The 54698-nt window shown below is 74.3% G+C and carries 51 protein-coding genes (1 of these 51 running past the window's edge); 28 read left to right on the plus strand and 23 right to left on the minus strand.

Annotated elements, in window-relative coordinates:
- Positions 1-160 precede the first annotated feature (160 nt).
- On the minus strand, positions 161-1060 hold the full coding sequence (locus ACZ6S8_RS34465) for an aminoglycoside phosphotransferase family protein (protein WP_469461698.1): 900 nt from the start codon (positions 1058-1060) through the stop codon (positions 161-163).
- Positions 1061-1524: 464 nt separating this feature from the next.
- Between ACZ6S8_RS34465 and ACZ6S8_RS34470 the strand changes: the two genes are divergently transcribed.
- A complete protein-coding gene (locus ACZ6S8_RS34470) occupies positions 1525-2166 on the plus strand; it encodes a hypothetical protein (protein WP_469461700.1) in 642 nt (213 codons plus the stop codon).
- Positions 2167-2198: 32 nt separating this feature from the next.
- Here ACZ6S8_RS34470 and ACZ6S8_RS34475 read toward each other — a convergent pair whose 3' ends face one another.
- Positions 2199-3335: a DegT/DnrJ/EryC1/StrS family aminotransferase gene (locus tag ACZ6S8_RS34475; RefSeq protein ID WP_469461702.1), complete on the minus strand. Its 1137-nt coding sequence runs from the start codon at positions 3333-3335 to the stop codon at positions 2199-2201.
- A gap of 302 nt (positions 3336-3637) precedes the next feature.
- Here ACZ6S8_RS34475 and ACZ6S8_RS34480 point away from each other — a divergent pair, with 302 nt between their 5' ends.
- The gene (locus tag ACZ6S8_RS34480; RefSeq protein WP_469461704.1) at positions 3638-4282 is read left to right on the plus strand and encodes a dihydrofolate reductase family protein; all 645 of its coding nucleotides are present in this window, start codon (positions 3638-3640) and stop codon (positions 4280-4282) included.
- 90 nt (positions 4283-4372) lie between these two features.
- On the opposite strand, the gene ACZ6S8_RS34485 is transcribed toward ACZ6S8_RS34480, so the two are convergent.
- The gene (locus ACZ6S8_RS34485) at positions 4373-5911 is read right to left on the minus strand and encodes a carbohydrate binding domain-containing protein (protein WP_469461706.1); all 1539 of its coding nucleotides are present in this window, start codon (positions 5909-5911) and stop codon (positions 4373-4375) included.
- A gap of 401 nt (positions 5912-6312) precedes the next feature.
- Between ACZ6S8_RS34485 and ACZ6S8_RS34490 the strand changes: the two genes are divergently transcribed.
- Positions 6313-6885 (plus strand): DUF4240 domain-containing protein, encoded by a 573-nt coding sequence (locus ACZ6S8_RS34490; RefSeq protein ID WP_469461708.1) that lies wholly within the window; start codon positions 6313-6315, stop codon positions 6883-6885.
- A gap of 103 nt (positions 6886-6988) precedes the next feature.
- Here ACZ6S8_RS34490 and ACZ6S8_RS34495 read toward each other — a convergent pair whose 3' ends face one another.
- The gene (locus ACZ6S8_RS34495) at positions 6989-7915 is read right to left on the minus strand and encodes an AraC family transcriptional regulator (RefSeq protein WP_469461710.1); all 927 of its coding nucleotides are present in this window, start codon (positions 7913-7915) and stop codon (positions 6989-6991) included.
- Between the two features lie 148 nt (positions 7916-8063).
- Here ACZ6S8_RS34495 and ACZ6S8_RS34500 point away from each other — a divergent pair, with 148 nt between their 5' ends.
- Positions 8064-9179 carry a serine hydrolase domain-containing protein gene (locus ACZ6S8_RS34500; protein ID WP_469461712.1) on the plus strand — a complete coding sequence of 372 codons (1116 nt, stop codon included), beginning with the start codon at positions 8064-8066 and terminating at the stop codon, positions 9177-9179.
- 276 nt (positions 9180-9455) lie between these two features.
- On the plus strand, positions 9456-10469 hold the full coding sequence (locus ACZ6S8_RS34505) for a GNAT family N-acetyltransferase (RefSeq protein ID WP_469461714.1): 1014 nt from the start codon (positions 9456-9458) through the stop codon (positions 10467-10469).
- Between the two features lie 58 nt (positions 10470-10527).
- Here the strand turns inward: ACZ6S8_RS34505 and zwf are convergent, their stop codons facing one another.
- Positions 10528-11988 carry a glucose-6-phosphate dehydrogenase gene (gene zwf / locus ACZ6S8_RS34510; RefSeq protein ID WP_469461716.1) on the minus strand — a complete coding sequence of 487 codons (1461 nt, stop codon included), beginning with the start codon at positions 11986-11988 and terminating at the stop codon, positions 10528-10530.
- A gap of 288 nt (positions 11989-12276) precedes the next feature.
- On the opposite strand from zwf, the gene ACZ6S8_RS34515 reads away from it, so the two are divergent.
- Positions 12277-12936, plus strand: a complete 660-nt coding sequence (locus tag ACZ6S8_RS34515; RefSeq protein WP_469461718.1) for a TetR/AcrR family transcriptional regulator — start codon at positions 12277-12279, stop codon at positions 12934-12936.
- 57 nt (positions 12937-12993) lie between these two features.
- Complete coding sequence (locus tag ACZ6S8_RS34520; protein WP_469461720.1) at positions 12994-14889, plus strand: S9 family peptidase; 1896 nt, start codon at positions 12994-12996, stop codon at positions 14887-14889.
- A gap of 12 nt (positions 14890-14901) precedes the next feature.
- Here ACZ6S8_RS34520 and ACZ6S8_RS34525 read toward each other — a convergent pair whose 3' ends face one another.
- Together ACZ6S8_RS34525 and ACZ6S8_RS34530 are read right to left on the minus strand one after the other, a co-directional pair.
- On the minus strand, positions 14902-15912 hold the full coding sequence (locus ACZ6S8_RS34525; protein ID WP_469461832.1) for a hypothetical protein: 1011 nt from the start codon (positions 15910-15912) through the stop codon (positions 14902-14904).
- The gene (locus ACZ6S8_RS34530) at positions 15909-16514 is read right to left on the minus strand and encodes a TetR/AcrR family transcriptional regulator (protein ID WP_469461722.1); all 606 of its coding nucleotides are present in this window, start codon (positions 16512-16514) and stop codon (positions 15909-15911) included. The genes ACZ6S8_RS34525 and ACZ6S8_RS34530 overlap by 4 nt, the downstream gene beginning before the upstream one ends.
- Before the next feature lie 186 nt (positions 16515-16700).
- Between ACZ6S8_RS34530 and ACZ6S8_RS34535 the strand changes: the two genes are divergently transcribed.
- Positions 16701-17660, plus strand: coding sequence for an alpha/beta hydrolase family protein (locus ACZ6S8_RS34535; RefSeq protein ID WP_469461724.1), 960 nt, complete (start codon positions 16701-16703; stop codon positions 17658-17660).
- A 92-nt stretch (positions 17661-17752) separates the two neighbouring features.
- Here the strand turns inward: ACZ6S8_RS34535 and ACZ6S8_RS34540 are convergent, their stop codons facing one another.
- Entirely contained in the window at positions 17753-18739 is a 987-nt protein-coding gene (locus ACZ6S8_RS34540; protein ID WP_469461726.1) for a hypothetical protein, read from the minus strand.
- A gap of 354 nt (positions 18740-19093) precedes the next feature.
- On the opposite strand from ACZ6S8_RS34540, the gene ACZ6S8_RS34545 reads away from it, so the two are divergent.
- Positions 19094-19531, plus strand: a complete 438-nt coding sequence (locus ACZ6S8_RS34545; RefSeq protein ID WP_469461728.1) for a hypothetical protein — start codon at positions 19094-19096, stop codon at positions 19529-19531.
- A 132-nt stretch (positions 19532-19663) separates the two neighbouring features.
- Here ACZ6S8_RS34545 and ACZ6S8_RS34550 read toward each other — a convergent pair whose 3' ends face one another.
- On the minus strand, positions 19664-20608 hold the full coding sequence (locus ACZ6S8_RS34550; RefSeq protein WP_469461730.1) for a Rossmann-fold NAD(P)-binding domain-containing protein: 945 nt from the start codon (positions 20606-20608) through the stop codon (positions 19664-19666).
- Positions 20609-20679: 71 nt separating this feature from the next.
- Here ACZ6S8_RS34550 and ACZ6S8_RS34555 point away from each other — a divergent pair, with 71 nt between their 5' ends.
- Positions 20680-21645: a LysR family transcriptional regulator gene (locus tag ACZ6S8_RS34555; RefSeq protein WP_469461732.1), complete on the plus strand. Its 966-nt coding sequence runs from the start codon at positions 20680-20682 to the stop codon at positions 21643-21645.
- A gap of 25 nt (positions 21646-21670) precedes the next feature.
- Here ACZ6S8_RS34555 and ACZ6S8_RS34560 read toward each other — a convergent pair whose 3' ends face one another.
- Positions 21671-22363 carry a response regulator gene (locus ACZ6S8_RS34560; RefSeq protein ID WP_469461734.1) on the minus strand — a complete coding sequence of 231 codons (693 nt, stop codon included), beginning with the start codon at positions 22361-22363 and terminating at the stop codon, positions 21671-21673.
- Positions 22360-23364 carry a sensor histidine kinase gene (locus ACZ6S8_RS34565; RefSeq protein WP_469461736.1) on the minus strand — a complete coding sequence of 335 codons (1005 nt, stop codon included), beginning with the start codon at positions 23362-23364 and terminating at the stop codon, positions 22360-22362. The genes ACZ6S8_RS34560 and ACZ6S8_RS34565 overlap by 4 nt, the downstream gene beginning before the upstream one ends.
- Positions 23365-23516: 152 nt before the next feature.
- Between ACZ6S8_RS34565 and ACZ6S8_RS34570 the strand changes: the two genes are divergently transcribed.
- The 3 genes from ACZ6S8_RS34570 to ACZ6S8_RS34580 all read left to right on the plus strand — a co-directional run bounded on the left by ACZ6S8_RS34570 (position 23517) and on the right by ACZ6S8_RS34580 (position 27059).
- Positions 23517-24227: an ABC transporter ATP-binding protein gene (locus ACZ6S8_RS34570; RefSeq protein ID WP_469461738.1), complete on the plus strand. Its 711-nt coding sequence runs from the start codon at positions 23517-23519 to the stop codon at positions 24225-24227.
- Positions 24224-26533: an ABC transporter permease gene (locus ACZ6S8_RS34575; protein WP_469461739.1), complete on the plus strand. Its 2310-nt coding sequence runs from the start codon at positions 24224-24226 to the stop codon at positions 26531-26533. Before ACZ6S8_RS34570 ends, ACZ6S8_RS34575 begins: the two co-directional genes overlap by 4 nt.
- 121 nt (positions 26534-26654) lie before the next feature.
- Positions 26655-27059 carry an STAS domain-containing protein gene (locus tag ACZ6S8_RS34580; RefSeq protein WP_469461741.1) on the plus strand — a complete coding sequence of 135 codons (405 nt, stop codon included), beginning with the start codon at positions 26655-26657 and terminating at the stop codon, positions 27057-27059.
- On the opposite strand, the gene ACZ6S8_RS34585 is transcribed toward ACZ6S8_RS34580, so the two are convergent.
- On the minus strand, positions 27049-27777 hold the full coding sequence (locus ACZ6S8_RS34585) for an ABC transporter ATP-binding protein (RefSeq protein WP_469461742.1): 729 nt from the start codon (positions 27775-27777) through the stop codon (positions 27049-27051). The genes ACZ6S8_RS34580 and ACZ6S8_RS34585 overlap by 11 nt on opposite strands.
- A 170-nt stretch (positions 27778-27947) precedes the next feature.
- Between ACZ6S8_RS34585 and ACZ6S8_RS34590 the strand changes: the two genes are divergently transcribed.
- From ACZ6S8_RS34590 to ACZ6S8_RS34605, 4 genes are all read left to right on the plus strand, one after another.
- On the plus strand, positions 27948-31319 hold the full coding sequence (locus ACZ6S8_RS34590) for an FtsX-like permease family protein (protein ID WP_469461744.1): 3372 nt from the start codon (positions 27948-27950) through the stop codon (positions 31317-31319).
- Positions 31316-34054, plus strand: a complete 2739-nt coding sequence (locus ACZ6S8_RS34595) for a hypothetical protein (RefSeq protein ID WP_469461745.1) — start codon at positions 31316-31318, stop codon at positions 34052-34054. Before ACZ6S8_RS34590 ends, ACZ6S8_RS34595 begins: the two co-directional genes overlap by 4 nt.
- Complete coding sequence (locus tag ACZ6S8_RS34600; RefSeq protein WP_469461746.1) at positions 34051-35034, plus strand: ABC transporter ATP-binding protein; 984 nt, start codon at positions 34051-34053, stop codon at positions 35032-35034. Before ACZ6S8_RS34595 ends, ACZ6S8_RS34600 begins: the two co-directional genes overlap by 4 nt.
- A gap of 125 nt (positions 35035-35159) precedes the next feature.
- Positions 35160-36638, plus strand: a complete 1479-nt coding sequence (locus tag ACZ6S8_RS34605) for a condensation domain-containing protein (RefSeq protein ID WP_469461748.1) — start codon at positions 35160-35162, stop codon at positions 36636-36638.
- Between the two features lie 78 nt (positions 36639-36716).
- Here ACZ6S8_RS34605 and ACZ6S8_RS34610 read toward each other — a convergent pair whose 3' ends face one another.
- Both ACZ6S8_RS34610 and ACZ6S8_RS34615 read right to left on the minus strand, forming a co-directional pair.
- Complete coding sequence (locus ACZ6S8_RS34610; RefSeq protein WP_469461834.1) at positions 36717-37937, minus strand: RNA polymerase sigma factor; 1221 nt, start codon at positions 37935-37937, stop codon at positions 36717-36719.
- A gap of 70 nt (positions 37938-38007) precedes the next feature.
- Entirely contained in the window at positions 38008-38364 is a 357-nt protein-coding gene (locus ACZ6S8_RS34615; protein ID WP_469461750.1) for a YciI family protein, read from the minus strand.
- Between the two features lie 203 nt (positions 38365-38567).
- On the opposite strand from ACZ6S8_RS34615, the gene ACZ6S8_RS34620 reads away from it, so the two are divergent.
- Positions 38568-38945, plus strand: a complete 378-nt coding sequence (locus tag ACZ6S8_RS34620) for a DoxX family protein (RefSeq protein ID WP_469461752.1) — start codon at positions 38568-38570, stop codon at positions 38943-38945.
- A gap of 215 nt (positions 38946-39160) precedes the next feature.
- Here the strand turns inward: ACZ6S8_RS34620 and ACZ6S8_RS34625 are convergent, their stop codons facing one another.
- Entirely contained in the window at positions 39161-39430 is a 270-nt protein-coding gene (locus tag ACZ6S8_RS34625; protein WP_469461754.1) for a hypothetical protein, read from the minus strand.
- A 118-nt stretch (positions 39431-39548) separates the two neighbouring features.
- Here ACZ6S8_RS34625 and ACZ6S8_RS34630 point away from each other — a divergent pair, with 118 nt between their 5' ends.
- The 5 genes from ACZ6S8_RS34630 to ACZ6S8_RS34650 all read left to right on the plus strand — a co-directional run bounded on the left by ACZ6S8_RS34630 (position 39549) and on the right by ACZ6S8_RS34650 (position 42541).
- Positions 39549-39893 carry a thioredoxin family protein gene (locus ACZ6S8_RS34630; RefSeq protein WP_469461757.1) on the plus strand — a complete coding sequence of 115 codons (345 nt, stop codon included), beginning with the start codon at positions 39549-39551 and terminating at the stop codon, positions 39891-39893.
- Positions 39894-40043: 150 nt separating this feature from the next.
- On the plus strand, positions 40044-41231 hold the full coding sequence (locus ACZ6S8_RS34635) for a cytochrome P450 (RefSeq protein WP_469461759.1): 1188 nt from the start codon (positions 40044-40046) through the stop codon (positions 41229-41231).
- Positions 41232-41251: 20 nt separating this feature from the next.
- A complete protein-coding gene (locus ACZ6S8_RS34640; RefSeq protein ID WP_469461760.1) occupies positions 41252-41446 on the plus strand; it encodes a ferredoxin in 195 nt (64 codons plus the stop codon).
- Between the two features lie 145 nt (positions 41447-41591).
- Positions 41592-41945 (plus strand): DUF1304 domain-containing protein, encoded by a 354-nt coding sequence (locus ACZ6S8_RS34645; protein ID WP_469461762.1) that lies wholly within the window; start codon positions 41592-41594, stop codon positions 41943-41945.
- Entirely contained in the window at positions 41942-42541 is a 600-nt protein-coding gene (locus ACZ6S8_RS34650) for a TetR/AcrR family transcriptional regulator (protein WP_469461764.1), read from the plus strand. Before ACZ6S8_RS34645 ends, ACZ6S8_RS34650 begins: the two co-directional genes overlap by 4 nt.
- A gap of 68 nt (positions 42542-42609) precedes the next feature.
- Here the strand turns inward: ACZ6S8_RS34650 and ACZ6S8_RS34655 are convergent, their stop codons facing one another.
- Together ACZ6S8_RS34655 and ACZ6S8_RS34660 are read right to left on the minus strand one after the other, a co-directional pair.
- Positions 42610-42816: a cold-shock protein gene (locus ACZ6S8_RS34655; RefSeq protein WP_386529169.1), complete on the minus strand. Its 207-nt coding sequence runs from the start codon at positions 42814-42816 to the stop codon at positions 42610-42612.
- Between the two features lie 123 nt (positions 42817-42939).
- Positions 42940-43356, minus strand: coding sequence for an HGxxPAAW family protein (locus ACZ6S8_RS34660; protein ID WP_469461766.1), 417 nt, complete (start codon positions 43354-43356; stop codon positions 42940-42942).
- A 105-nt stretch (positions 43357-43461) separates the two neighbouring features.
- On the opposite strand from ACZ6S8_RS34660, the gene ACZ6S8_RS34665 reads away from it, so the two are divergent.
- Together ACZ6S8_RS34665 and ACZ6S8_RS34670 are read left to right on the plus strand one after the other, a co-directional pair.
- Complete coding sequence (locus ACZ6S8_RS34665) at positions 43462-43965, plus strand: MarR family transcriptional regulator (protein WP_469461768.1); 504 nt, start codon at positions 43462-43464, stop codon at positions 43963-43965.
- A gap of 115 nt (positions 43966-44080) precedes the next feature.
- Positions 44081-45568 (plus strand): DEAD/DEAH box helicase, encoded by a 1488-nt coding sequence (locus tag ACZ6S8_RS34670; protein ID WP_469461769.1) that lies wholly within the window; start codon positions 44081-44083, stop codon positions 45566-45568.
- A gap of 233 nt (positions 45569-45801) precedes the next feature.
- Here the strand turns inward: ACZ6S8_RS34670 and ACZ6S8_RS34675 are convergent, their stop codons facing one another.
- From ACZ6S8_RS34675 to ACZ6S8_RS34700, 6 genes are all read right to left on the minus strand, one after another.
- Positions 45802-46272 (minus strand): hypothetical protein, encoded by a 471-nt coding sequence (locus tag ACZ6S8_RS34675; RefSeq protein ID WP_469461771.1) that lies wholly within the window; start codon positions 46270-46272, stop codon positions 45802-45804.
- Positions 46269-46541 carry a hypothetical protein gene (locus ACZ6S8_RS34680; protein ID WP_469461772.1) on the minus strand — a complete coding sequence of 91 codons (273 nt, stop codon included), beginning with the start codon at positions 46539-46541 and terminating at the stop codon, positions 46269-46271. Before ACZ6S8_RS34680 ends, ACZ6S8_RS34675 begins: the two co-directional genes overlap by 4 nt.
- A gap of 89 nt (positions 46542-46630) precedes the next feature.
- Positions 46631-47296 carry a GNAT family protein gene (locus tag ACZ6S8_RS34685; RefSeq protein WP_469461774.1) on the minus strand — a complete coding sequence of 222 codons (666 nt, stop codon included), beginning with the start codon at positions 47294-47296 and terminating at the stop codon, positions 46631-46633.
- 19 nt (positions 47297-47315) lie between these two features.
- Positions 47316-48050, minus strand: coding sequence for an SDR family oxidoreductase (locus tag ACZ6S8_RS34690; RefSeq protein WP_469461775.1), 735 nt, complete (start codon positions 48048-48050; stop codon positions 47316-47318).
- 285 nt (positions 48051-48335) lie between these two features.
- Positions 48336-48893, minus strand: coding sequence for an SRPBCC family protein (locus ACZ6S8_RS34695; protein WP_469461777.1), 558 nt, complete (start codon positions 48891-48893; stop codon positions 48336-48338).
- 87 nt (positions 48894-48980) lie between these two features.
- The gene (locus tag ACZ6S8_RS34700) at positions 48981-50096 is read right to left on the minus strand and encodes an NUDIX domain-containing protein (protein WP_469461779.1); all 1116 of its coding nucleotides are present in this window, start codon (positions 50094-50096) and stop codon (positions 48981-48983) included.
- Between the two features lie 291 nt (positions 50097-50387).
- Here ACZ6S8_RS34700 and ACZ6S8_RS34705 point away from each other — a divergent pair, with 291 nt between their 5' ends.
- From ACZ6S8_RS34705 to ACZ6S8_RS34715, 3 genes are all read left to right on the plus strand, one after another.
- Positions 50388-52076, plus strand: coding sequence for a VanW family protein (locus tag ACZ6S8_RS34705; RefSeq protein WP_469461781.1), 1689 nt, complete (start codon positions 50388-50390; stop codon positions 52074-52076).
- Positions 52067-53353: a DUF418 domain-containing protein gene (locus ACZ6S8_RS34710; RefSeq protein WP_469461783.1), complete on the plus strand. Its 1287-nt coding sequence runs from the start codon at positions 52067-52069 to the stop codon at positions 53351-53353. Before ACZ6S8_RS34705 ends, ACZ6S8_RS34710 begins: the two co-directional genes overlap by 10 nt.
- 118 nt (positions 53354-53471) lie before the next feature.
- On the plus strand, positions 53472-54698 hold the 5' portion of the coding sequence (locus ACZ6S8_RS34715; RefSeq protein ID WP_469461785.1) for an acyltransferase family protein. The gene runs 144 nt beyond the window's last position; 1227 of the gene's 1371 nt are visible here — the first part of the coding sequence; it begins with the start codon at positions 53472-53474; its stop codon lies off the right edge, out of view.

Below are 54698 nucleotides of genomic sequence, written 5' to 3' on the forward strand. Positions count from 1 at the left end.
CTCCACCCGGGGGGCGCGGGGGGGGGCGCGCCCCCCCCCCCCCCCCCGGGGCCCCCCCCCCACCGGCATGCCGTCATGTGCGCATCCTGGACGGGAGCTGCCGCCGGGCACGATCCGTGGGCGAAGATCCGTCGTGGGGCGGACCGGGACAGCAAGCGGCCTAGCCGATGAGGGCCTGGGTGATCTGGCGGCTGGTCTGCGCGGCGATCCGGGGGTCCACGGCGGCGTACGCGGTGTAGGCGTTCAGGCCCGTGGCCAGGGCCCAGCCACGTCCCCGCGCCCAGGTGGCATCGTCCACGTCGAGTGCGGCGCGGAAGACCGCCCGGCTGCGCGCAGACAGCAGGGTGAAGGCGATGATCAGGTCGCAGGCGGGGTCGCCGATGCCGAGTCCACCGAAGTCGATCACCGCGCTGAGCCGGCCGCCCACGGTCAGCAGGTTGCCGGTGTGGAAGTCGCCGTGGAACCAGACCGGGGCGCGGCCCCAGCCAGGGGCGTCGAGCGCCTCTTTCCACAGTGCGGTCGCGGCCGGGGCGTCGAACACCCCGGCGAACCGTGCGATGGCGGCCCGGGTGTCGTGGTCGCGATCTGCCAGCGGAGCCCCGGAGAGGCCCTCGGGCACAGCCCCGGCCGGAAAGTCGCCGGGGGCGAACCGCTGGAGGGCCGTCAGGAACCCCGCGAGCCCGGTTGCCGCCTCGGACGAATCGGCCAGGGCCTCGACGGTCGCCACCTCACCGTCGAGCCAGCGGGACACCGACCACGGCCACGGATAGCCGAGGCCGGGCCGGCCCGCCCGTACCGGCGCCGGGACGGCAAGGGGAAGGTGCGGGGCGAGCCGGGGAAGCCAGTCGTACTCCTTCCGGCACTGCTCGGCGACCGCCGCACGGCGCGGCAGCCGGACGGACAACTCCCGGCCCAGCCGGTGGATGACGTGGTCCGAGCCGCCCAGATCGACCGGGGTCAGGGGCAGCCCCGCCCATTGGGGGAACTGGACGTCGACCAGGCGCCTCACCAGCTCCGTGCCGATCACCGGCGCGACGGGCGGGGTGTCTTCGCTGTCCACGTACGGCTCCTGCGGCGGTCGGGCCCTGCGGACGGGACGGGCGGTCGGGCCCATCCCAGCGCACGGGCAGCCTCCCCGTCCATCGATATGCGGACCGTCAGCTGGAAGGGCGCGGGCGGGCCCACCGGGCCGAGCCGTGAGGGGGTGATCACGCGCGCAAAGTGCTGCTGCGCACGAAGGTCGCCGGCGTCGGCGGTGGCGGAGACTCCCAGCCGCTTCACGCCGCCTCCCGGTTCCAGGAGTGCACCGCCGTATAGGGGTTCGGACCGAGGTGAGCAGGCCGGCGTATCCGTAGCAGGCCTTTCGCACCGGCGGCTCCGCCGGGGGCGGGTGTACGTGCTCGGGGCGGCCTCGCCGTTCCGACCCGCCACACGACCATGTTCCTGGCGGCGAGCGGGAATTGCTATCGTCACGGGGATTGTCGGCCTGATGGGCCGATCGGGGAGTGTCGAGGGAGACGTGGCATGTCGTATCCGCCGCAGCAGCCGGCTTCGCCGCCGTACGTACCGCCGCCGGCCGCGAGCCCGTCCCGGGCAAAGCTCTGGGCGGCCGGGGCCGCGGTGGTGAGCGCCATCGCCGGCGTGGCGACCGCCATCGCCGCCTTCTCCAACGGATCGCCCCAGCCGGCGGCCGTCCCGCCGCCCTCCTCGTCCTCCGTCGGCAACCAACCGCCCCAGAGCGCTGCCGCCGCCCCCACGACCCCGGGCCCCGCGACGGGCGCCGGCGGGGCGGTGGCCGTCAAATGGTCGGGCAAGGTGGTACTCGGCATGGAGGGCATCGACCTCTCCCAGGTACCGCCGCGCAAGGGCGGCACCGACTTCGGCACCCGGCCCTCCGCCGGACGCAGTGGATCCAGCTCGATGGAGATCAAGGGCACCGTCGCCCTGTGGGAGAACGCCGGAGATCCCACCCCTCAGGGGTGCAAGGACCTCCTCGCCAGCCAGTCGCGCAACGCCATCGTCGTGGCGGAGGGCGACAGCGTGTGCCTCGTCAACGAGAAGTCCCCGATCGGCCTGCTGAAAGTCACCTCGACCCACTACAACGACGGCAGCTACGGACTGATCGAGGGCCAACTGACCACCTGGAACCTCCGCGCCACCCAGTAGGGGACAAACGCGTCCCTGTGGTGCCCCGTCCGTCAAGTGCGATCGGTGTGGAACGCGTGGACCGCGTGGATGACGCGGTCGGCTTCGGTCCCGGTGAGTTCGGGGGCCAGCGGCAGGCACACGGTCCGGGGCAGGAGATCGAGGGTGGCGGGGATGTCGAGGGTGCGGTGAGCGATGTCCCGCAGCGCCGGCTGGTGCGGGACGGCGAGGGGGTAGACCTGCTCGGTGGTGATCCCGGCCCGGCCGAGGTACGTCATCAGGGCGGCGGCGGCCTGCGGGTCGGGCAGCGTGAGCGGGTACTTGTAGTAGGTGTGCGGGCGTCCGGGCGCGTCCGCCGGCGCGGTCAGGGGCAGGGAGGCGAAGGCTCCGGTGTAGCGGTCGGCGAGGGCGCGGCGGGACTCGGTCCAGGCCGGCAGCAGGTCGAGCTGGTGGCGGATGACGGCCGCGTCGATCTCGCCCATCCGCCCCCGCCCTCCCCTCAGGTGGTGCGTGTTGCGCTCGCCGTCACGGCCCAGATCGGTGAGCTTGCGCAGCAGCGGCACGAGGCCCGGGTCGCGGGCCAGGAGGAGGCCTCCGTCGGCGAGACCTCCGAGGTTCTTGCCGACCCACATCGAGAAGCAGCCGATGTCCCCCACCGAGCCCGCGCGGCGGCCGTGATCGGTGGCGCCCGCGGCCTGGGCGCAGTCCTCGATCACGGCGAGCCCGTGGCGGTCGGCCAGGGCACTGATCGCGGTCATGTCGGCCATCAGGCCGTACATGTGGACGGGGATCAGGGCGCGGGTGCGCGGGGTGAGCGCTGCCGCCGCCGCGGCGGGGTCGATGGTGCGGGTGTGCGGGTCGATGTCGACGAAGACCGGGGTCGCGCCCGCGGCCGCGACGGCGAACGCCGTCGACACGAACGTCAGGGCGGGCACGATCACCTCGTCGCCCACTCCGATGCCGAGGGCGCGCACCGCGCTCTCCAAGGCCATCGTTCCCGAGCTCGCCGCCAGAGCGTGTCCGCCCCAGCGCTCCCCCGCCACTGCCTCCAGGTCACGCACCCGGCGGCCGCCGTGGAAGACGCCGTCGTCGATGACCTCAGCCACCAGGCGCAGCACGTCCTCTTTGAGGCCGTGCACACGGCGCGCGTGGAACTCGCTCCCGATGGTCCCGGCCGTCAGAACGGTCATGGTTTGTCTCCCTCGTCATCGCAGGTCACAAAGGGACAAACGATTCTTTCCAAGATCGAGCCCTCGTGTCGGAAACGAGCGACCGATCCCCCCGGCATCGCGTCGTGACCTCGATGATCCATTCGACGGCGCATGCGCTGGCGCGACAGCCTCCGCTGACTTCCGAAGGCTGCCCGAACCTCGCATACTGCACATATCGGTAAGCTGGGCAGCCGATCCACCGTCCGGTCACGGAGGCAGCGATGAGTCTGCCTCGCCCCGGGAGTCCCACCACTGCTGTCACCCCATCACAGGAGGAACGCGTGGCCCAGCTTTTGCGAGTCCAGAACTTCAACGTCTCGAGCGACGGCATCGGCGCCGGTGACGACCAGACCCTGGAGAGGCCGTTCGGTCATGTCGAGCCCGCGAGGCTGTTCGCGTGGGCAGGGGCCACGGCGAGCTGGCCCATGCGCACCGCCCCCGGCGGGAGCCGGGGCCTGGACGACTACCTGACGCGGGACTACCCGCGCAACATCGGCGCCGAGATCATGGGCCGCAACAAGTTCGGTCCCCAGCGCGGGCCCTGGCAGGACCACGAGTGGCAGGGTTGGTGGGGTGACGAACCGCCCTTCCGTACCCCGGTGTTCGTCATGACCCACCACAAGCGTCCTTCGTTCACGCTCTCCGACACCACGTTCCACTTCGTCGACGGCGACCCGGCCACCGTCCTGGATCAGGCCCGGGAGGCGGCACGGGGCAAGGACGTACGACTCGGCGGCGGGGCCACCACCATCCGGCAGTTCCTCGACGCGGACCTCGTCGACACCCTGCACGTGGCCGTCTCGCCGGTGACGTTCGGGTCCGGAGTGCGGCTGTGGGAGTCCCCCGACGAGCTGCTCGACCGGTTCCACCTCGACGTCGTGCCCAGCCCGAGCGGAGTGGTCCACCACTTGTTCTGGCGGAAGTAGGCGGAAGCAACCGGCCTTCGGAGCCGGTTCCGGGCGGTGCGCCGCTCCGAGTCGGAGCGGCGCACCTGGAGCGGGCCGGTCAGCGGGTGATCAACGTCCCTGCAGGGACTTGACGTTGTCGCCGAAGGTCCAGCCCTTCGAGCCGTCCCAGTTGATCGACCAGGTCATGAGTCCCTTCAGCGAACCGCCGAACGCGTTCCACGCCTGGCCGACGAGCGCCGGCGTCATGTGACCGCCACCGGCTCCGGGCTGGGCCGGCAGGCCGGGCACCTGCTTGTCGTAGGGCACCTTGATGGTGGTGCCCTGAATGGTCAGGCCGTTGTTCAGGCACGTGGTCTGCGCCGTGAAGCCCTGCACGGTACCGGCCTGGTAGGAGTCGCCGGAGCAGCCGTACATGCTGCCGTTGTAGTACTGCATGTTCAGCCACCACAGCCGGCCGTTGTCGGCGTACTTCTTGATGATCGGCAGGTAGGAACCCCAGATCGACCCGTACGTGACGCTCCCGCCGGTGACGTACGCGGTCTCGGGGGCCATCGTCAGGCCGAAGCCCGCGGGCATCTGGGCCAGCACGCCGTCGATGATGCGCACCAGGTTGGCCTGGGAGGCGGACAGCGTGTTGATGTTGCCGCTGCCGGACAGGCCGGTCTCGATGTCGATGTCGATGCCGTCGAAGTTGTACTTCTTGAGGATCGGGACGACGGTCGCCACGAACCGGTCGGCGACCGTGCTGGAACTCAGGTCGATGCCCGCGGTGGCACCGCCGATGGACATCAGGATCGTCGCTCCGGCCGCCTTCGCCTGGCACATCTCGGCGGGGGTGGAGACCTTGACGGTCGCGTCCATCCCGTCCTGCCACAGGACGGTGCCGTCCGAGAGGATCACCGGGAACGCGGCGTTGATGACGTTGTAGCCGTGCGCCGCGATCCGGCTGTCCGTGATGGGGACCCAACCCATCCCCGGATGCACGCCGTTCGAGGCGCCGTCCCAGTTCTCCCAGTAGCCCTGGAGCACCTTGCCGGACGGCTTCGGCTTCGTGGGGCAGGTCTCACCCGGCGGAACGGTCGGAGTCGCGGTCGGAGTCGGCGTGGCGGTCGGGGTGGGCGTGGCGGTCGGGGTGGGCGTCGGCGTCGGGGTGGCCGTTGGTGTCGGCGTCGGCGTCGGCGTCGGGGTGCTGCCTCCGGGACCGGCGAGGGAGACGTCGTCCGCGTGGAACGCGGGCTGCCCGTACCAGCCGTGCAGGTAGACGGTCACCGATGTGGTGCTCGGCCCCGTGCTGAAGCCCACGCTGAGCTGGCTGTACGCCGGGCTGCTCGGCGTCCAGGTGGACGCGGTACCCGTCAGGCCGCTGCCGGTGGCGCCCAGGTAGACGTAGCTCCCCTGGACGTAGGCGCTCAACGTGTACTGGGAGTTGGGCTGCACGCTGATGGTCTGCGTGCACTGGGCCTTGTCCTGGGCGGTCGGCGTGGCCTTGAGCGCGGAGGTGCCGGTACGGACCGGACTGCCGACGGCCGCGCCGGAGCCGCCGGAGCAGGTCCAGTCGGAGAGCCCGTTCTCGAAACCGGAGTTGGCCACCAGATTGGCCGCGGCGGCTCCGGCCGTGGCGGCCCCGGCCGTGACGGAACCGGCCACGGCGAGGCCGGCGGCGATGACGGCCGCGGCGCTCGCGCCGGCGAGGGAGCGTCTCAGGACGGTCGGTCCGCGCCCGGCACGGACGGGGTCCGGACGGCGGCCGACATGACGCGGCGAAGAACGTGAAGTACGGGGCTTCCGACGGAACATGGTGTGCTCGCTTCCCGCCGAGCGCCATGGACGTGACCGGCGCGTGGGGGCGTGACGCCCGGCTCTGGGTGAGGTGCGGACAGGTGGGGCTGTGCCGGACCGGATCGTAGGAGCCACCGGAAGCGCGGTCAATAGGTCTGGACCAATAAGGCGATGTCGACCGCGCACGGCCCCTACGCCGGGAGTGGAGGCCTTCGGGTCCGACCGGGTACGGGGGCGTCTGTCAGAGGGTCGTGGCAGAGTGCCCGGGCATGGACATCGACACGTTCTGGAACATCGTCGAAGGCGCGCGAGCGGAGGCTGCCGAGACCGGAGAGCCGTTGGACGAGGTTCTCGTCAGGCAGCTCGCGGACAGGCCGAGGCAGGACCTCCTGGAGTACGCGCAGCGCTTCGGCGAACTGCACGACGCCCTGTACCGCTGGGACGTGTGGGCAGCGGCCTACCTCATCGGGGGCGGGTGCTCCGACGACGGTTTCACGGACTTCCGCGCGGGCGTGATCGCTTCGGGCCGCACCTGGTTCCAGCGCGTGACCGCCGCCCCGGACAGCCTCGCCGCGCACCCGGACGTGGCCGGGACCCCCGACGCCGGGCAGTCGTGCGGGACGTTATTCTACGAGGAGATGAACTACGCGGCCGGCACGGCGTTCAAACGGATCACGAGCCCCGCGGAGTCCTTCCACGAGGCCCTGCGTGACGCCTGCCCGACCGGCCCCGAGACGGCCGACGAGGTGGACATGGGCGAGGGTTTCGACTTCGAGGACGACGAGGAGATGAGCCGTCGCCTTCCCCGTCTGGCCGCGATGTTCCTTGGCCCGGACGCCTGAGCGCGCCTCTCGGCCCGGTAGTCCGCAGCGGCCGGTTCCCGGCGTGCCGGGCCGGCCGGCCGCGGAGCGACCGCCCCGGAGCGACCGCCGCCCCGGGTGGGCGTCACCCGCCGTGCGGAGGGTGTCCGGGTGCCGCTGTCCCCACCCCGGCGCTCCCGCCGCCCCGCTCGACCGGGATCCACAGCTGGGACCCGGTCTCCGCGCCGGTCTGCACCGGTTGCGTCCGCAGGAGCTCCGGGCCCGGCCGGGGCGCGTACGGGTTCGAGGGGAACCACTGCGTGAACACGTCGCGCCACAGGTCCTGGAGCGCGCTCGGATACGGCCCGTGGTTGTCGAAGACCGCCCAGGTCCCGGCCGGTACGTCGAGTGCGTCGAGTGCGTCGGGCTCCTCGTCGGCCGCCTCGGGGCCGGCCACCACGCCGACCCAGTAGTCCACCTCGGCACCCTCCTCCCGGCTGTCGGTCAGGTGGACCACCGCCGACAGGACTCCCCCGGGCTCCCCGTCGCCCAGCTCCTTCATCCGGGCGACCGCCTGCTCGTCCAGGCCCTCTACGTGCGCGGTGGCAGCGGCGTTGACCCCTTCGTGCACCAGGGGCACCCGGGCCTTCCTGCCGAGGACCCGGAACCGCTCCTTCTCCACGATCCGGTAGCGCATGGCCGTCCTGCCCTCGACGACGACACGGAAGGACATGCGCGGCTGCGCCGTGAGCACCGCACCCGTGCGCCTGGCTTCCCCCGGGCCGATGCCGTGCACCGACCGGAACGCCCGGGCGAACGCCTCGCCCGAGCCGTACCCGTACCGCACCGCGACGTCGAGCAGGGTGAGCTCCCCGGCCAGCACCTCGGCCCCGGCGAGCGTCATCCGCCGGCGCCGCACGTAGACGGGGAGCGGCATTCCGGCGAGCGCGGAGAACAACCGCCGGAAGTGGTACTCGGAGACCGCGGCGATCCGGGCCGCCTCGGCGATGTCGACCTCTCCGGCGAGGCGGTCCTCAAGGTGGTCCAGCGCCTGATTCATCCGCTCCAGCACGCGTGTCCGCCCTTCTTTCCCTCCGGCCGGCCGTGGGGGCGGCCGGTCGGGCCGCCGGGCCGCGCGGGAATCCCGTCGCGCACCGCCCGACACATGCCGTACGGGAATTGTCGGGCCGCGGGCCCCGGACCCGCACGAGGCTTACCCCATGAACGATGTTAAGGGACTGTGCGAACCGAGGTTCGTCGCGGTGCGTGAGGTGCTCGCGGCTCTGCTCGGCAAGGACGACGTGGGCGCCTCGGCCGCCGTGTACCTCGACGGCGAACCGGTGGTCGACCTCTACGGCGGGTACGCCGATGCGGGCCGTACCGTGCCCTGGGAGCACGACACCCTCACCGCCGTGAACTCGACGACCAAGAACATGACCGCCCTGTGCGCCCTCGTCCTGGCCGATCGCGGCCGCCTCGACCTGTCCGCGCCGGTCGCCGCCTACTGGCCCGAGTTCGCCGCGGCCGGCAAGGAGAAGGTGCTGGTACGGCACGTGCTCTCGCACACCGCGGGGCTGCCGGACCTGTCCGGCCCCACGGCGGTCGAGGAGCTCTACGACTGGCAGCGCGTGACGGCGGGGCTGGCCGCGCAGGCCCCCGAATGGGAACCGGGCACGGCCGCCGGCTACCACGCGCTCACCTTCGGGTTCCTGGTCGGTGAGATCGTCCGCCGCATCACCGGCCGCAGCCTCGGCGAGTTCTTCGCCGAGGAGGTGGCCGGGCCGCTCGGTGCGGACTTCCACATCGGGCTCTCCGCCGAGCACGACCACCGCGTGGCGCCGCTCGTCCCGCCGCCGTCGCAGACCGACGCGTACACCTCCAGCGCACCGCCGGGACCGGACGGCGTACGCCGGGTGCACACCGGCGCCGCGGTGCGGGTCGCGGACGTCAACTCCGCGGCCTGGCGCCGTGCGCAGATCCCTGCGGTGAACGGCTTCGGCAACGCCAGGTCCGTCGCCCTCGTCCAGTCGGTCCTGGCGAACGGGGGTGTGGCCGGCGGTGTGCGGCTGCTGTCCGCCCGGGGCTGCGAGCCCGCGTGGCAGGAGGTGTTCCGCGGCGACGACCGCGTCCTGCGGACGCCGATGTCCTGGACCGCGGGCTTCGGCAAGTTCGGCAACACCTTCGGCTGGGGCGGCTGGGGCGGCTCGCTGGTCGTGAGCGACCCCGGCTCTCGCATGACGGTGGCGTACGTCATGAACCGGATGATCGACCGGGACCGGCAGGAGGACGACCGCGGCATGGAGCTCGTCATGGCCGCCTACGGCGGGCTGGGATAGCTCCCCGTCGGCAGCCGCGGCGGTCCGGTCGGCGCGCCGGCGCCGGCCGTGACCGCCGTCTGCGGGCGGCGGCCCGGGACGGTCGGGACAAGAAGACGGAAGGCGGAAAGCGGAAGGGCAGAAGGCCGGAAAGCGTCGCCGCGATTGACGTGAAGCCGTCTCGAATGAAATACGGACTTCGGTGGCCGGCCGCACGGGCCGCCCTCGTCGCGGACGGGGCCGGTGCCGGGCCGCCGGAGACGCCCTTCGACCGCTGAACGACCGCAGGAGGACACCGTGCTCACAGCACGCCACTGGATCGACGCGCTCGGCCTGGAAGCGCACGTCGAGGGCGGGTACTTCCGTCGGACCTTCCAGGCCGACCACCGCCCCCCGATCCGGACGCCCGAAGGTGACCGGTACACCCTGACCTCCATCCACTACCTGCTCACCCACTGGTCCCCGGTCGGCCACTGGCACCTGAACCGGTCCGACATCCTGCACTTCCACCACCACGGCGAACCGGTCACCTACCACCTCCTCCATCCGGACGGCAGCCACTCCACCACCGTCCTGGGCCAGGACCCGCGCCAGGGGCAGCACCTGACCGTCGCCGTGCCGGGAGGCGTCTGGAAGGCCTCGCACCTCGCCTCCGGGGACCACGCCCTCATCAGCGAGGCCGTCGCGCCCGGCTTCGACTACGCCGACATGACCCTCGGCCGGGCCGACGAGCTCATCGCCCGCCACCCCGCGCACGCCGAGCTCATCCGGCGCTACTGCCGCCCGACCCACCCGGACCAGCCTGGTCCGGTGATCGAAATCCGCCGCGCGGGGCCACCGGACGGTGATGCGCTGGGCGAGATCCACGCCGAGGCCTGGAAGGCCGCGTACGCCCCCTTCTTCGCACCCGGGTTCGCGGCCCGGGCGGTCCTCGACCGCCGCGGCCGCTGGCACGCACGCGTCACCGCGGGGCCCGAGACGGCCCTGCTCGCCTCGCTCGACGGCCGGCCCCTGGCCCTCTCGTTCTTCGGCCCCTCTGCGGACCGGCCCGGACTCGTGGAGCTGCACAGCTTCTACAGCCACCCGGACGGCTGGGGCAGCGGCATCGCCGCCGCCCTGATGGAGACGACGCTGCGCCACATCGGCGAGCAGGGTGCTGCCGGAGTCCACCTGTGGACCCTGCGCGACACCCCGCGGTCCCGCCGCTTCTACACCAAGTCCGGTTTCGCCGAGACCGGAGGAACACGGCTCCACGACTTCGGTGACGGCAACCCGCTCCGGCAGGTCGAGTACGAGAAGGCCCTCGCCTGACCGTCCGGCAGCCCCCGCGGCAAAACCCGCCGCCCGGGTCCCGGCCAGTGATCCGGTCCTACGAGGGTGGGAGCCGCCCGTCGGGCAGGTACCAGCGGTAGGGGGCGACGAGGGCGCCGATGCCGTCCGGCCCCCAGCTCCCGGGGGCGTACGGTTCCACCGCCGGCGGCGCGTCGAGCAGCGGAGCGGCCACCTCCCAGAGCCGTTCCACGCCGTCGGACCGCGTGAACAGGGACTGGTTGCCGTGCATGGCCTCCAGGAGGAGGTGCTCGTACCCCTCCAGGAAGTTCTGCGCGGCGAACGAGGTGCGGTAGTTGAAGACCATGGCGGCGTCGGCGAGCTGCATGGACGGGCCCGGCTCCTTGACCAGGAACCGGGCGGTGATGGAGCCCGGATCGTCGAAGTCGATGACGAGCTCGTTGCTCCGCCCGTCCGCGGCCGCCCGGGCGTCCAGCGGGAACATCCGCAGGACCGGTTCGCGCAAGGCCAGCGTGACCACGTGGCGGCCCTCGGCCAGGGCCTTTCCCGTACGCAGGTGGAAGGGCACGCCCGCCCACCGCCAGTTGTCGATCTCGACGCGCAGCGCCACGAACGTCTCGGTGTCCGACGCCGGGTCCACGCCCTGCTCGTCGCGGTAGCCGGTGTACTGGCCGCGGACGACGTGCGCGGGGTCCAGGACGCGCATGCTGTGGAACACCTTGACCTGTTCGTCGCGGAGCGCGTCCGCCTCCAGGGCGACCGGTGGTTCCATGGCGACGAATCCGAGCAGCTGGAACAGGTGGGTGACCACCATGTCGCGGAACGTTCCGGTGCCCTCGAAGAAGCCGGCCCTGCCCTGGATGTCGAGGTGCTCGGGCACGTCGATCTGTACGTGGCTGATGTGCTCGCGGTTCCACAGCGGCTCGAGGAGGCCGTTGGCGAAGCGGAGCGCCAGGACGTTGTCGACGGCCTCCTTGCCGAGGAAGTGGTCGATGCGGAACACGCGGGACTCGTCGAAGACGGCGTGGATGGCTGCGTTGAGCGCGCGGGCGGACGCGAGGTCGGTGCCGAACGGCTTCTCCACGATGACCCGGCCGCCGTCGGCGAGCCCGGTCGCGCCGAGCAGGTCGATCATCGAGGTGAACGCGACGGGAGGCACGGCGAGGTGGAAGAGCCTGCGCGGTTCGCCCCCGAGGGCGGATTCGGCCTCGTGCACCGCCGCCACCAGGGGATCCGCGGCCCCCGTGTCGGCCGCGCCGAAGGACAGGGCGGCGGCGAACGCCTCCCAGGCCGGCCCCTCGGGCCGCGAGCGCCCGAACTCCGCCACGGCCTGCTGTGCGTGGGCCCGGAACTCCTGGTCGGTGAGGGCCTCCGCCGCCGGCGCCGTGCCCACGATGCGGTAGCGCCGCGGCATCAGCCCGGCTCGCGCCAGATGGAACAGCCCGGGCAGCAGCTTGCGCCGGGCGAGGTCGCCGGTGGCGCCGAACAGGACGATGACGTGGTCCGCAGGGGGTTCGGGAGACTGGGCCGGCTGGGCCATCGGCAGCATCCTCACTCGTCCGCGCCTGAGCGCTGCACCGGCACGGCCCGGCCCGGTGCCGTGTCCGCCGTCGCGGCGGTGACCGTGCGTCCTCACGCCCCACTCTGCGCGCCCCCGGCCGATCCGGCACCCGGGGCGTCCGGACCGCCGGGGACGCCTCGGTCGTACCGTCCGGCACGGCATACCCGTCGGCCCGGCACACCGTCCGGCCCGGCTACCGAAGACAGCGAGTGTCACTTAATGACATACTGTCGCTTGAAGACGCGCCACGAGGAAGGACCGATCACCATGACCACGGACCGGCGCAGCGGCGGAGGGATGAGCCCGCAGCGGCGCGAGCGGCTGCGGCTGGAGATCTCGCGCGAAGCGGCGCGGTTGTTCTGGGAGCAGGGCGTAGCGGCGACCAGCGGCGATCAGATCGCGCAGGCCGTGGGCCTGTCGACGCGCACGATCTGGCGGCACTTCCGCAGCAAGGAGAGCTGCGCCGAGCCGATCGTGCTGCAGGGCGTGGTCACGCTCCTGACCGTACTGCGCGCCTGGCCCCGCCAGAGCTCCCTGGAGGACCACCTGGTCACGGAGCTGACCCGGCTCGGCCGGGAGGAGCCGCCCGTGAAGCTCGCCGACGAAATGCTCGCGATGAAGATGATCCGGCTCGCCGACACCGAGCCGGCCCTGCGCACGGCCTGGTTGATGGCCTGCGACCAGACGGAACGCGAGCTGTGCGCGATCGTCGGCGATCGTCTCGACCGCCCGGCCGATGACCTACAGGTGCGGCTGTACGCGGCGTCGGCGTCCTCGGTGGTCCGGGTGCTCGACGAGCACATCGGCGCCGCCATCCTGGCCGGCTCCGGCCCCGCGGGGTTCGACGACGTCATGACCCTCGCCCGGAGGTACGCCCACGCCATCCGCACGGCCACCGCCGGAGCCCTCGGCGACCCCGTCGCCTGAGACTCCGTACCCCGATCGCCCGCCCGCTGGAGCGGGCGAGACCAGAAGGGACTCCCCATGCCCGCCGTTCCGCACCTCACCGTCGAGGACCTCTTCGACTCCCCCGTCCGCGCCGCCGCAGCGATCTCGCCCGACGGCACCACGGTCGCCTATCTGGCGCCGTGGCGGGAGCGTCTCAACGTCTGGGTGGAGAGCCTCGACGAGGAGGGCGAGCCGCGCTGCGTCACCGCCGACGACGAGCGCAGCGTGCTGCGCTTCCACTGGACCGACGATCCGCGCTGGCTGCTGTACGAGCAGGACCGCGGCGGCGACGAGAACTACCACGTGTACCGGGTCGACCTGGACGACCCCGAGGCCGAGGCCGTCGACCTCACCCCCTACGCGGGGGCCCGCGCCGTGGGTTTCGAGATGACCGCGGCCCGGCCCGGCAAGGCGACGCTGCATCTGAACCACCGCAGCCCCGCCGAGTTCGACCTGTACGAACTCGACATCGGCACGGGCGAGTTGACGGTGCTGGCCCGCAACCCCGGCCAGGTGGGCGGCCTGCTGCCCGCGCCGGACGGAAAGCTGTACGCCCACTCGCTGACGGCCGAGGGCGACATCCGGTTGTCGCAGTGGGATTCCACGACGGGGGCGATGCGGCCGGTCGTCACGTTCGACGGCTCCGACTACCCGCTGGACATCCAGCCGTTCCGGCTCACCCCGGACGGGACCGGCGTGTGGATCGGCTCCAACCGCGGCAGCGACCGGACCCGGGTGGTGCGGCTCGACCTGGTCACCGGTGAGGAGACCGAGGTCGACAGCCATCCGCGCTTCGACCTCGACCCGCGCTCCGCGGTCTTCCCCGTCCTGCCCTCGCCGCTGATCTGCGACCGGCGGACCGGAGAGCTGATCGGCGTCCGGTACCTCGGCGAACGGCAGGTCATCCGCCCGCTGACCCCGGAGTTCGCCGCGGTCCTGGAGAAGCTGGAGGCGCTGTCCGACGGCGACCTGACGGCGCTGTCCTCGGACGTCGACGGGCGGCGCTGGGTCGTCGGGTTCAACCACGACCGCGACCCCGGGGTCACCTACCTCTACGACCACACCACCGGGCGGAGCCGCCTGCTCTTCCGGCCCTTCCCGCATCTGGACCCCGGCACCCTCGCCCGCATGACGCCCGTCACGATCCCCGCGCGCGACGGACTGGAACTCCCCTCCTACCTGACGCTGCCCGTGGGGGTGGAGCCGGCGCGGCTGCCCCTGGTGCTGCTCGTCCACGGCGGGCCGTGGCACCGGGACAGCTGGGGCTTCGATCCCAGCGCGCAGCTCCTCGCCAACCGCGGGTACGCGGTGCTGCAGGTCAACTTCCGCGGGTCGACCGGCTACGGGAAGGCGTTCCTGAAGGCGGGCATCAAGGAGCTGAGCGGCGCGATGCACGACGACCTGATCGACGCCGTCCAGTGGGCCGTCGGGGAGGGGCTCGCCGACCCGGACCGCGTCGCGATCTTCGGCGGCTCGTACGGCGGTTACGCCACCCTGGTCGGCGTCTCCTTCACCCCCGACGTCTTCGCCGCCGCGATCGACTTCTGCGGGCCCTCCAACCTGGTGACGTACCTGCGGGCCGTACCGGACTTCGTCAAGCCCTACCTCGTCAACAACTGGTACCTGTACGCCGGGAACCCCGACGATCCGGAGCAGGAGGCGGACCTGTGGGCCCGCTCGCCGCTGAGCCGCGTCGATGCCATCCGCACCCCGCTGATGGTGGTCCAGGGCGCCAACGACCCCCGCGTGACCAAGGCCGAGTCCGACCAGATCGTCCATGCGCTGCGCGCCCGCGGGGTCGAAGTCGAGTACATGGTGAAGGACGACGAGGGCCACGGTTTCGTGAACCCGCAGAACAACATCGACATGTACCGCGCGGCCGACCGCTTCCTCGCCCGCCACCTGGCCGGGCCTTCCCGTACGGCCGGGTGATCGGTTCGCGGATCAGAAGAGCCCCGCGCGCGCGTACCGCGTGAGGTCGTCGAGGATGTCGCGGAGGACGCCGTCGGGCAGCCGGCCCGACGCGGGTACGGGCGCACCCGGCTCGGGGTAGGCCAGGCACAGCCACACCCCGAACGGCAACGGCACCGGATGCGCCGCCGGTTCGGCCGGGGACCAGACCTCCCCGGTCTGCGGATGGACCGGCACGAGGAGGACGGCGTCGCCCCCGTCGGGGGCCGGTCGCCCGGGCCCGGCCAGGACGGCGTGCCGCGCCCGGGGGCCCGCGGGCAGCATGGCGTCGAGCGCGCGCCGGAACACCTCGGCGGCCAAGCCGTCCGGGACGGTCACGGGCCGGCCTCCCGAGGCGGCCAGCAGGTGGGCGAGCGCCCGGCCCGCCGCCGCCTCCCACTGCGGGTTCCACGACCACACGTGGTGTGACCAGTGGCCGGCCGCCTGCCGGGACCCCCATCCGGCGATCGGCGCGAACGGGGGCGTGCGCCTTCCTTCCGCCGACAGCTCCGCCCAGGAGAGCGGTACGGCTCCGGCGCCGCCGACGCGGACACGGCGCACGGCGTCCGGGGCGAACCACACCGCCTGCCAGAGCGAGCAGTCGTCGATCCGGCTCGCCACGGGCAGGCCGCACGCCGCGCAGGCCACCTGCGGCCCGTCGGCACCGTCGAGGCCACAGCAGTGGCCGCCTCCACGCCTCTCCGGCATCAGCACGGTGCCGCGGGCGTCGCCGGGCGCGATGACGATCGCACCGGACGGGCCGTCGGACAGGGCGCGGACCGGCGCGTGGACACCGCGGGCGGCCGCCTCCTCCGGGGTGACCTCCCCCCACGTCCGCCACGGCGGCCCCCAGGGCTCCGGGTCCACGGCGAACGTGCCCGACTCCATGAGCACCGGCAGCTGAGTTCCGTTCCCGTACTTCTGACGGGCGTGGGCCGGCAGCGCGACCCGGGACAGCGGGACGGTCAGCTCGGCGCCGCACCCCGCACACACGAAGACGTTCAGACGGAGCTCCGGGGCTGCGGCTGCCGGAGCCCCTGGAGGAGGAGGGCGATCAACCGCCGGGGGTCGTAGCGGGGGTCGTCGTCGCGGCCGATGCAGAGGTTGCCGATGCCGCGCATCAGCTCGTACGGCTGCGTGCCGGGCCTGATGTCGCCGGCCTCGACGGCGGCGTCGAGCAACTGGGTGCAGACCGGCAACAGGCGGTCGAGGAAGTAGGCGTGCAGCGCGGCGAAGCGGTCGCTGTCCGACTGGAGGGCGTCGGCGAGGCCGTGTTTGGTGACGAGGAAGTCGGCGAAGAGGTCGACCCACTGGCGCAGTGCGTCGAACGGGGAGCCGGCTCCGGCCAGCAGGCCCGGGCCGGCCTCGGCGCACGCCTCGATCTGGTGCTGGTAGACGGCCGTGACGAGGTCGGCGCGGGTCGGGAAATGGCGGTAGATCGTGGCCATCCCGACGCCGGCCTGCGCCGCGATCCGGCGGATCGGCGCGTCGACTCCGGAGGTGACGAACACCTCGGCTGCGGCAGCGAGCACCGTCTCCCGGTTGCGCTGGGCGTCGGCCCGCTTGCTCCGGGACGGCGAACCCCCTGCAGGACCCTCGGCGGCCATCGCGTTCTCCTTCGACACCGGTCGACGCCGGTTGACACCGATTGACAAAACGGAGCGTCGCTCCGAATACTAAATGGAGCGTCGTTCCGTTTCAGCTTAGCCGAAACGGGACGCCCCTGACCGCCTGCCCGCCCACCTGCCGACCGCGGGCGAGGGGCAAGCGCCACCGCGAAAGGGAACCCCACCGTGAGCACTTCCGCCACCGCCGACGCCCCGGCCGTGCCCGTCCCGGTCCTGTCCTTCGGTCCCGTGGTCCTGTCCGTGCCCGGACGTCCCGTGGACCTGCAGGTACGCGTCAGCGCACCCGCCACCGGAACCGGCCTCCCCGTCATCCTCCTCTCGCACGGCCACGGCCCGTCGAACCACCTCTCCTCGCTCCACGGCTACGCACCGCTCGCCGACCACTGGGCGGCACACGGATTCGTCGTGATCCAACCCACCCACCTCACCTCCCGCACCCTGGCCCACCTGGTCGCCGACGCCCCCGGCGCGCCCGACTTCTGGCGCTCCCGCGCCGAGGACATGACCCACGTCCTCGACCGGCTCGACGTGATCGAGAACGCCGTACCGCACCTCGGCGGACGGATCGAGCACACCCGGATCGCCCTCGCGGGCCACTCGCTCGGCGGCTTCACCGCCGCCCTCCTGCTGGGTGCCGGGATCACCGACCCCGACACCGGGAAGGTGGTGCACCTCGCCGAGCCCCGCATCACGGCGGGCGTACTGCTCGCCGCGCCCGGCAGGGGCGGCGACGTCTTCAACGGGCCCGCGGCGAAGCAGTGGCCGATCATCGGGGCCGTCGACTTCTCCACCATGACCACACCCGCGCTGGTCGTCGCCGGAGACAAGGACGACTCCCGGCACTTCACCGACCTGGGGCCGGACTGGCACGCCGACCCCTACGCCCTCGCCCCCGGCCCCAAGTCCCTGCTCACCCTGTTCGACGCGGAGCACGGACTCGGCGGGATCTCCGGGTACGACGCCGCCGAGACCACCGACGAGAACCCCGAGCGGGTCGCCGCCGTCGCCCGGCTCGCCGCGGCCTACCTCCACACCCGGCTCCACCCCGGCGCGCCCGCCTGGCGGATCGCCTGCGAGGAGCTGACCACCGGACCCGACCGGGTGGGGCACGTCACGTCCAAGTAGCCCCCGGGGTACGGTCCCCCGCGCGGGTGTCCGGCGTACGCGCTTCCCGTTCCGCCCGGGCAGGTCACCCGGGGCGGAACGGGCGGGCCGTGTCAGCCCTGGGCGCGGCGTCGGACCACCACGGCCGCCGCGAGCGCGGCGAGGGCCACGGCGAGCCCGGCGGCGGCCAGGGCGGAGGCCGAGTCGTCGGACTCCGGGGCCGTCTCGACGCCTGCGGCGACGCCGCCCTTGGGCACGACGGAGGTCTGTGCGGCGGTCCGCGGCGCGACGGCGGCGGCCGTGGGGGATGCGGATGGCACGGTGTCCGGCTTCGTCTGCGGCCTGACCTCGGGCTGGGGCTTGTCGGTCGGCTGCTGGAGCGCGTACTCGCGGGTGCAGTGCTTCAGGCCGGGCAGCTTCGGGAAGGCGGCGTGGCCGTACGCCTTGTCCCCGCTCGGGATCGCCCACTCCAGGACCGGCTCGGCGGAGCTCGGGTTGAGGATCCGCACCGTCAGGGCGCCCTTCGGCAGCGAGGGGCGGGTACGGGTCAGGGTCACCTCCGGGGCCATCGGGCCCTCCTCGTCGAACTTCAGCACGGCCAGCGGGCCGGTCGGCGTCATCATGAGCGTCGCGCTCGCCCCGGCTCCGATGACCTTTTCAAGCGGCGCCGACACGCACTCGGAGCCCTTGCCCGAGGGGAGCCGGTGGGAGGTGGTCCTGCCGTCCTTGGTCGTCACGGTGAGGGTCTCCACGTGAGCCTCCTCGCCCTCGACGAGCGCCAGCCGCAGACCGTTGGCGGTCGCCGTCCGGTGGTTCCCGTCCAGCACGGTCACGGCGGTGGCCCCGTACGGGTCGCCGGGCTTCCAGTCCGCGGCGGCGGTGTGGATCGACGCCTCGGGGCCACCGCTGTCGAAGCTCAGGACCGCGACCAGGCCCTCGCCGATGAACACAGGCTGGGCCGCCTGGCGGTCGTTGCCGCTGCCGGAGGCGGCCGGCGCAGCCTGAAGCGCGGGCGCGGCAAGGGCGGAACCTGCAGTGGGTACGAGCACCGTGCCCGCGACGGCGGCGGTCACGATGAACGTGCGGAGGGCGGAACGCATAACGACTCCTGAAGCACGGGCGGAAAGACGGAGGAGAGTCGCATGCCGCGTTGCATCTGTTTCGGCGGTGTGTCACCGGGTCAGGTATGGCGGGGCTGCTGAGGAAGAAGTTACGGACCCCGCATGCCCGGATGATCTTGTTCCTGTCATGGCCGCGTAACAGCGAACGGTATGCCCGATTCCGGCGGCACCCGCACCGGAGCGAACCGCGCAACGCACCACCCCCGCGCGGATCGACGGCCGTCCCCGTTCGACTGAAGAACCGCACGACGCGTTGCCGAGCGCGCTCCGACGCGCCAGAGTCCTGGTGGCGCAATATCCAATCAAAGGGGCAGAGTTGTGCATGTAAGGCGAATGGGAACCATCCTGAGCGCGGCGGCCCTCGCCGTGCTGACCCTTCCGGCCGAAGCCCAAGCCGCAGCCATCGCCTGCGGCGGCGGCGTGTCGACCGGCCGGGTGGCCGTCAACGGCTGCATCAGCGCCGAACGCGGCAAGGAGGGCAAGATCATCACTCGGGAGATCACCGCACACGTCAAACTGCGCAACACGGGGTCGAAGGCCGTGGACGTCTCGTACGAGGCCTTCTTCCGTGTCGTCTCGGGGGGACACTGGGTGAAACTCGGCAGCGGCCGCACCCACGTCCCGGCGGGTGGCGCTCTCGGGCCCACGGAGGTGGGGAGCTCCACCCGGGTCTGCGGCCCGGTGAAGGTCGAGATCCGGGTCCACGCCCGCGCCACCGGGGGCGCCTGGAGCGGCTGGTCCACCGCCGGCACCGCCCAGTGCCAGACCTGAGGCCGACCCACGCGCCCGCGGACCGGCCGCTGTTCCCCCGGGCCGGTACGCGGCGGGCCCGGCAGCGGACCGTACGAGCCGGGTGACCTGCGGTGCACGTACCGCGAGGTGGTCGGAGCCGCGGCGGGGACCTCAGGTCGGGCAGGTCGCTTCGGACAGCGCGGCCGGCAGCCAGTCGGCGGTCCGGCCGAAGCGGAACCCGAGGGCCGCGGCCCGGCCGTTGTCCATGGCGTAGGCCCGGTCGAAGGAGAACGGCGAGGCGTCGCCGCCGGGCCCGACCACCCGGTACCGCGGCCGACGGCCCAGCCGCTCCGCGACCGCCTCGCAGAGCGCGGTGACGTCCAGCGCGCCGTGCGAGGCCGCGTTGACCGGCCCGGTGAACTCCCCCTGCGCCGCCCAGTGCAGGAACTCCGCAATCTCCAGGTGGTGGATGAACGAGGTCGCGTACGGGGTCTCGTGGACCGCCACCGCAATGCCGGAGCCGATCCGCTCCACGTAGTGCGCCAGCCGCCCGGTGAAGTCCGCCGGGCCGCCGCCGAGCACGTGCGCGACCCGGACCGCGGCGAACGGGAAGGCGGGCTCGCGCAGGAACACCGCCTCGGCCTGCCGTTTGCCCTCGGCGTACGCCCGCGCGGCCCCGAGCCTGCGCTCGACCTCCCCCGGGTCCCACCACGGGTGCGCGGCCGGGGCAGGCGCCCACCCCGGGTCGGCGGGCTCCTCGGCCACCGGCACCCGCCGCCCCGGGTCCGCCGGGCCGGGGAGGGTGGCGGGGTCGTACACCTCCATCGTCGAGGTCATGACGTAGCGTCCGGTCCGGTCCGCGAAGACCCGGCGGGCGACGGCCGCCTGGAGCGGCGTGTAGCAGACCTGGTCGACGACCACGTCGAACGTCCGGGTCCCCAGCGCCGCCCGCAGCGCCCGCTCGTCATCGCGGTCCGCGACGATCCCGCCCACACCGGGGGGCGGTTCGGCCGAACCGCGGTTGAGCACGGCGACCGCGTCCCCGGCGTCCCGCAACCGCGTGACCAGGGACTTCCCGAAGTACCGGCTTCCACCGACGACAAGAATGTTTCGCATGTCCACGACACTGCCGCGGTATCGTCCCCAGCGGAACCGGTGATCGGCTGAACGCGGCGTAAGGAAAACTGATGATCGACGTGCAGCGGCTGCGCATCCTGCGGGCCGTGGCCGAGCACGGCAGTTTCAACCGGGCCGCCGCCGCGCTCCTCCTCACCCCGTCGGCCGTCTCCCAGCACATCGCCTCACTGGAGCGCTCACTCGGCCAGGCAGTGGCGGTGCGCAGCAGCCGCGGTGTCACGCTCACCGAACCCGGCCGCCTGCTGGTCGGGGCGGCGGAGACCATCTCCGCCGAACTGGACCAGGTCCGGCGTGCCATCGACCGGCTCTCCGCGCCGCGGCCCCGGCTGACGGTCGCCACGTTCACCAGTGGCGGCCGGCACCTGCTGCCCGGCGCACTGGCCCGGTTCGTGGCCGCGCACCCGGAGGTGGAGCTGACCCTCCTGGAGAGCGAACCGGAGGCCGCCGTACCGATGGTGCGCTCCGGCGCCGCCGACCTCGCCCTGGCCTACCACCTCGACGGGCCGCCGCCCGTCCGGCCGGACCGGCGCCCCGCGCTCGACTGGGTTCCGCTGATGGACGATCCGCTGTGGCTGGTGCTGCCGCGCGGCCACCGGTTCGCGGACCGGTCCACGCTCGGACCGGCCGAACTGGCCGCGGACCGCTGGGTGCTGGGCTGCCTGAAGACGGAGGCCTTCCTGCGGCGCTTCGCGGGGATCGCCGGCTTCGAACTCCAGGTGGCGGCCTCCACCACCGACTACTTCTTCGCGCAGACGCTGGTCGCGGCGGGGGTCGGCGTCTCCCTGGTGCCGCACGTCTCGCTGGCGCCGTCCCCCGGGTTGGTGGCCGTCGCCGTCGAACCGCCGCGGCCCGCCCGGCGGATCGGGGTCGTCCTCCCGGCCGGGCACCACTCCCGGCCGTACGCACGGGCCCTGGCCGAAGCCCTGGCAGGCGCCGCAGCCACCCCTGACCTCACCACCGATACCGCCGCCACCGGGTCGGCGGATCCCACCGCGGGGCACGGAGCCCGGCCGTGAACCCCCTCCTGACCGGCCTCGCCCGCTACGCCGAGCCGGGCGTGACCAGACCCGTTTCGTAGGCCAGCACGACGGCCTGGGCGCGGTCGCGGAGCGACAACTTCGCGAAGATGCGGGCCACATGGGTCTTCACCGTGGCTTCGCTGAGCGTCAGCTCCCGCGCCAGCTCCGCGTTGGAGCGGCCGTGGCCCATCAGGGTCAGCACCTCCCGCTCGCGCGGGGTCAGCGCGGCCAGCTCCCGGTGGGTGGCGGCCGCGGCGGCCCGGTCCGGCGCGGCGGCTCCCGGTCCGCAGCGCTCCACCAGGCGGCGCGTGATCGACGGGGCGAGCAGCGCGTCCCCGGTACCGACGAGGCGGACGGCGGCGGCGAGGTGTGCGGGGGTGACGTCCTTCAGCAGGAAGCCGCTGGCCCCGGCGGCGAGCGCCGCGTAGACGTAGTCGTCGAGGTCGAAGGTGGTCAGCATGACGACCCGGCAGTCGGGGACCTCGGCGAGGATCCGGCGAGCGGCCTGGAGGCCGTCCATGCGCGGCATCCGGATGTCCAGCAGGGCCACGTCGGGGCGCAGTCGGCGGGCGGCCTCGACGGCCTCGACCCCGTCGGCGGCGACGCCGACCACGTCGATGCCCCGGGCGGTGAGGATCAGCCGGAAGCCGGTGCGGACGAGGTCCTGGTCGTCCGCGATCAGCACACGGGGCGCGGGGCCTTCGGGCGTGCTCACGGGCGGTCCAGGGGGAGCCGGGCGCGGACCCGGTAGCCGCCGCCGAGACGGCGGCGGGCGTCGAGGTCCCCGCCGTAGATGGCGACGCGCTCGCGCAGCCCGACCAGCCCGCGGCCGGTTCCGGCGGCCGTGGGCGGTGGCCCCCCGGCCGGCCGGTTCCCCCCGGCGCGCCCCGGCGGGCCTCCTGCGACGCCGGCCGGCGGGACCGGCGCCGGAGCCTTCGCCGTACCCGCCCGAGCCGGCCCGGGACCCGAGGGAGGGGTTCCCGTACCCGTCGAACCCGGTCCGGAGCCCGGTGCGACCGCCGCGAGCACGCTCGGGCCGCCGTTGAGCACCTCCACGCGCAGCGCGTGGTCCGCGTAGCGCACCGTCACCCGTGCCCCGCTCCCGTCTCCGTGCTTGAGCGCGTTGGTCAGGGCCTCCTGGACGATCCGGTACGCCGTGACGTCGATGCCGGGCGGCAGCGGGCGCGGATCTCCGGACATCCGTACGTCCACCGGCAGCCCGGCGAAGGCGAACCGGTCGATGAGCGCGCTCAGCCGGCTCAGGCTCGGCTGCGGCGCCGTCGCCGCCCCGCCGGCCGGCGTGTCCGCGAAGGGGCCGGACGGGTCGTACGGATCGTCCGAGCCATCTTGCGCCGGAGCCAACAGCCCGAGCAGATGGCGGAGTTCGGTCATCGTGGTCCGCCCGGCGCGTTCCACGGCGGCCATGGCCGCGGCAGCTTCCCCGGGCAGCGTGGTCAGCACCTCCCGAGCGGCGCCGGCCTGGACCACCATCAGGCTCACGTTGTGGCTGACGATGTCGTGCAACTCCGCCGCGATCCGGGACCGTTCGGCGTCGACCGCCGTTCGCGCGGCGCTCTCGCGCTCCCGCTCCAGCAGCCAGCCGCGTTCCTCCAGCGCCGCGCGGTGCCCGGCCCGCGCGCGCCGCAGGGCCAGCCCCAGCCCGCAGGCGACGGCAGCGCACGCGCAGGCCGCGGCCAGCGCCATGATCGACTGCACCCTCGACTCCCCACCCCGCCGGCGGTGTTCGTGTACCGCCGGACTCCGGTCATTGTGCCGGACGGGCCGCGTACATCTCCGGGATGACGTGCGCCGGCCTTTACATCCGGGGGCTGACGTCCGGTCCGGCTCCTTCGCCTTAGCGTCGGGCCATGACTACAGAGCACGGTGGTTCGAGAAGCCTGGTGGTGCGCCTGGAGGGCGTGCACAAGGAGTTCGGCGACGCGAAGGCCCTGAACGGACTCTCCCTGGAGATCCGGGCGGGGGACGCGGTCGCCGTGATGGGCCCCTCCGGGTGCGGCAAGTCCACCCTCCTCAACATGATCGCGGGCCTGGACCGGCCCACGTCGGGGCTGGTCGACGTGCAGGGCCAGGACCTGGGCGGGCTGAACGAGACCGGGCTCGCCCTGTTCCGTCGCCGCAACATCGGCATGATCTTCCAGTTCTTCAACCTCATCGACGACCTCCCCGCCCTCGACAACGTCGCGTTGGCGGCCCAGCTGACCGGCTCGCCGGCCCGGCAGGCGCGCCGTCGCGCCCTCGAACTCCTCGGCGAGCTGGGCGTGGCCGACCGCCGCGACAGCTACCCGGCGACGCTCAGCGGCGGCGAGCGCCAACGGGTGGCCGTGGCACGCGCGTTGATGAACCGCCCCGCCCTCCTCCTCGCGGACGAGCCGACGGGCGCCCTCGACAGCCGCTCGGGCGAGCAGGTGATGGACCTGCTGATCGACCTGAACCAGATCGGGCAGACCCTGCTGATCGTCACCCACGATCCGCAGCTCGCCACGCGGTGTGCCAGTCGTCTGGTCGAGGTGGCCGACGGCCGGGTGGCCCGTGAGAGCGCGCTGGAGGCCTCGGTATGAGCGCCGTCTGGCGGGCATCGCGCGCGGCCGTCAAGCGCCGCAGGGTCCAGACCTTCGTGATCGGCCTGGTCGTCCTGTGCTCGACCACGACCGTGCTGCTCGCGCTGGGGCTGCTCGCCGCCGCCTCCGCGCCCTTCGACCGGGCCCACGCCGCACAGCGCGGAGCCCATTCCGTGGCCGTGTTCGACACGACGCGGGTGTCCCGGGAGCAGTTGGTTCCCACCGCCCGGATGCCGGGCGTGGAGGCCGCGGCCGGCCCCTTCGACCAGGTCGTCGTGAACGTCCCCGGCGGGCTGCTGTGGACGGCGGGCGGACGGCTCACCGTGGTGGGCCGGGCCGATCCGGCGGGACCCGTGGACCGGATCGAGCTCCTGGCGGGCCGGTGGGCCACGGCGCCCGGCGAGGTCGTCGTCAACTGGCCCATCCAGGGCACTCCTTCGCCGGACATGCTGGGTACGGAGCTGGAGACGCCCGGTGGTCCCACCCTGACCGTCGTGGGGTTCGGCGGCAGCATGAGCAAGTCGGCGACCGCCTGGGTCTCGCCCGAGCAGGCGGCCGCGCTGCACCCGACCTCCGCCCAGATGCTGTACCGGTTCACCGACGCGTCGACGCGGGACCGGGTGGACGCCTCCCTGGCGAGGGCCACGGCCGGACTGCCCGGAGGTTCCCTGACCGAACAGCGCTCCTGGCTCGCGCTGAAACGGGCCTTCTCGGCCCAGGCCGACGCCTTCCTCCCGTTCATGACCCTCTTCGGGATCCTCGGCCTGCTGGTGTCGGCACTGATCACCGGCAACGTCGTCAGCGGCGCGGTCGTCTCCGGATACCGGCACATCGGGGTGCTCAAGGCGCTCGGCTTCACCCCGAACCAGGTCGTCGCCGTCTACCTCACGATGATGGCCGTACCCGCCGTGGCCGGTGGCGTCCTCGGCACCCTGCTCGGCGGCGCTCTGGCCGATCCCGTCCTGCGGACGGCCTTCTCCGGCATCGAAACCGGGCGGGCCTCCGTCGACGGCGTCAGCACCTGGGTGTACGCCGTCTGCCTGTCGGGCATGCCGGCCCTCGTGCTGCTCTGCGCGCTGGTCCCCGCCCTGCGGGCACACCGGATGTCCGCGGCCGGCGCGATCAGCGCGGGCAGCGCACCGCGCACCGGACGGGGGCTGCGCGTCCAGCGCTTCCTCGGTTCGACCAGGCTGCCGCGCCCGGTCAGCCTGGGCCTCGGCCAGCCCTTCGCCCGCCCCGCCCGGTCCCTGCTCACCCTGGCGGCCGTCGTCCTCGGGGTCACCACGGTGACCCTTTCCACCGGACTGACCGGCACCGTACTCGCCATGGGCAACGCCGGCCGCGGCGACGGCGGCCCGGCGGTCACCGTGGAGATCGGCACCACGGGCAACCACGGCACCCCGCCGCTGCTGGGCGACGCGCAGATCGAGGAGCGCTTGCGGTCCCTCCCGGGCGCGGCGACGGTACGGGCCCGCGCTCTGGCCCAGGTGACGCTGGCCGGGCAGGCCCAGCCCGCCTTCGCCAACTTCCACCGCGGGGACACCTCCGCGTACGCCCACGAGCTCGCCCGCGGCCGGCTGCCGGACGCGGCCGGGGAGATCGTGGCCGGACCGTCGTTCCTGACGGAGCGCGGGCTGGAGATCGGGGACCGGATAGTCCTGGAGCTGAACGGCGGACACCTGCCCGCGACCGTCGTCGGGGAACTCGTCACGGGCAACGCGCGCGCCCTGGAGGCCGGCTGGCCCACGCTCGAACGGCTCGCGCCGGACACCCGCGCGATCTCCTACGGCGTGCGCCTCGCCCCCGGCACCGACGCCCGGGCCTACGCGGAAGCGGTCGAGGCCGCCGACCCGGGGCTGATCGCGTCCGTGCAGGAGTCCGGCAGTGCGGTGACCACCACGGTCGTCGGTTTCTCGACGGTGTTCACGGTGCTGCTGACCCTCGTCGCGTCGCTCGGCGTGTTCAACACGGTCCTGCTGAACACCCGCGAGCGGCGCCGGGACCTGGGCATGCTCAAGTCGATCGGGATGACCCCCCGGCAGGTGGTGGCCATGACCGTGACCTCGGTCGCCGGGCTCGGGGCGGTGGGCGGTCTGCTCGGGATCCCGCTGGGCGTCGCGGCGCACCGGTTCCTCGTGGACAACCTGGGGGTGGTCGCGTTCCCCCCGTCGATGAAGGACGTGTGGCACGCGCCGCAGCTCGCCGCGATGCTCCTGGCGGGGGTGGCGATCGCCGTGCTCGGGAGTCTGCTTCCCGCCCGGGCGGCCGCCCGGATGACCATCGCTTCGGCGCTGCACACCGAGTAGCGGCGCGTCCCGGCGCGGGGGCGTCGCGAAGATCGCCGGAACGGGTCAGCGGCGCGGCCCGCGCGGGTGAAACAGCCGGCCGCGCCCGTTCCGTGCCGGGACGCGGTCCGTTGGGGGAGGCATGCGCACTCCGATAGACGCTCCGATAGACGCCCCGGTCCTGCCCGCCGACGCCCACGAGTCCTTCGCGGAGCTCGCCGTCGAGGCCGGCCCCGACCCCCTCCCCCGCATACGGGCCGCGCTCCGCGGTGACGTCCTCGGCGTCGGCCTGGCCGGGGAGTTCGACCACTACACCTGCGTGCCCCTGCACCGCCTCCTCGCGGACGGAGCGGCCCGCGGCGCCCGCCGCCTCGTCCTGGACGCGGGCGGGGTGACCTTCTGCGACTCGGCCCTCCTGCTCGTGCTGGACCGGTGGGTCCGGGCCGGCGGTCACGTGGAGGTGGCCGTCGGCTCCCGGGCGGTCCGGGTGCTGATGGGGCTGGCGGCCCGCCTGCCGCTGCCGCCCGGCGGCGGCTTCAGACCGTAGCCGCCCGCTCCGCGCCCTGCCGCTCCACGATGCGGCCGTCGCGCAGCTCCACGACCCGGTCGGCGAGTTCGATCAGGACCGGGTCGTGGGTGGCGACGAGGACGGTGACCCCCTCACTGCGCACCACGGCCCGCAGCAGCCCCATGATCTGCCGGCCGGTCTCGGAGTCGAGCTGGCCGGTCGGTTCGTCCGCGATGATCAGGTCGGGCTCGTTGGCCAGGGCTCGGGCCACCGCGACGCGCTGCTGCTGGCCGCCGGAGAGTTCGCCCGGCCGCTGCTGCGCATGGTCGCTCAGCCCGACCAGCGCGAGCAGCGTGCGGGCCCGTTCCTCGCGCTGCGCGGCGGGCACCTTGCGCAGCCGCATCGGTACGCCGACGTTCTCGGCGGCGGTCAGCACCGGGATCAGGCCGAAGGACTGGAACACGAAGCCGATCCGGTCGCGGCGCAGTGCCAGCAGCCCGGCCTCGTCCAGGCCCGCCAGGTCCGTGCCGTCGAGGGAGACGGTGCCGGCGGACGGGGTGTCGAGGCCCCCGACCACGTTCAGCAGGGTGGTCTTGCCCGAGCCGGACCGGCCCTTGAGCGCGGTGAGTTCGCCCCTGCGCACGTCGAACGACACACCCCGCAGCGCGTGCACGGCCCGCTCTCCGGTGCCGAAACTGCGGTGCACGTCGACCACCGTCAGAATGGGTTCCGGCGTGCTCTCCCGGTGCTGCGTCATGGCGTGCGCTCCCCCTCGAATCGGCCGTCCGGCGGCCTCCGAGGCGCCGCCCGTTCGCATTTGTTCACCCGCCACACAGATCGCGCAAGTCCCTTCCGCCATGCGTTCGAATCTGGCAGCATCGTCCGCTATCCGGTACCAACGGTCCGGATGGGGGAGGAAACAGGCACATGCTCGGCTTCGTCACGCGCCGGCTGCGCGGGCGAACGCCGCTCGCCGCCGCCGTACTGCTCACCGTCCTGATCACGACGACCGTGCTCACGGCGCTGTTCGCCTTCACCCGCGGGGTCGGCGAGGCGGGGTTGCGACAGGCCCTCCAGGGACCGGCCCATTCCCGTGCCACGGTCCTGGTCACCTCCGAGCACGCCGCGGCCTCCCGCGCGGCCGACGACCAGGCGGTACGGGCCTTCTCCGACGAGCTGTTCGGCCGGCTGCCGGTCGCCGTGGAGAGCCTGGCCCGCAGCCGTCCGTACGGACTGCCCGGGGCGGTCTCCCCCGGCCGGCAGGCCGATCTGACCCTGCTCGCCTCCCTCGACCGGGCCCGCGTACGCCTCCTGGAGGGCCAGTGGCCCGGAGCCGCCGCGGGGACCGGACCGCTGTCGGTCGCCGTCCCGCGGGCCGCGCTGGCGCGGCTCGGACTGACCGGGGCTCCGCTGCCCGCCGAGGTCCGTCTGGACGACCGGTACGGCGGCGCCCCGCTCACCGTCCGGGTCACCGGCGTGTACCTGGCCGCCGACCCCGACGCACCGTACTGGCGGCTCGATCCGGTCGGCGGCCGCGGGCTGCGGGTCGGCGGGTTCACCACGTACGGGCCGCTGCTCGTGGACGACTCCGCCTTCACCTCCGGCGCCCTCGCGCAGAACGGCCGGGCGTCGCTGCTGGACCCCGACTTCTCCGCCGTCGACGCCGCCGGGGCCGAGGCGCTCCGCGGCCGGGCGGCGGGGCTCGCGGACGGGGCCCCGGAGGCGTCCGGGGTGACGGCCCCCGCCGGACACCAGGCCGCGTCGGAACTCCCCGCCTTCCTGGCCGAGCTGCGGTCCGGGCAGGCGGTCGCCCGCTCCTCGCTGCTGGTCGGCGCGCTCCAGCTGGCCGTGCTGGCCGGGGCCGCGCTGCTGCTCGTCTCCCACCTCCTGACGGACCGGCAGGAGCCGGAACGCGTCCTGCTGACCGCGCGCGGCGCCTCCCGGCTGCGGCTGGGCGCCCTGGGCGCGGCCGAGTCGCTGCTGCTCGCCCTGCCCGCGGCCGTCCTCGCCCCGCTGCTCACCCCGCCCCTGCTGGACCTGCTCACCGGCTTCGGGCCGCTGTCCGGGATCTCGCCGGACACGTCCGGGACCTGGCTGTCGTGGCCGGTCGCGGCCGCCTGCGCCCTGGGCTGCGTCCTGCTGACCGCACTGCCCGGAGCCCTTCGGGGCGCGGGGGCCGCCGCGCTGCGCCGCAGCGGCCGCCGTCAGGCCCTCGTCGCCGGGGCGGCCAGGTCCGGCGCCGACCTGGCACTGGTGGCCCTCGCCGTCCTCGCATACCGCCGGCTCGCTCGGTACGGCAGCGGGGAGGGCCCCGGGTCCGGCGGTGCCCACGGCTCCGCGGGCGCCGACTTCGGCGTCGACCCGGTGCTGGTCGCCGCGCCGACGCTGGCCATGTGCGCCGGCACCCTGCTCGTGCTGCGGCTGCTGCCGTTCGCCGCCCGGCTGGGCGGGCGGATCGCCGCGCGCGGCAGAGGTCTCGGACCCGCCCTGGTCGGCTGGCAGCTGGCCCGCCGGCCCAAGCGGTCCACCGGGCCGGTGCTGCTCCTCGTGCTCGCCGTCTCCAGCGGCGTCCTGGCGCTCGGCCAGCACACCGCCTGGTCCGCGTCCCAGCGCGACCAGGCCGATTTCGCCACCGCCGGGGGCCTGCGGATCTCCGGCAGCGAGCTGAACCCCGCGGGCCGCGGCGGCCGGTACGGCGCGCTGCCCGGCGGCGAACGCGTCGTCCCGGTGGTGCGCACGGTCCAGGACCTGCCGGGCGGGAAGCCCGCCCAGGTGCTCGCGCTGGACGCCGCCGCCGTGGCCGAGCGGGTGCCGCTGCGCGCCGACCTGCGCGACGGACGCCCGATGCGGGAGCTGTTCGCGCCACTGGCGGCGGCCCGCCCGGCCGGCGCGCACGGCGTCGAGCTGCCGGGGCGGCCGCGCCGCATCGACGTGGACGTGACGGCGGCCCGCCCGGCCGGCGCGCACGGCGTCGAGCTGCCGGGGCGGCCGCGCCGCATCGACGTGGACGTGACGGTGCGGGTGCCGGAGGGCGCTTCCCGTGCGGGCCTCGGACTGCTGCTGCGGGACCGGTTCGGGCTGACGTTCCGGTCGCCGATGCTCCCCCTGCCGGAGTCCGGGGACGGCACCGTCTCCGTGGACGTCGACGCGCTGACCGGGGCGCCCCTCGGCGCTCCCGCGGCACCCCTGTCGGTGGCGGGGCTGGTCGTCTCGTACGGCGCGGAGTACTACGGCACCTACCGGCTCCCGCCCGAGGACGCGGAGGCCCCAGGGGAGCTGGCCGTACGCCGCCTCGCCGTCGCCGACGGCGCCGGCGGGCCGTCCGTGACCGTACCGGTGCCGGCCGGGGCCGGCTGGACCCTGAAGACCCCGGCGCTGAACGGCGGCGCCCCCGCCGCCGAGCTGCTGCCCGCGCCGGACGGAGCACCGGCACTGCCGCGGCTGCGCTACCGCGGTGGCGGCGACACCGCGGGCGGCATCCAGCTCGGGCTGGTCCCGGGAGCGGCGCCCGCGCCCGAGGTGCCCGGCGTCGCCACCCACCGCTACCTCGCCGCGGTCGGCGCCGGGGTCGGGGACCTGGTCCCCGTCCCGCTGGGCGGGGCCACCGTCCCGGTCCGGGTGACCGCGGCCGTCGGCTCGCTGCCGGTGGCCGGCGACACCGCGCTCGCCGTCGACCTGGCCACCGCCGGACGGCTGCTGGCGGCCGGCGGCGGGCTGGAACTGCCCCCGGCCGGCGAGTGGTGGCTGCCCGCCGCGTCGGCGTCCGACCCCGCGCCGGGGCGCGCGGCGGCCGAACTGCGCGCGGGCGCCGGGTCGCAGCAGGTGGAACTGCGCGAGGAGGCCGCCGCCGTACTGCTGGACGACCCGCTGAGCGCGGGCCCGCAGAGCGCGCTGGCCGCCCTCGCCGTGGCCTGCGCGGTACTGGCCGCGATCGGCTTCGGAGCGGCCGCCGCGGCCGCCCGGCGCGAGCGAACCGCGGAGTTCGCCGTGCTGCTGGCCCTCGGGACGCCCCGCCGGAGACTGGCCCGTACGGCTGCCGCCGAAGGCGGTCTCCTGGTCGGCCTCGCCACCGCCGTCGGGCTGGGGCTGGGCGCCGCCGTGGTCCACCTGGTGGTGCCGCTGGTGGTGCTGACCCCGGCCGCGCGCCGGCCCGTGCCGGAGGTGCTGGTGGACCTGCCGGGCACCCAGACCCTGCTGATGGCCGCCGCGATCGCCGCGGTGCCCCTGCTGTCGGCCGTCCTCGGCGGCCGGTACGACCGAGACGTGGCCGCCCGGCTGCGGCACGTGGAGGAGATGTGACCGGCCCGGCCCCCACCGCCGGCGAGCGACGGCGGTCCCGGCCCGCGCCCTGGGTGCGGACCCGGCTGCGCGCGGCCCCGCTGGCGGCGCTGCTCGCCGCCGCCCTGGCGTTCGTCGCCGTACTGATGGCGGCCGCGCTCCCCCGTGCCGTGGACCGGGGCGCCGACCACGCCCTGCGCTCCTTCCTGCACGAGCGGGGGCCGAGCGAGACCAGCCTGACCGCCGTCGCCTCCGCGCGGTACGGACAGCTGACGCCGGCGGACATGGACTCCGTCCTGGCCGAGCTGCGGGCCCGCACCGGCGGCACCTTCCGGGTCGCCCCGAGCGGTCCGGTGCACGGCGTGCGCGCGTTGAAGGGTCGTTCCCTCGCCAATCCGGGCCTGGCCCGGCCCGAGGGCGTCGCCCCGCGCCTGACCCTGCTGCACCTGCCCGGGATCGCCGCCCACACCCGGCTGGTGGCCGGCCGCTGGCCGGCGGGCGGGGCGCCCGGCGCACCCGTCCCGGTCGCCCTGTCCCGCCAGGCCTCCGAAACCCTCAACGCCCCCCTGGGCACGGTGCTGGAGTCCGTGGCCGACCTCGGCGTGAGCGACCGGGCCGAGGTCGTCGGGCTCTACGACGCCGACCCCGACGACGTCTACTGGACCGATCTCCCCTGTCTGACCAGGGCCTGTGAGAACGTGACGGTGCCGCCGGAACCGAAGATCTTCTGGGAGACCGCCGCCGTCGTCGGGGCGGACTCCATCGACCGGCTGGCGCCCTGGGGCCGCGGCGCCGACTTCTTCTGGCGGCTCCCGGTGGACACCTCGGTCCTGCGCGCCGACCGGATGCCCGCGGTCGAACGGGAGGTCGCCGCGTTCGTCGCCGGCCCCACCGCCTCCGAGCTGGCCCTCGCCGTCAAGCGGCCGGACCTGCGCATCACCTCCCGCCTGCCCGGGCTGTTCGACCGGGCGGAGGCCCGGCAGCAGGCGGCCGCGCCCCTCGCCGCCATCGGTCCGGCCGGCGTCGCCGGGGTGGCCGCCGTGGTGTTCTGCCTGGCCGCCGCGCTCGGCGGCGACCGGCGCGAGGCCGAGCTGCGGCTGCTGCTCGCGCGCGGCGGTTCGCGCCGCTCCCTCGTGCTCCGGCTGCTCGGGGAGGGCGCCGTCACCGTGCTGCCCGCCTCCGCGCTCGCCTGCTGGCTGGCCCTCGTCCTGCTGCCGGCCCCGCGGGCTTCGGCCTCGCTGGTCGCCGCCTCGGCCGTCGCGCTCCTGGCCCTCCTGGCCTTTCCCGTACGGGCCTTCGTACTGCTCTCCGCTCCGCGCGGGCGGAGCCCCCGGCGGCGGCTCGTCGCCGAGCTCCTCGTCGTGGCCACCACCGGCGCCGCCGTGTTCGAGGTGCGCCGGCGCGGGGTCGCCCCGGCCGGGGCCGGGCTGGACCCGCTGCTGGTCGCGGCGCCGCTGCTGCTGGCGCTGACCGGCGGGTTGCTCCTGGCCCGCCTCCAGCCCGTCCTCGTGGGGGCGCTGGCCCGGGCCGCGGCCCGGCGGCCCGGCGTGGTCGGCTTCCTCGGGCTGGCCCGCGCGGCGCGGGGCACCGGGGGCCGCGCGCGGCCGTCGGTACTGCCGCTGGTGGCGCTGCTGCTGGCCGTGACCACCGCCGGGTTCGGGGTCACCGTGCTGGGCTCGGTGGACTCCTCCCGGCTGGAGTCGGCCCGGCAGACCGTCGGCGGGGACGGCCGGATCGTCGCGCGGGAGGGCGATCCGCTGCCGCCGGAGCTGGTCCGGGCCGCCGCCGCGCTGCCCGGAGTGCGTACCTCCGTTCCCGTGTGGACGAGTGACGACGCGTTCCTGTTCGGCACCGCCCAGGGGTCCCCCCACGTCACGGTGGTCGTCGCCGATCCGGTGGCGTACGCCGAACTGGCCCGGACGGCCGGGCGCGGCGGCTTCGATCCGGCCGTCCTCGCGGCGGGCGGGCCCGGCTCCCCCCTGCCGGCGCTGTTCAGCAGCGACCTCGGCGGCCCCGGGGGCGCGGGACGGGAGCCGCTGCGGCTGAGGATCGGCGGTGACGAACTCCGGGTCAGGGTCGCCGCCGTGGTGGACGGCACGCCCGCGCTGGACGCCTCCGCGACGGCCACGATCGTGCTGCCGGCCGGGCCGGCCGCCGCGGCCGTACCCGGCTCCGCACGGCCCAACCGGTGGTTCGCGACCGGCCTCACCGACGGGGCCCGCCTCACGGAGCTGGTCACCACCACCGCACCGGGGGCGACGCAGGAGCAGTACCGCACGGCCACGAGCTCCGGCCTCGTGGCCGAGCTGGCCGCGGACCCGCTCCAGCGGTCGGCCGGGCGGCTGTTCCGGGCCTCGCTGGCGGGCGCGGCGGGCTTCGCCCTGCTGGCGGTCCTGCTGACCCTGGTCCGGGCCGCGCCCGAACGGGCCGCGCTGCTGGCCCGGTTGCGCACCATGGGGCTGCGGCCCCGGCAGGCAGTGGCGCTGATCCTGGCCGAGGCCCTGCCGCAGGCACTGGTCGCCGCGTTCGGCGGTGCGCTGGTCGCACTGGCGGCGGTGGCCCTGCTCGGGCCGGCCGTGGACCTGTCCACGCTCGTCGGTTCGCCGGTGCCGACCGGACTTCGGGCGGACGTCTGGCCCGTGCTGTCCCAGTCACTGGCCTTGGCGGGCCTGGTGTCGGCGGTCGTCCTGGCCGAGGCAGCGATATCCGGCAGGCGACAGATCACCACCGAGTTGAGAGCGGGAGACCAGCGATGAGCAGCGAGGCGCCGACCTACCAGGAGCTGCGGCAGCAGGCGCTGGCCGCCGCCGCACCCCGCGGACACGCCGCCGGGACCGCGATCGTCTGCGACCGCCTGGTCCGCATCTTCACCAAGGCCGGGGTGGAGGTCCAGGCCCTCCAGGGGCTCGAACTTAACGTCGCACAAGGTGAGTTGATGGCACTGGTCGGCGCTTCCGGCAGCGGCAAGTCCACCCTGCTGAACATCCTCGCCGGGCTGGACGTCCCGACCGCGGGAACCGCCACCGTCGGTGGCTACGACCTGCTGGAGATGTCCGCCCGGGACCGGCTGCGCTACCGCCGCGAGGCCGTGGGCTTCGTCTGGCAGCAGACGGCGCGCAACCTGCTCCCCTTCCTGACCGCCGCGCAGAACATCGCCCTCCCCATGCAGCTGCGGGGCGGCCGGCGCGGTGCGGCCCGGCGCCACGCGGCCCGTACCGCCGAGCTCCTCGAGGCCCTCGACATCGCCGACCTCGCCGACCGCCGCCCCGCCGCGCTCTCCGGCGGCCAGCAGCAGCGGGTGGCGATCGCCGTGGCCATGGCCAACGATCCCGCCGTCCTCCTCGCCGACGAGCCCACCGGGGAGCTCGACTCCGAGACCGGAGCGGCGGTCTTCGAGGCCCTGAGGACCGTGAACCGCGAACTCGGCGCGACCGTGGTCATCGTCACCCACGACCCCCTCGTGGCCGGCGAGGTCCGGCGTACGGTCGCCATGCGCGACGGCCGCACCAGCACCGAGGTGCTCCGCCGCACCGTCACCGACGAGCACGGCGACGAGTCCGTGAGCGAACGCGAGTACGTCATGCTCGACCGCAGCGGCCGCGTCCAGCTCCCCCACAAGTTCCTGGAAGCCCTCGGCATGGAGCACCGCGTCGCGGTCGACCTCGCCGCCGACCACATCGAACTCCGCCCGGACAGCCACGGCGCCACCGGTGGCCCGGGCGGCTCCGGCGCCTGAACCGCGCGCCGCCGGACGGGCCCGCAGCAGTGTTCGCCCGGCTCCGCCCCGAGTGATTCCGTCACTTACCCGGCCCGGGGGTCGTTAGGGCCTGGGGGTTGGCTCGGGGGCGAAGGGATGACGGAATGCGGCAGTTTCCTCTGGAGATGCACCACGTGGCACCCGGTCGGGTGGTCGAGTGGCGGTTGCGGTCCACGGCGGCGGAGGCCGACGGCCAGGGCGACGGGGCGGGCAGGAGGGCGTCCTTCAACCAGGACAAGCACTTCACCGTCGCCGAGGAGAGCCGGGCCGCCGACGACCCCGTCGCCTCGTGGCTCGCGGTCACCTTCGAGGTGTCCGGCGCCCTGAACGAGCCGGCCCTGGCCCGCGCGCTGCTCTGCTTCGTCCAGCGCCACGAGGTGCTGCGGTGCGCGTTCCGGCGGCTGGCCGGGGAGCTCGCCTGCGAGCCCTTCGCGCCGGAGGAGCTCGCCCTCGACCCCGAGCACGTGGGGACGTTCGACACCTCCGAACGGCTGCGCGGCTTCCTCGTCGAGCGGTTCACCCGGAGCATCGACACCCTGTCGTGGCCGCTGTTCGTCATGGGCGCGGTGCTCCGCGACGACTCCGCCACGGTCTACCTCGCGTTCGACCACATCGTGTGCGACGGCATGTCGATGCCGGTGGTCGTCCAGGAGGTGATGACGGCGTACGAAGCCCTGTGCCGCGGCGAGGAGATCGCGCCGGAGCCCGCGCCGAGCTACCTGGACTTCGCGGAGGAACAGCGCCGCCGCTACCTGTCCATCGACGTCCGTGACGAACGCCTGGACTACTGGAAGTCCTTCATGGGTCCCGAGGAGGAGTTCTTCCCGCGCTTCCCCCTCGACCTCGGCGTGGAGCCGGGACGGATGTACCCGATCGTCAACGAGGCGTCCCTGCTGCTGGACCCGGGTGAGGCGGAGGTCTTCGAGAAGACCTGCCTGGCGGTCGGCGGCAAGCCGTTCATGGGGGTGCTGGCCTCGGTCGCGGTGTGTCTGCGCGAGGCGGGCGGGCCCGGGGTCTACCGGGGCCTGATGCCGGTCAGCGAGCGCGGCCGCGACACGTGGGCGGACTCGGTCGGGTGGTTCGTGAACACCATGCCGATCGAGTTCGACGCCTCGCCGGGCCGGGACTTCGGCCAGGTGATGGCGGGGGTCCGGGCCGGGTTCGGCGAGATGATCGCCCACATCGACGTGCCGTTCGTCCGGGCGTGGGAGCTGCTGGCGCCGGAGGAGTTCGCGGCCCGGTCCTGGCCGTACCCGGTGAACTTCTTCTCGTACATCGACATGCGCAAGTGCCGGGGCGCCGAGCGGCACGACGAGTGGCGGCCCGCCACCCACGTGTGGTCGGCGCGCGCCAACGGGGCGTGCTCCTGGTTCCAGCGGGACGCGGAGGGGCTGCACATGAACTCCCTCTACGTGGACACCGCGGCGGCCCGGCGCACCATGGGCGACTTCCAGGAGGCGCTGCGCCTGACGGTCCAGGAGGTCACGCGTTCCGGCGGCTTCGGCCGGCCCATCGCCCTGACCGCGCCGCGGCGTCCGGCGCGGACGCCGCTCGACGTGGCCGCGTTCGCCCGCCGCGCCTGAGCCGGGGCCGCCGGCCGCGGACCGTCAGGCCGCGTGCGACCCCGTACACGGGCCCGTGAGGGGTCGCCCCCGGCTCGTTCAGAGGCGGGCGGCGCGGTGGAGGAGCAGGGCGCGCTCCTGCGCGTTGTGCGTGAGCCCGGCGGCGCGCTCGAACTCCGCGCGGGCCTCCGCCGGGCGGCCGAGCCGCTCCAGCAGGTCGCCCCGTACGCTCGGCAGCAGGTGGTAGGCGCGCAGGGCGGGTTCCGCCGCCAGGGCGTCGACCAACGGCAGCGCCTCCTCGGGGCCCCGGGCCATCGAGACGGCGACGGCCCGGTTGAGCTCCACCACCGGCGAGGGGACGAGCAGGACGAGCCGCCCGTACAGGGTGGCGATCGCCGTCCAGTCGGTGTCCTCGTAGCGGACGGCCGCCGCGTGGCAGCCGGCGATGGCGGCCTGGACGGAGTACGGGCCGGTTCCCGCGTGCCGCATCGCCGCGACGCCCCGGTGGATGAGCAGCCGGTTCCACTTGGACCGGTTCTGGTCGGCGAGCAGCACCGGCTCGCCGCGGGGGCCGGTGCGGGCGGCGATGCGGGAGGCCTGGAACTCCAGCAGCGCCGCGAGCCCGTGCACCTCGGGTTCGGCGGGCATCAGGGCGGCCAGCACGCGGGCGAGGCGCAGGGCGTCCTCGCACAGGGCCGGCCGGACGAGGTCGTCGCCCGCGGTAGCCGAGTACCCCTCGTTGAAGACGAGGTAGATGACCTCCAGCACCGAGGCGAGCCGCTCGTCGCGGTCGGCCCCGTACGGAACCTCGAAGGGCACGCCCGCCTTGGCCAGCGTCCGCTTCGCCCGGACGATGCGCTGGGCGACGGTGGCCTCGGAGGTCAGGAAGGCCCGGGCGATCTCCTGGGTGGTGAGTCCGCCCATCAGGCGCAGGGTGAGGGCGATCCGGGCCTCGGTCGCCAGGACCGGGTGGCAGGAGGTGAAGACCAGCCGCAGCAGGTCGTCGTCGATGTCGTCCGGGTCGGCCGGCTCGGCGGGCGGCGGTACGTCCTCCAGGGTCCGGCCGACCTCCGCGAGCTTGCGCGCGTACGTCTCCTTGCGGCGGACGAGGTCGATCGCGCGGTGCTTGGCGGTGGCCGTGAGCCAGGCGCCCGGCCGGTCGGGGACGCCGGTGGCGGGCCACTGCTCCAGGGCGGCGACGACGGCGTCCTGGGCGAGCTCCTCGGCGATGCCGACGTCCCGCACGATCCGGGCGACGGCCGCGATGATCCGCGCGGATTCGATCCTGAACACCGTTTCGACCGCCTGGGCCGTACTCACTGCCGTCACGGCCACCCATCAGAGCAGCCGTGACGCGGCAGGGCAAACGCGGCGCGGGGGCGCCGCCGGATCACATCTCCTGGATCTCGCGCACCTCGGCGCTGAGGTTCCAGTGGGCCGGGTGGATCTCCAGGAACCGCTTGGTCCACTCGACGGCCTCGGCCTTGTCCTTGCACTGGCTCAGGGAGTAGCCGCCGACGACCTCCTTGGTCTCGGTGAAGGGGCCGTCGGTGTAGCTGATCTTCCCGCCGGACCAGCTGACCCGGGTGGCCTCGGAGGTGGGGAGCAGCCCGGCGGTGTCGAGCATGACCCCGGCCTTGGTGATCTCTTCCAGGAGGGCGCCCATGCGCTGCTCGAAGTCGGCGGGGAAGCCCTCGGTGGGCACGTTCTGCTCGTCGATGCGGATCATCGTCAGGAAGCGCGGCATGGTGACTCCTCGGTCGGGAGGGCGGGGGCGTTCCCTGCCTCTCACCTCTGCGTCGAACGGGAGGCGCCCGGATCGACAGCTCCCGGGAAATTCTTCGAAGAATCTTCGGCGACGGCCACCGGACCGTCCGCACGGCCCCTCCCCGGCGGGAGCTACCCGCGAGTAGGATCGGCGGGCCCAGGCCGTTCGCGAGAGGAAACCCGATGCCGCGCACCCCCTCCTCCCCCCTGCTCCTCGCCGGACTGCTGGCCGGGTCCGCGCTCGCCCACGCGGCCCTGCCCGGGCCGTTCGACGCGATGGTCCCGCGCTCGCTGCCGGGCCGCCCGCGGCAGTGGACGTACGCGAGCGGGGTTGCCGAGCTCGCGCTCGCCGCCGGTGTCGCCCACCCGCGGACCCGGCGCACGGCGGCGCTGGCCGCGGCGGTGTTCTTCGTCGGGGTGCTCCCGGCGAACGTGAAGATGGCGGCCGACGCACGCCGGGGCTCGCCCGCCGTCCGGGCCGCGACGATCGCCCGGCTGCCGCTCCAGGTGCCGCTGGTGCTGTGGGCGCGCAGCGTGAGCCGCAACGCGGCGGCCCGCTGAGGCATCCGGTCGACCGCTGACGCATCCGGGCGCCCACTGAGGCATCCCGTCGCCCGCCGCCGCATCCGGGCGCGGGTGCGCGCCGGAAGAGCACCACGAGCCCCCGGTCGCACGTCGGCGGACCGGGGGCTCACCCGTGCCGCGACCCCGGCCGGCTCCGGGGGTCACCCGTCCCGTCGTCGGGCGCCCGCCACGACCGCCGGGCGGGCCGCCGGTCAGCGGCTGTCGCCCGTCCAGTCCCAGTGCCCCGGGTCGGCGGGGCGGCGCCGGTAGTGGGCACGGCCGCCGGCGCCGTAGCGCCCTATCTCCGTGGGGAGGCGGGCCTCCTCGGCGAGCTGAGGGGCGCTCCAGCCGGTGACGTCGAGCAGGAGCCCGTCGAGGGGTCCGCCCACGAGTTCGCCGTAGACGTGGCCGGGGCGGGGGCCGGGGTCGGGGTCGTCGTGGTCGGCGCCGTAGACCCGGCGCCGGAGCATCCTGTCGTCCATGGGTCCAGCTTCACAGCCACCACTGACAACGGGGGCCGCCGTGGACCTCCGCACCGAACGGCGATGATGGGGGCGCCCCGCCGACGGCCGGCGGGCGCACGAGCGAGGAGCGCCGCGCATGGCACGTCGGGTACACCAGCCCCTGGAGGACCAGGAGTTCGACTTCATCCTCTCGATGACGCCGGGGCCGGTCCTCGCCTACTTCTGCGGGACCTGGCCCAAGGCCGTCGAGGCCTGCCGGGCGATGGACGCGCTCGTGGCCGAACTGTCGCAGGAACAGGAGTACGGGACCCGGTTCACGGCCGTCCGCACCGACATCACCCGCTGCCCCGGCCCGACCAGGCGCTACGGGGTGACCGGCGCCCCCACCGCCGTGCTCCTCAACGACGGCGAGGCGGTCGCGAGCCAGGCCGGGCCGATGACGCGCGAGGAGTTCCGGGCGTTCCTGGACGCGCACCTCTGAGGGGCCGGTCCGCCCGGGCAGGTCCACGTCCGCCGACTGGTCCCTGTGGGCGAACTTGGGTGATCTGGCCGAAAGTGGCATAGGTGGGATAGGTGCCTCAGGCATGTAATGGAGTCCGGCAAGACGGAACCATCGCATGCGAGGTGCTTCATGTCAGAGACCGTCGCGTTCCCCCAGGACCGAACCTGCCCCTACCACCCGCCGGCCGCGTACGAGCCGCTGCGCACGGGCCGCCCGCTCTCCCGGGTCACCCTCTTCGACGGACGCTCCGTATGGGTCGTCACCGGGCACGCCGAGGCGCGCGCCCTGCTCTCCGACGGGCGGCTGTCCACCGACCGCGAGAACGCCGCCTTCCCCACCCCCTCCAAGCGGTTCAAGGGCCTGAAGGTCCGCCGTGCCGCCCTGCTCGGGGTCGACGACCCCGAGCACAACACCCAGCGCCGGATGCTGATCCCCAGCTTCACGCTGAAGCGGACCGCGGCCCTTCGCCCGCGCATCCGCGCGACCGTGGACCGGCTGATCGACGAGATGGTCGCCGCGGGTCCGACCGCGGAACTCGTGAGCGCCTTCGCCCTGCCGGTGCCCTCGATGGTGATCTGCGCCCTGCTCGGGGTCCCGTACGCGGACCACGAGTTCTTCGAGGGGCAGTCGCGCCGGCTGCTGCGCGGCCCGGAGGCCGCCGACGTGGAGGACGCCCGGCGGCAGCTCGACGCGTACCTCGTCGACCTCGTGGAGCGCAAGCGCCGGGAGCCGGGCGACGGACTGCTCGACGAACTGATCGCGCGGCGCCTGGAAACCGGTGAGGTCGACGTCGAGGAGCTGGTCTCGCTCGCCGTCATCCTGCTGGTCGCCGGGCACGAGACCACCGCCAACATGATCTCCCTCGGCACGTTCACCCTGCTGCGGCACCCCGAGCAGCTGGCCGAGCTGCGCGCCGAACCGGAGCTGATGCCGGCGGCCGTCGAGGAGCTGATGCGGTTCCTGTCGATCGCGGACGGGATGCTGCGGGTGGCCACCGAGGACATCGAGATCGGCGGGGTGACGGTCCGCGCCGACGACGGGGTCGTCTTCTCCACCTCCGTCATCAACCGCGACGGGGAGGTCTTCGAGGAACCCGACCACCTGGACTGGCACCGGCCCAACGGGCACCACGTGGCCTTCGGCTTCGGGATCCACCAGTGCCTGGGCCAGAACCTGGCGCGCGCGGAGATGGAGATCGCACTGGCCGCGCTCTTCGAACGGCTCCCCGGCCTGCGCCTCGCGGCCGAACCGGACCGCATCCCGTTCAAGCCCGGCGACACGATCCAGGGCATGGTCGAACTCCCGGTGGCGTGGTGAGGGGCGCGCCGGGCGGCCGCGTGGCGATCGCCATCGACACCGGCGCCTGCATCGGAGCGGGCCAGTGCGCGCTGACCGCGCCCGGGGTGTTCACCCAGGACGACGACGGGATCAGCGAGCTCCTCCCGGGCCGCGAGGACGGCGCGGGGAGCGCGCTGGTGCGCGAGGCCGCCCGGGCCTGCCCCGTCTCGGCCATTTCGATTCGGGAGGCCTGAGGGCCGGGGCGGGGGCGGGAGGCCGGGCCCGGACGTCGGGGCCCGGCCCCGGCCACCACCGGAAGGACTTCCTGTACAGTTGTCCAGGAACTGGGGGCCCGCGCCCGCCACCCCTGCCCGAACCTTCCGAGAAGTGGAGGCGGCCATGCACACGGTCGCTCAGATCCTCATCGCCCTCGTGGCCGCGCTGCACGCGTACTTCCTGGTACTGGAGATGTTCCTGTGGCAGCGACCCCCGGGGCGCGCCCTGTCCGGCTTCGACGCGGAGACCGCCCGCCTCACCGCGCCCCTCGCGGCCAATCAGGGGCTGTACAACGGGTTCCTGGCCGCGGGCCTGGTCTGGGCACTCGTCATCGACTCGCTCGCCACCCAGATCTTCTTCCTCACCTGCGTGATCGTCGCCGGCATCTTCGGGGCGGCCACCGCCAACAAGCGCATCCTGTTCGCCCAGGCCCTGCCCGGCGCACTCGCCCTCGGCGCCGCGCTGCTCGCCGCGTGACCCCGCAGGACCCGCGCCCCGGCGCGCGTCCCGACGCCCGCGCCGAGGATCCCCGTACGGCCCGTACGAAGGCCAGGCTGCGCGAGGCCCTGCTCGCCGAGTGCGCGGCCCGGCCGCTCGCCGAGGTCAGCGTCTCGGCGGTGGTCCGCCGGGCGGGCGTCGGCCGTGCCACGTTCTACCTGCACTACGAGGACCTCACCGCGCTCGCCGTGGACGCGTGCGCCGACGTGGTGCACGCCGGCGTCGACGCCCTCCACGCCTGGCAGACCGGCCCCGCCGCGCGGCCCCCGGTCCGGCCGCCGGCCGCGCTGGCCGCCTTCCTCGCCGGCGCGGCCGGGCGGGCGGCGCTGTACCGCACCCTGCTGCTGCCGGGCGGCGGCGGCCCCCTCGGCGACCGGCTCCACCGGGAGCTGCGCGAGCGCGCCCGCGCCGAGCGCGCGGCCGCCGGCGCCCCCGACGCGGAACTCGTCGCCTCGGCGGTGGCCGCCACCTTCACCGGGGTCCTCGCCGACTGGCTCCACGACGGCATCCCGGCGGATCCGGCCGGCCTGGCGGACCGCCTGTGGACCCTGCTGCTGGCGTTGCACCGCGCCTGAAACGCGGACGAGCCCCACCGGACGGACCGGCGGGGCTCGTCCTTCACGGGCGGGCCCGTGAAGCGGTACTACGAGAGGGGAACCACCCGCTCGGCCTGGGGACCCTTGGGGCCCTGGGTGACGTCGTACTCGACCTTCGCGTTCTCCTCCAGCGACTTGAAGCCGGTGGACTCGATGGCGGAGAAGTGCACGAACACGTCCGGGCCGCCGTCGTCCTGCTGGATGAAGCCGAACCCCTTCTCGGAGTTGAACCACTTCACGATGCCTGTTGCCATCTTGCTGATCCTTCACGACGTTCCACTGCGGGCCGCACACGCGGCCGTCTTCGATCCTGCCTGAGGGCCCCGCGCCCCACACGTCCAACGCGGCCAACCGTGGCGCGGCGCGGATCCGGCCGCTCAGGCCGACACGGACGGGGCGGGCACGGACCCGGAGGACACGGTCGCGCGGGGCCCGGCGTCCACCACCGGCGAGCCGGTCCCGGCCCCGGCCGCGGAGGCGTCCGCGCGGACGCGGCGCGGTCGGCCGATGCGGCAGCCCAGGCAGTCGGCGTGCCCCGCGTGTGCCCCGGAGTCCCTGACCCGCCAGTCACGGCGGGCCGCGGGACGGGGTCCGCTCGGCTTGCCCCATCCGGCGAGGTGCAGCAGCCAGGTGACGGCGCCCGCCGCGGCCACGACCGCGAGGCCGGCCCAGATGCCGGGAACCCAGGCGGCGCAGACCGCGGCGCCCGATCCGGTGAAGCCCAGCAGGGCCAGCGTGGTGCCGGCCCATCCGGCCACGGTGTGGCCCAGGTCGACGTCTCCGTGCGCGCTCATGATTCTCCCTGGTCGTACGGGCGGCACTAGGCTCGGAGCAGGACGCTTACTTCACGAAATAAGCATCTTACGAGCTAAGTAACTTAGACACTAAGGAGTATCTGCGTGCAGGGCAAGTCCCGCCCTCCGGCCACCGCCGGGGAAGCGCTTTCGCGCATGGACCACTACGTCGCCCTGGGCATCGTCGGCCAGCAGGAGATGGCGCAGCTCCTCGGGCTGAACGTCACGGACCTGACCTGCCTGGGCCACATCCTGGGCGCCGGAGAGGCGCCCCTCGCCGCGGGCGACCTCGCCGAGCTGGTGAACCTCACCACGGGAGCCGTGACGGGGGTGCTCAACCGCCTGGAGCGGGCCGGATACGCGCACCGCCGGCCCGATCCGGCCGACCGGCGCCGGGTCCGCGTGGTGGCCGACCCGCAGGCCGCGGTCCGGGTCTTCGCGGTGTACCAGCCCTTCTACGACCGGCTCGGCGCCCTGTTCGCCGACTACACGCCGGACGAGGTCGCGGTGATCGCCGACTGGTTCGGGAGGGCCGCCGGCGAGGCCCGCGCCCACCTGGCCCAGGTACGGGCCGGAGAGCTGTCCGCCACCCCGCCGGAGAGCCGGTGAACGGGCCGGCCCCCCGGCGGCCGGGAAATCGGCCGCCGGGGAGGTCCAGGCCCCGCTGGTACCATGGGCGGTTGACCATCTTTTGTTCTCGCTGTGCTTCTTCGAAAGGTTCTGCATGAAGAACCCGTCAGTTCATGGGCGCTTCGGTGTGAAGGCGGGTGCGAAGGGCGGTGGCAAGTCCGCCGCCAAGCCCACGCGCACCCTCGGACCGCAGGGCGAGTTCTCGATGCCCCGGTCGACGACGCCGGCGCTCCCGCCGGTGGCGTCGTTCTCCGAGCTCGACCTGCCCCTTGAGCTGGTGAAGAAGCTGGCCGACCTGGCGGTGAAGGACCCCTTCCCCATCCAGGCCGCCACCCTGCCGAACGCCCTGGCCGGCCGCGACGTCCTGGGCCGCGCCCAGACCGGCTCCGGCAAGACGCTGGCCTTCGGCCTGGCCCTGCTGGCCCGTACCGCGGGCCGGCAGGCGGACCCCAAGCGCCCCCTCGCCCTGGTCCTCGTACCGACGCGCGAGCTGGCGCAGCAGGTCACCGAGGCGCTGACCCCGTACGCCGACGCCCTGAAGCTGCGGATGGTCACCGTCGTCGGCGGCCTGTCCATCGGCCGGCAGGTCAGTGCGCTGCGCACCGGCGCGGAGGTCGTGGTGGCCACGCCCGGACGCCTCAGCGACCTGGTGGGCCGGCGCGACGTGCACCTGGAGCGCGTGAAGATCGCCGTGCTCGACGAGGCCGACCAGATGTGCGACATGGGCTTCATGCCGCAGGTCACGGAGATCCTGGACCAGGTGCACCACGCGGGGCAGCGGATGCTGTTCTCCGCGACCCTGGACCGCAACGTGGACCAGCTGGTCAGGACGTACCTGAAGGACCCCGTCGCCCACTCCGTGGACCCGCAGGCGGGCGCGGTGACCACGATGGACCACCACGTGCTGCACATCCACGCGGCCGACAAGATCGCGGCGGCGACCGAGATCGCGGCGCGCGAGGGCCGGGTGCTGATGTTCCTCGACACCAAGCACGGGGTCGACCAGTTCGTGAAGCACCTGCGCGCCATGGGCGTACGGGCCGAGGGCCTGCACAGCGGGAAGTCGCAGCCGCAGCGCACGCGGACGCTGGCGCAGTTCAAGACCGGCGCCGTCAACGTCCTGGTCGCCACCAACGTGGCCGCGCGCGGCATCCACATCGACGACCTCGACCTCGTGGTCAACGTCGACCCGCCCGCCGACCACAAGGACTACCTGCACCGGGGCGGCCGTACCGCGCGGGCCGGCGAGTCCGGCCGGGTCGTCACGCTCGTCACGCCGAACCAGCGCCGGGACATGGTCCGGCTGATGGCCGACGCCCGCATCCGGCCGGAGATCACCCAGGTGCGCTCCGGCGAGGCGGCGCTCAGCCGGATCACCGGGGCCAAGGCGCCCTCCGGGGTCCCGCTCGCCGGCGCCGCGCCCACCGATGCCAAGGGCAAGCCCTCGGGTTCCGAGCTGGGCTTCCGCGGCATGGGCCAGCGCCCGGGGCGGCCGGGCCGGGGCAAGGAGTCGCGCAAGACGGCGGAGGCCCGCCTGACGGCGGAGGCGCGCGCCGCGGCCCGCGTCCGCAAGGCCAACTGACGCCTCTGCGCCGGGCCACGGCCCCCACCCGCGGGACCACGGTCCTCAGCTGCGGGCCCCCTCCCCGGAGGGGGCCCGTCGCGTTTCCCGGGGACCGCGGTCCCGTCCCCCGGCGCCCGGTGGTCCCGGCGCCCCGGGATGACCAGGCCCGACGCGTAGGCCTCGATGACGAAGTGTGCGCAGCCGCGGGCGACGAGGCCGAGCGCCTCCCGGGCCCGGCACGCCGGCCCGCGTCAGGCCGAGGTGTGTTTGCGCAGGCGTTCGGCGGCGGCGTTGCGGACGCGGCGGGTGCGGGCGTCCGCGGCGAGCAGCGTGAGCGCCTCGACCGAGGCCACCGACCGGACGGCGGTGCGCTGGCACCAGTCGGAGGCCGCGGTGAGTTCCGCCGCCGACCAGGGCCCGTCCCCGTCGACGGCCCGCAACAGGGTCCACTCGCGCAGCCGCCGCTCGGCGAACGCGCGGCCCGCGAGCGCGGTGCCCAGGGCCCGTGCCCAGGCGGGGAACGCCGCGTCGGCCAGCAGCCGTTCCGCCCGGCGGTCGAGGTGGGTGACCACGGCGCTCTCGGCCATCACCGGGTCCGGGTCGCGGAGTACGGCGGACACCACCTCGACTTCGGCGGCCGTGTCCGGCGCCGCGGCCAGGGCCTCCAAGTGCCGGGCGTAGCGCCAGTGTTCGGCCGGGGCGTCGTCGTCCGGGCCGGTCATCGTGCGGCGCCTTCCCCGACGCGCCCCGTCCACGAGCCGTCCGCGCCGGGCTGCCAGTCGATGCGGACGCTGCGGCCGTGGAGTGCGGCGGCCCGGTGGACCGTCCCGGCCGCACGGTCCTTGGCCTGTTCGGCGTCCAGGACGTCCGGCTCGGGCCGCCCGCACCCCACCCCGGCGACGGACTGCGCCCAGCCGTCCCGCGTGGGCAGGACCAGCACCGACGTCGGCATGCCGGTGGCCGGTGGCCGCTGTTTCTTCCCTCTCGCCATGCCTCCATTCCACACGACGGCCGTGAACGGCCGGTGGCCAGGGTGCCGTCGGGGCCCGGCCGGAAGGCCGGCCCGGTGCGCCGGCGGCCTCAGCCCGCGCGGGGCAGCATCAGTGATTCCGCGCCGACCGGGCGGAACCCGGCCGCCTGGAAGGCGCGGATGCTGCGCGCGTTGCCCGCGGCCTGCTGGGACCAGACCGGTTCTCCGTCCGGCACCAAGTGGCGTGCGGCGCGGGCCAGTTCGCGGCCCAGGCCTCGGTGGCGAACGCCCTCGTCCACCTCGATCGCCGTCTCCCAGCGGCCCGCGACGCCGCGGCCCAGGACGATCACGCCTCCGTCCGCGGCCCAGACCCGTACCCCGTCGCGGCGGCGCAGAGCCCGCCGGACGCGGGGGTGGTCCGGGTCGGCGAGCTCCCGGAGTGCCGGCGAGGGGGCGCCGGGGAGCGGATCGGCCACGGTGAGCAGGTCGATCGTGTCGGTGCCGCGGCCGGTGCGCTCCAGCAGCGCGGCCAGGAACCGCGGGTTCATGGCGGCGGCCAACGCGTCGCAGTCCAGGGAGGCGAGGGTGGCGCGCACCCACTCCGGGTCCTCGTCGGTGAACACCACCGCATGCGCGGTGAAGGCGATGACTCCCGCGTCGCGCCGGTTCGGCTGCGGCACCACCGTGGTGCCGCCGTCGGGAGGCGGGAAACGCCCCGCGGCCGCCGCGTCGAGGATCTCCGCCAGTGCCGTGTCCCTCGTGTCCGCCTCCGTCACGACCCCGTGCCCGTTCCCGTCACACCTGTTCGAAGGTGAAGGACTTGATGAAGCAGTCGCGGGGCTGGCCGATGGCGAAGAAGATGCAGTCCACCAGGGACTGGGCGGTGAGCTGGTCCTTCGAGGTGCGCGGGGCGTTCTCCCAGGCGTCCGACAGCGGGTCGTGGTTGTCGAAGTCCGGCGGGTAGAGGGAGATCACCCGGACACCCCGGTCGCGGAGCCTGTGGGAGAGGATCTCGGTGAAGCCGGCCTGGGCGCTCTTGGCCGCGTAGAACGCGTCGTGCGCGTCGGACCGGTGATGGCCGGTCTCGCCGCAGCCCGAGACCATGGTCACGATGTCCGGCTTCGACGACTCCAGGAGGAGCGGGAGGAAGGCCTTCGTGGCCAGGACGGTGCCGGTGGCCCCGGAGGCCAGGGTGTCGACGACCTCCTCGTCCGAGGCGGACAGCAGGTCGGTGCCGTGCTGGTAGCGCGAGCCGTTGTTGACGAGCACGTCGACGTGGCCGGTACGGGCGGCCACCGCGGCGGCGAACTCCCTCACCGAGGCGGGGTCGGTCAGCTCACAGGCATAGGCGTGGACCCGGCCGGCTTCGTGGCCCTGGGCCAGGATCTCCGCGCGGACGGTCTCGGCGGCGTCGAGCGTACGGGCGGACAGGTGGACCTCGGCGCCTCGGGCGGCGAACCGGAGGGCCAAGGTCCGCCCGAAGTCGCGTCCGGCGGCGGTGATGACGACGCGGTGGTGATCGAGTGCCATGCCTGCGCTCCTGGTTCGTGGTCGCTCTCCATGATCTCAGTCGCGGGGCAAGGCCGTTCGGGCGGGTCGGGGACGGGGGCGGTCAGGGACGGGGCCGGTCAGGGACGGAGGCGGGCGGGTACGGAGGCGGGCGCGCCCGACCCCGTCGGCCACGGCCGTCTGCCCCTGACACGTCCCTCTCGGATCGTGGCAGCCGGGTCCGCGGTGGCGGGCAGCGCCGCCCGGCCCGTACCCGAAAGAGACGGCCCGGTGCGCTACGGCGCTACGGCGCTACGGCGCTACGGCTCAGTTGCCGGGGTCCGAGCCGGGACGGCGGGGCTCGTGCGCCTCGTGCCCGCCGGCGCCCTGGTCGGCGTCGTGTCCCGGCTCGGGCAGCGGAGCCCCGGTCTCCAGCAGGGTCTTGAGGCTGGACGCGAGCAGCGGCCAGGCCCGCCCGCACATGCCGATCAGGGTGCCGCCCGGTTGGAAGCCCTCGTGGAGGACGGTCAGCCGGGCGAGGGTGTCGCCGACGGGCTCGATCTCGTACGTCACCTTCGTACGGCGCTCCCGCGCCAGCTCGGCCCGCAGCTCCTCGCCGATGCCGACGGCGGCCGCCCACTGGGGGGTGAAGGAGTGCCAGGTGTAGGAGAGCCGCCGGTCGGGGACGCAGTCCAGGACCACCTGGGCGGGGTCGCTGGTGCGGGCCCCGCGTTCGATCCAGTCCATCGTCGACCCCACGGCCCAGTCGGTCTCGAAGCTCGTGCCCCAGTACCGGCGGGTGAGGGCGGGTTCGGTGAGGGCCTGCCAGACCCGGGCGGGATCGGCCTGGATGTACAGGGTGTAGGTGATCGCGCTGTCGCTCATGGCCCCATGCTGCGGGACCGCGGGCCGCGGTGGCCGGATTTCCCGGTCATGGCGGGCGGCAGGGCCCGCGGCTCCCAGCCCGCGCCGTCACCAGCGGACGGCCTCCGCGGGGAGTTCGCCGGGCGGGATGCGGGCGGGAACGGGCAGCGACAGCCGGGTGCGCGCCGCATGGACCGACGCGAGTTCGCGTTCCCCGGCCGGGCCCCAGTCGCTCAGCTCCCGGACCTGTTCGGGGGTGGCCAGCAGCCGGGCGTACGCCGGGTCCGCGGCAGAGGCGAGGCCGGTGAGGCGGGCGGCGGTGCGGACGTGGGCACCGTCGCCGGTCAGCCGGTGGCCCAGCGGAGCGGCGCCCGCGGTGGGTCCGGCGTCCGGAGGCGGGAGGTGGGCGGCGCCGGTGGCGCGGGCGATGAGGAGCAGGACCCGGCCGTCGGGGGCGAACAGCCAGCCCGAGCTGTCCCGTACGGGATGCCGCGCGGGTTCCGGGCCGGGGTGCCAGGTGCCGTGCTGCGGGGTGCGGCGGGTACGGAGCACGCCGAGCCGGTCGAGGGCCGTGGGCGTGGTGGGGCGGCCGTCCTCCAGCAGGGCGGTGCCGCAGCCGGCGATCCGGGCGCGCAGGGCGGACAGGGTGCGGCGGGCGTCCCCGGGGTCCATCAGGTCCGGCAGGTCGGCGGGCTCGGCGAACTGGATGCCGGTGATCTCCTGGGCGGGGAGGCGGACGGCGTCGATCCGGTCCGTGGTCCAGGTGCCGCCGTCGTAGACGTACAGGACCTCGCCGGGGAACCGCATCGCCGCCGGGAAGCCGGGCGTCCCGCGCGGGATCCAGTCCACGGCGAGGCCGCGCGGGTACCGGCCCTCGACGCCCAGCTCCTCGCGCACCTCGCGGGCCGCGGCGGCGGAGGGGGACTCGCCGGCGTCGACGGCCCCGCCGGGGAGCAGCCGGTCGGCCCGGTAGTCGACGCTCTGGACGAGGACGCGGCCGTCGGCGTCGGTGACGAGGACCACCGCCCCGGTCCACAGGGCGGCGCGCGAGGCGCCGTACGCCTCCGGGGTCATCCAGGTGCCCGCCGCCTCGGACCCGGCCCGGCCCGGTTCGGCCGGGCCGGGCATCTCCGGAGTCACCGCTTCCGGGGTTGCCGCCTCCGGGGCCGCTGCCGCCTGGGCCCTCCGGCCGGACACGGCCTTGTCGTCGGTCAGCTGCCGCATCGGAACTCCGTTCACCGTGGGTGGACCCGCCGGTGGTGCAACAGCGGCCGCGGCTCCCGGGTTACGGCGCTCCCGCCACGGAGGCCGGACTCCGCGCTTTGCCGGTTCTATACCTCCTTATTACCTGGTTATGCGGACCTTGGTAGCTTTCCCGTGCGGACTGGCGGCGTTGAACCCGCCGGTCCGACCACTTCACCGGAGACGGAAGAGAACCCCACCATGCGACGCCGTTCCCCCACGGGCCCTGCGCACTCCACGGGCCCCGCGGACGCCACGGGAAAACGGCGGTCCGTGCCGGTGCTCGCCGGTGTGGCCGGTGGCGCCGCGGCCCTCGGCTTCGGCGGCCTGTACGCCGCCGGGCTGCTCCTGGCCGGCGAGGACGTCGCCCCGGGGACGAAGGTGCGCGGGGTCGACATAGGCGGCATGAGCCGGGCCGAGGCCCGCCGGGCGCTGGACCGGGAGCTGGGCCCGTCCGCCGCGGCCCCGGTCGCGCTGCGGATCGGCGACCGCTCCGAGCAGGCCGGCCCGGGGAACCTGGGCCTGTCGCTGGACACCGCCGCGACGGCCGAGCGCGCCGCCGGCTCGTCCTCCGCTCCGTTCGCGGTGATCGGCCGGCTGTTCTCCTCCGGCGACCCGGACGTGGCGCCGGTGGTCCGCCTGGACGCGCAGGCGGCCCGCACCGCGCTCGACGCACTCGGCAAGAAGGCCGCCCAGGAGGTGCGCGAGGGAGCCGTCACGTTCGAGAAGGGCAAGGCCAAGGCGGTCGCCCCGGTGACGGGGACGGCCCTGGACGTGGACGGCTCCCTGGACGCACTGCGCGGGGCCTACCCGCGCGCCTCGGCGGAGCCCGTCGTCCTGCCCGTCCGGCGGACGGAACCGCGGATCGGGCAGCAGGAGGTGGACCGGGCCCTGCGGGAGTTCGCGGAGCCGGCGCTGTCCGCCCCCGTCACGCTGACCGTCGCGGGCAAGCGGATATCCGTCGGTCCCGCGGTCCTCTCCAAGCACCTGGCGCTGAAGGACGACGGGAAGGGCCGGCTCTCCCCCGGCCTCGACGCCGGGGCGCTCCTGGCCGATCCCGCGTTGGCGGGGCCGCTGCGCCAGGCCGTCCCCGGCCCGGCCGAGGCCCGGCTCCGGGTCGACGGCTCGGGCCGGGTCGCCGTCGCGGAGGAGGGCCGGGCCGGCCGCAGGGTCTCCGAACAGGCCCTGAGCGCAGTGGTGTTGCCCTTGCTGACCGGGTCCGGGGCGACCGCCCGTACCGGCGAGGTCGCCACCGAGGAGGCCCGGCCGCGGCTGTCCGCGGACACGGTCCGGCAACTCGGCATCACGGAGAAGGTGTCCTCCTTCACCGTCCCGTTCGAGCAGGCCGCGTACCGCACGACCAACATCGGCCGCGCCGCCGAGCTGATCGACGGTTCGCTGGTCCTGCCGGACGAGACCTGGAGCTTCAACCGCAGGGTCGGCGAGCGCACCAAGGAGAACGGCTTCGTCGACGGGCTGATCATCAACAACGGCCAGTACGAGAAGGCGGCCGGGGGCGGGGTCTCGGCGGTCGCGACGACCGTCTTCAACGCCATGTTCTTCGCGGGGGTCAAGCCCGTCGAGTACGGCGCCCACTCCTTCTACATCGAGCGCTACCCGGAGGGCCGCGAGGCCACCGTCGCCTGGGGAAGCCTCGACCTGCGCTTCGCCAACGACTCGGGCAAGGCCCTGTACATCCAGGCCGAGGCCACCGAGACCTCCGTCACCATCACCTTCCTGGGCACGAAGAAGTACGAGGAGATACGCGCGGTCCAGGGCCCGCGGACCAACGTCCGCCAGCCCGCCACCCGCAAGGACAGCAGCCCGAAGTGCGAGCCCCAGTCACCGCTGGAGGGCTTCGACGTCGCCGTCGACCGCGTCTTCGTCGTGGGCGGCAAGGAGGCCAAGCGGGAGACGATGAAGACCCGTTACACGCCGCGGGACAGCGTCACGTGCGGCTGAACCGGGGCGGCGCGGGACCGGACGCAAGATCGGACGCGGGCCCGGCCGCAGGACCGGCCGCAGGACCGGCCGCGGGCGCGCGCACCGGGGCCGCCGGCGGCCGGCTGGCCGGAGTGGACGCCGTGCGCGGGCTCGCGGTGCTCGGGATGTTCGCCGTCCACGTCGGGCCGAGCCCGGAACCCGAGGGCGCCCGGTACCTGATGGTCGCGGCGGACGGCCGCGCGCCCGCCCTGTTCACGCTCCTCGCGGGGTTCTCGCTGCTCCTCGCCCAGCGCGGCCAGGACCCGGCGGCGTCGCCCGGGGGATGGGCCCGGCGCTGGCGCCCGCTGCTGATCCGCTGCGCCGTGCTGGCCGCGCTCGGACTCCTCCTGGCCGCACTGTGGCCCGGGATCCTGGTCATCCTGGCCTTCTTCGCCGTGTACTTCCTGGCCGCCGAACCCTTCACGCGGCTCTCCACACCCGTCCTGTCCGCCGTCGCCGGCGTGTCGGTGGTGGCGGGACCGCTGCTGTCCTTCCTGCTGGGCCCGGTGTTCGGCTACGGCTCGTCCGGCCGGGGCGCGGTCCCCGAGGCCACGCAGCTGACGAGCTGGTCCGGGGCGGGCGACGTGGTGTGCGAGCTGCTGCTCACGGGCGCGTACCCGCTGGCCACCTACTTCCCGTACGTGCTGGCCGGGATGGCACTCGCCCGCCTCTGCGACGTGCGGGAGCGCGCCGTGACCCTGCGGATGGCCGCCTGGGGCACGGCCGCGGCCGTCGTCGGCTACGGTTCCGCCTGGCTCGCCACGCACGTGTTCGGCGCCCGCGAGCGGCTGCTGGGCGCGATCGCCGTCCACCATCCCGAGGCGATGGCCGCCGCCGACCCCGTACGCGAGGTGCTGCGCGGGCAGTTCGGCGCCGTGCCGAGCACGTCGTGGGACTGGCTGCTGGTGGCCGACCCGTACAGCCAGACCCCGCTGGAGACCCTGGGCAACGCGGGAGTGGGCTGCGCCCTGATCGGCCTGTGCGTCTTCGCTGCGCGCCACCGCACCGGGGCCCGGCTGCTGCGGCCGCTGGCGGTACTCGGGGCGATGGCCCTCAGTGCGTACGTGATCCACGCGCTGGTGCTGGCCGGCCCGGCGTACGGGGTCGCCTCCTGGTTCGCCTGGATCGCCTTCAGCGGCACGGCGCTGGCCCTCACCTGGGCCTGGCAACGCGCCTGGGCGCACAGCCCGGTGCGCCGCGGGCCGGTGGAACACGCCTTGCGGCTGGCCGTCCAGGGCGGGTCCCGGCCGCTCTGAGCCGGCGGCTTCCTGTGACGATGCGCACAGGGGGCACCCGGTCCGCGCCGGTCCGCTTCCGCCCTCCGGCGGGCGGCCAGGGCGGGGCCCGTCCGGGCCGTCGGCTAGGGTCCTGCCCGTGAAGAAGCTCATTCCCCCACTCGCCCGGCGGACCCCCACCGCCGCCGTGGCCCCGTCCGCCGCCGCGCCCGGCGCCCGCCTCGGCTGGCTGGACGCGCTGCGCGGCATAGCCGCCCTGATCGTCGCGCTGCACCACTTCGACGTGTTGCGGATGCTGCCCTTCGGGGGCTTCGTGTGGCGGAACTTCGACATGGGCGTCTTCGGCGTCATGCTCTTCTTCATAGTCAGCGGCTACATCATCCCGGCCTCGCTGGAACGCCGCGGCGACGTCCGGGCCTTCTGGATCGGCCGGATCTTCCGCATCTACCCGGCCCTGATCGCCGGCCTGGCCGTCTCGATGCTCATCCTGCCCGCCGGCGACGGCTCGGTCGCGCTGCTGCGCACCGGCGACGACCTCTCCTCGCTCGTCGCGAACGGCCTGATGCTCCAGGACGTGCTCGGCGTCATCAACGGCATGAACGTCACCTGGACGCTCACGTACGAGATGGTCTTCTACTTCTTCGTGACCGCGCTGTTCACCCGCGGCCTGCACCGGCACAGCGGCGCGATCGCCGTGGGCTTCGCCGCCGTCGCCCTGGCGGTCGGCGCGGTCCTGGGCACCCACCTCCTGACCGACGGGATCGGCTCCACCCGTCTCCTGGTCCTCGTCGTCGCGGCGATCGTCCTCGTCGGCTTCGTGGGCGTGCTCAGCGGCAACCGCAAGCTGACCGCGACCGGCGCCGTGCTCCTCGGCGCGACCGGCCTGGTCCTGATCACCCTCAACAGCCGGGCCCCCAGCTTCGAAACCTGGATGATCTTCGCGACGATGTTCGCCGGCACCATCGTCTACCGGGTGCAGCACGGCCAGCTGGCCCGGACGCCCGGACTGTTCTGCCTCGGCTTCGTCGTCCTCGCGGGCGTCCTGGCCGGCTGGCTGTACAACCGGGGCGCCGTCGCCGATGCCACCTGGACCTCCGGCTGGAAGGCCTGGTCCGTCGCCTACCTGGGCGCCTGGGCCCTCTTCGGCCTCGGCTACCTGCTGCGCGCGCGGCGCTTCCCGAAGGTGCTGACCTGGCTCGGCGCCATCAGCTTCTCCGTGTACCTGCTGCACATCTCCCTCGTGCACACGGTCGGCCCGCTGGTGGGCGTCCCGCCGATGCCGTCCTCCACGCTCGGCAAGTTCGCCTGGGCGGGACTCTTCCTCGCCGTGCTCCTGATCGCGAGCCACCTCATGTACCGGCTGGTG

The organism is Streptomyces sp. NPDC048461, assembly GCF_055587105.1.

What these genes read in the sequence shown, in the direction of transcription:
- ACZ6S8_RS34470 (WP_469461700.1), top strand. Translation starts at nt 1,525, where the DNA reads ATGTCGTATCCGCCGCAGCAGCCGGCTTCGCCGCCGTACGTACCGCCG.
- ACZ6S8_RS34475 (WP_469461702.1), bottom strand. Translation starts at nt 3,335, where the DNA reads ATGACCGTTCTGACGGCCGGGACCATCGGGAGCGAGTTCCACGCGCGC.
- ACZ6S8_RS34490 (WP_469461708.1), top strand. Translation starts at nt 6,313, where the DNA reads ATGGACATCGACACGTTCTGGAACATCGTCGAAGGCGCGCGAGCGGAG.
- ACZ6S8_RS34500 (WP_469461712.1), top strand. Translation starts at nt 8,064, where the DNA reads ATGAACGATGTTAAGGGACTGTGCGAACCGAGGTTCGTCGCGGTGCGT.
- zwf (WP_469461716.1), bottom strand. Translation starts at nt 11,988, where the DNA reads ATGGCCCAGCCGGCCCAGTCTCCCGAACCCCCTGCGGACCACGTCATC.
- ACZ6S8_RS34515 (WP_469461718.1), top strand. Translation starts at nt 12,277, where the DNA reads ATGACCACGGACCGGCGCAGCGGCGGAGGGATGAGCCCGCAGCGGCGC.
- ACZ6S8_RS34520 (WP_469461720.1), top strand. Translation starts at nt 12,994, where the DNA reads ATGCCCGCCGTTCCGCACCTCACCGTCGAGGACCTCTTCGACTCCCCC.
- ACZ6S8_RS34530 (WP_469461722.1), bottom strand. Translation starts at nt 16,514, where the DNA reads ATGGCCGCCGAGGGTCCTGCAGGGGGTTCGCCGTCCCGGAGCAAGCGG.
- ACZ6S8_RS34540 (WP_469461726.1), bottom strand. Translation starts at nt 18,739, where the DNA reads ATGCGTTCCGCCCTCCGCACGTTCATCGTGACCGCCGCCGTCGCGGGC.
- ACZ6S8_RS34545 (WP_469461728.1), top strand. Translation starts at nt 19,094, where the DNA reads ATGGGAACCATCCTGAGCGCGGCGGCCCTCGCCGTGCTGACCCTTCCG.
- ACZ6S8_RS34550 (WP_469461730.1), bottom strand. Translation starts at nt 20,608, where the DNA reads ATGCGAAACATTCTTGTCGTCGGTGGAAGCCGGTACTTCGGGAAGTCC.
- ACZ6S8_RS34555 (WP_469461732.1), top strand. Translation starts at nt 20,680, where the DNA reads ATGATCGACGTGCAGCGGCTGCGCATCCTGCGGGCCGTGGCCGAGCAC.
- ACZ6S8_RS34570 (WP_469461738.1), top strand. Translation starts at nt 23,517, where the DNA reads ATGACTACAGAGCACGGTGGTTCGAGAAGCCTGGTGGTGCGCCTGGAG.
- ACZ6S8_RS34575 (WP_469461739.1), top strand. Translation starts at nt 24,224, where the DNA reads ATGAGCGCCGTCTGGCGGGCATCGCGCGCGGCCGTCAAGCGCCGCAGG.
- ACZ6S8_RS34580 (WP_469461741.1), top strand. Translation starts at nt 26,655, where the DNA reads ATGCGCACTCCGATAGACGCTCCGATAGACGCCCCGGTCCTGCCCGCC.
- ACZ6S8_RS34585 (WP_469461742.1), bottom strand. Translation starts at nt 27,777, where the DNA reads ATGACGCAGCACCGGGAGAGCACGCCGGAACCCATTCTGACGGTGGTC.
- ACZ6S8_RS34590 (WP_469461744.1), top strand. Translation starts at nt 27,948, where the DNA reads ATGCTCGGCTTCGTCACGCGCCGGCTGCGCGGGCGAACGCCGCTCGCC.
- ACZ6S8_RS34600 (WP_469461746.1), top strand. Translation starts at nt 34,051, where the DNA reads ATGAGCAGCGAGGCGCCGACCTACCAGGAGCTGCGGCAGCAGGCGCTG.
- ACZ6S8_RS34605 (WP_469461748.1), top strand. Translation starts at nt 35,160, where the DNA reads ATGCGGCAGTTTCCTCTGGAGATGCACCACGTGGCACCCGGTCGGGTG.
- ACZ6S8_RS34615 (WP_469461750.1), bottom strand. Translation starts at nt 38,364, where the DNA reads ATGCCGCGCTTCCTGACGATGATCCGCATCGACGAGCAGAACGTGCCC.
- ACZ6S8_RS34620 (WP_469461752.1), top strand. Translation starts at nt 38,568, where the DNA reads ATGCCGCGCACCCCCTCCTCCCCCCTGCTCCTCGCCGGACTGCTGGCC.
- ACZ6S8_RS34625 (WP_469461754.1), bottom strand. Translation starts at nt 39,430, where the DNA reads ATGGACGACAGGATGCTCCGGCGCCGGGTCTACGGCGCCGACCACGAC.
- ACZ6S8_RS34630 (WP_469461757.1), top strand. Translation starts at nt 39,549, where the DNA reads ATGGCACGTCGGGTACACCAGCCCCTGGAGGACCAGGAGTTCGACTTC.
- ACZ6S8_RS34635 (WP_469461759.1), top strand. Translation starts at nt 40,044, where the DNA reads ATGTCAGAGACCGTCGCGTTCCCCCAGGACCGAACCTGCCCCTACCAC.
- ACZ6S8_RS34645 (WP_469461762.1), top strand. Translation starts at nt 41,592, where the DNA reads ATGCACACGGTCGCTCAGATCCTCATCGCCCTCGTGGCCGCGCTGCAC.
- ACZ6S8_RS34655 (WP_386529169.1), bottom strand. Translation starts at nt 42,816, where the DNA reads ATGGCAACAGGCATCGTGAAGTGGTTCAACTCCGAGAAGGGGTTCGGC.
- ACZ6S8_RS34660 (WP_469461766.1), bottom strand. Translation starts at nt 43,356, where the DNA reads ATGAGCGCGCACGGAGACGTCGACCTGGGCCACACCGTGGCCGGATGG.
- ACZ6S8_RS34670 (WP_469461769.1), top strand. Translation starts at nt 44,081, where the DNA reads ATGAAGAACCCGTCAGTTCATGGGCGCTTCGGTGTGAAGGCGGGTGCG.
- ACZ6S8_RS34675 (WP_469461771.1), bottom strand. Translation starts at nt 46,272, where the DNA reads ATGACCGGCCCGGACGACGACGCCCCGGCCGAACACTGGCGCTACGCC.
- ACZ6S8_RS34680 (WP_469461772.1), bottom strand. Translation starts at nt 46,541, where the DNA reads ATGGCGAGAGGGAAGAAACAGCGGCCACCGGCCACCGGCATGCCGACG.
- ACZ6S8_RS34690 (WP_469461775.1), bottom strand. Translation starts at nt 48,050, where the DNA reads ATGGCACTCGATCACCACCGCGTCGTCATCACCGCCGCCGGACGCGAC.
- ACZ6S8_RS34695 (WP_469461777.1), bottom strand. Translation starts at nt 48,893, where the DNA reads ATGAGCGACAGCGCGATCACCTACACCCTGTACATCCAGGCCGATCCC.
- ACZ6S8_RS34700 (WP_469461779.1), bottom strand. Translation starts at nt 50,096, where the DNA reads ATGCGGCAGCTGACCGACGACAAGGCCGTGTCCGGCCGGAGGGCCCAG.